Raw genomic sequence first — 53,999 nt, 5'->3', positions numbered from 1 at the left:
ACGGGCAGACGGCCCGTGTGCTTGATGTCCGGCAGTCCCGCTGCGCGCGCGGCGTCGACAGCGTCGAAGCCGGTGCGGGCGAGGAGGCCGGTGATGTCCGACTGCGTTCTCATCGCGTCGAGGTCGCCGCCAGTACCGTCGCCCGAGCTGTACTCGCGGGCCGTGTCGGCGTCAGCCGGCGGCAGGGAGTACATGGTGCGGAGGTGCTGCTCGAGCTGGTCGTCGGCGGTGAGCGCCTTGCACTCGATCAGTGCGCGGATGCCCTCCGCTGTCGCCGGATGCCGCGACCCGATCTCGTCGAAGACGATCTTCGGGGCGGGCTCGTGCTCGCCCCAGTTCAGATCCACGAGATCCTCGACGATGTGCTGTGTGGCCGTGGACGCGATGTCCTGAGCGACGGTCTGCAGCGACAGGGTGAAGAAGTCCGCGAAGGTCTCGCCGAGCGCGTAGGAGCCCGTCGAGTTGTCGCCTCCGAGGTTCAAGAAGTTCGCGAGTACTGCGCGGGCGATCTGCTCGTCGTAGTACCGGATCGGCTTGTCCGCGTCGGGCAGCGAGCCGGTAACGCCGGACAGCGTGAGCTTGGAGCCGTGGGGGATGGACGCGCCGGCGTTGTTGCCCGACCGGACGGCCTTCGCGATCGCGAGACCGGCCTGCACGTCCTTCTTCGCCCACTCCTCGCGCTCGGCGAGGGTGCCCATCATCGGAGGCTCGGCGCCCTCGTACACGGGGATCCCCATGCCGTTGCGGTCGACGGTCTGTGCCTGGACGCGGAGCAGCCGGTCCTTGAGCACCCAGAACTTGTAGGCCGGGCGCAGGAGCGAGCCGCCGAGCCAGTTGCCGCCCTCTCGGTCGTTGACGTAGACCACGAGGCGATCGACGTCCATGCGGGACCGAGAAGTGCTCGCGCCGCGAGCCTGCTGCTCGAGCGCGATCAGCCCACCGTCGGCCGCCACGTCCACCTTGGAGATCGTGCGGGGCGGGCGCCAGCCCAGCTTCCGCAGGCGCGCCTGGCCCTTCTCGTCGATCCGGTAGACCTGCTCGAACGGCGAGTGGCCGAACACGAGCATGAGCAGCGCGAGACGCAGATGGTCGGACCACGAGAAGCGGTCCCTGGTGCGCACCACGGCGCGCTCAGGCTGTCCCTGGACCTGCAGGCCGAGGTCGTCGGCAATGAGCTCCACGACCTCGGGGCGGGCGCCGTTGGGGTCGAGCCGCCAGCCAGTGCGACGGATCGGCAGGGTCACGGCGCGGAGCACCGAGATCACCTGGGCGTCCTGGCGTCGCATCCGGTCGTACACCTCGAGGTTGAGCGGCCAGATCAGCTCCGGCGTCTCCTCGAGGTCGTCGACTGCCGACCACCACGAGCCCGTCGCAGCCTGGTAGCCGTGCTCTGTCTGCGGTATCGCCACGCTCCACCTCCTTTCAGAACCCGATGGTGTTCAGGTCACTCGTCGTCCAGCTGTCGTGCATGTCGTCATTCGGGGCGTCTTCGAGGGCAGCCGGCGGCGGAGCCGCGGGCGTTTCCGCGACGCGCTTCTTCATCAGCCAGAGCGCGGCGAGCCATGCGATCAGCGATGCAACGTCCGACGGCGAGCGCTTGCGATCGATGACCCATCCGTCGCCGAGGTCCTTCCGAACGGCGGTCGCGGCCGCAGCGTCGAGCGGGGGCTGCTTGTTGTGGCGGACCTTGCCGTCGCGGATGTCCTCGAACGCTTGTCCGTGGGCGGCGATCAGGTCTCCACCCGACCAGGGCTCCACGGGGATCCCGAAGGTCGGGTCCTCGTCGAAGTCCTTCAGGAGGTCAGAGATCGGTGCGCCGCGGCCCTGTCCGGTGACCGCCTGGAATCGGTCGCGCCACTCGTGCTCGAGCAGCCATCCCTTCACCCAGTCGTCACCGTGGCGGACTGCCCGCACCTCGACCTGTGGGAGGCCGTCCTCGCGGTGCCCGGCGAACGTGATCCAGGTCTGCGAGCGGTCGGCCGACTTGTCGAGCCCGACCCAGATCGGGCCCACGATGCGGTCTGCCTCGGCGACCCTCTGGGTCCCGTCCGGCAGCGTCTCGGGGACGTTCGTGGTGTCCTCCCACGAACCCGGCGGGAAGATCCCGTCGATCGTGCCGTCGGGCCACTGGCACAGGACCTCCGTGCGGAACACCCACTCGGGATCGGTGCGGCAGTCGGACGCGAGCTTGCGCTCACGGATCCGGTAGCCGAGCAACGGGTTCGCCTGTGCCCAGCCCGACCGCTCGCGCCGGTCGATGCCGGGGGTCGCGGAGTACTCGGCGAGGAACAGCGTCTCCTCGTCCTGCTCCCAGTCCTCCGGGTCGTCGTCCTCGAACAGCTCGTCGTCCTCTTCGAGGGACGCTTCGATGTCGAGGATGGTCGGTCCCGAGGCGGGAGTGACCTTGTTCAGACCGTCGGGGTCTCCGACGGCCGCGTGGGCCATCTTCCGCAGGTAGGCCAGGACGACCGACAGGGCGTCTCCGGCGTTGGACAGTCCGAGAACGAGCGCGAAGTCCTGGGCCTGGGTCGTCTTCGTGATCGCACCCCAGGCGCCCCAGTTCTTCTGCTCGCGCAGCTCGTCGAGCATGATCAGGTTGCCGGAGAGGCCACGGCCGGCGGCCCGGTTCGCGGCCTTCACCTTGTACCGGGAGCCGTTGTTCAGGATCAGCGCCTTCTTGCCGTTGGTCTGGATGACCCGCTCGACGAAGTCGGACAGGTCGTCCTCGTCGTCGGTCTCCTCCAGGAGGAGGTTGACTGCGTCTTCCCAGATCTCCTCGGCAGTCTCGAGGTCCTGTGCAGTGCCCAGGACCAGCGGCCACTCCATCTCGAGCATGAACCACAGGGCGAGGACCTTCGAGATCGTCGACTTGCCGTTCTGCCTGCCAACCAGGAGCACTGCGGTCTGGAACCGCAGCGACCCGTCCTCGTTCCGCTCGAGCAGACGAATCACGAAGGACCGCTGCCAGGGGTACAGGTGGACGCGCAGCACGTCGGTCGCGAACTCGATCACGCGGAAGCCCCACGACGACTCCGGCGTCAGGAGCCGCCTCGGCGGTGTGACGACGCGGGGCTCGGTCGAGCCGTACCGCTTGCCGTCCGCCGGCGGACCGCCGACGGCAGCCCGATACTCGGCGCCCACGTTGACCTCGTGCAGTGGGAGATCGACCTCGGCGAGCGCCGGGGCGCTCACGCTGTGCCCTTTATGACCCGCATCGACGAGGCGCGGGAGCTCTTCTTGTTGGTCTTCGTCGGCTGCTCGACGCTCGGCGGGGTCGCGGGCGTGATCTGCAGTGCGGCGCAGCCCTTGAGGTAGCTCGGGATCGTGCCGTACGCCGCGGACTGCAGCGAGTGCAGGCCGGACCGCTGTGCCTCATCGATCAGCCATGCCAGCGTCTTCACGGCCTCGACAGCACCGGCGAACTCGTCGCGCCCCTCGAGGTGCTTCGCCGCCTTCACTGCCTTCGCGGTCGCGTCGTACATCGTGCCGCGGCGCCGCTTCGGCGCGCTGTTCGGCGGGGAGAACTCGGCGCCCCACACGTTCAGCTGCTTCGTCATGTCGCGCAGCGTGTCCACGGACGGGTTCCGGATCGTGCGGCCAGTCGCGTCCTCGATGCGGACCCCGTTCTCGCGGACGTCCTTCGCCGCGACACGGAATGCGCTCAGCTGCTCGCAGTACACCTCGAAGCGAGTCGCGTCGACCTTCCGTCCCGCAGGCATGCGATCCAGGACCTCGTCCCAGATCTCGCGCACATCGTCAGACAGGTGCTCGGGGGCCTCCATTCAGCACCTCCCGTCGAACGCTCCGAACTCTGGCGCTGAACGCCGACATCGGGCCGCGGTATCGGATTCGCCTCGCCACCCCAGTGGCGGGCATGTGCGGGTATAGGGTGAGGGCGTCCCGGATACCGCCCTCGAGCTCATCGAGGCTGTCCATCGACCCCCGCCGGTACTGCGCCGGCCGGGACAGATCCAGAGCACGACGAACAGTGTTCCGAGAGATCCCGAGATCACGCGCAATCGCGCGGATCCCTACACCGCCTGCATGAAGCGACCGAATCGGTTGGCGAGCATGCACGACGGTCTCCTTCTCGTGGGTCCATTTTGATGCAGATGTATGCCTGACCAGGCATACCCCCTCACCATGCCCCGGGGAGGGAGGGAGGTCGCGGCAGGCCCCCTCCCGGGGCGGGGGGCCCGGATTTTCGAGGCCCCCCGCTGCATACAGATGCAGGAAGTTTGCAAAAGCGAACAGGATCGGAAACGATCCTCAGCTCATCAGACCGAGATCGTCAGGCTCGTTCAGCAGCTCCCACGACGAGAACCGCGGAGCGTGATCGTCGTGATCGAATGCCGACCACCACCGCTTGATGCCTGCGAGGGTGCGGACCATGTCATCCCTGCCCCTGGCTCGAACCCGGGCCGCCGCGACTTCGGGAGGCTCGAGCACTAAAAACACGTGCGTCGCACGAACCAGATCAGCCCAGCGACGCCGAGCCGACGACGTCGCGCCCGCTCGGATCACCACCGCCTCGACGTGGTGCCGCTGCCCGAGCTCCTCGAGCGCAGCCTGGAACTGTGACTCCGTCGTCCACGCCGCGTCGTCCCGGTCGAACACCTCGAAGCCCGACGCCCTCGCCGCCGTCGTCTTCCCCGCACCAGGCGGACCGCAGAGCAGCACCACTCGACGCACGCGCCACCTCCGATCGATGGCCGGCCCGGCAGCGGTAGGGGCACCGCCAGGCCGACCATCACGGGGGAGCGCGACCCGGGCGCGGTCACAGCCGCAGCGGGCCGGGGCGCTCGACCCACCCCGGAGCGGTAGCAGTACCCCGGGGTGCTCATCACGACATGACGCCGAGATCGGTGGGGTCCCCTGCCCCCAACCGCGTGTTGCAGTCCAGGTGGGAGGGTGCCCAGTTCGATGGCTCCCACCGCAGGTGGGGGAAGTCCCTCTGCGACTTCACGTGCTGCAGCGAGCACGAGTAAGGGTCAGGCCACCGCAGCCGGTAGTTGATCGGCTGCCCGCAGATGCAGCACGGAAGACCCAGCGCCTCGCCCTTGCGTCGCACGAGCTCGGTCGCCTGAGTCGTCCGCCTGCCACTCCATGGAGGATTCAGTCGCCCATCAGTCACATCGCCGCCACCCCCTCGGTCGGGCTCGCAGTGCGAGAGCAGGTGCCGGCGGCTCGGGTCCGAGCGCGTGACCAGGTGGGATGTGAGGCTGGCCCGGCCGCCGGCAGGCATGCGAACGGCCCGCCGCAGATGTGCGAACGGGCCGTTGGGTGCAGTACTCCAAGATCAAGATCATCATGAGATAAGGGTGAGATAACGTCAAGCACCCTCAGCTCGGCGCGGCGTGTCGACCTGCTACCTACCCCGCCGGATCCACTCGGCAAGGCGGACCGGCGCCCAGAGACACCATCGCACCAGGTTCTCGATCCACATCCAGGAGGCGTCGAGTACCGGGACCCGGCCGCGCTCGGCACGCAGCCGGTCGAACCAGTCGAGCAGAAGCCACTGGACAACGGTCGCCACGACCCCGAACCACAGGAGGAACGTGATCCCCTGAATCCACATCACCGTCCACCACCCCGCCGACGCGGGGCAGTCGCGGCGAGGCGGCGGGTGACTTCCGGGGTCAGCAGATGCAGCGCCTTCCGGCCCGGCCCATAGCGGTGGACCGGCAGCTCCTTCCTGGCCCAGTGTGCCGACAGGCCGTACATCTTCGTGATCCATGCACGGTCGACGACCAGACCCTCAGGCGTTTGCTCGGCGTGCACGAGCCACCTCCCGCATCTCCTCGATCGACCCACCCGACGACGCGAGCTCGACGACGAGATCCCGCATGGCCTTCGGCGTCTGCCACAGACCCATCAGCCCGCGCACCTTCCGCCGCAGCTCGATCAACTCGGGCCACATGGCGTCGATGTACCAGGTCTGCTCGACCACCCATGACGACTGCTGCCGAAGCCACATCGCGATCGCCGAGGTGTTCCCACCCGTCGCGATCCAGGTCCCACCCGGAGTGCAGTGCCACGTCGATAACGCCACGTCGGGCGGCTGGACCCCACGCTTCTCCGCGATCTCCTCGCACCAGGTCACCAGCACACTATGGATCTCCCGCGCCAGGTCCAGACCAGAGACGTTCACCAGGACCGTCGAACCAGGACCAGATCCCGACGGTCCACCAGCAGCCTGGTTCTTCCACCGAGGAATCACCCGAGCTGCATCTTCAAGCTGATTCACCATCTGCACCATCTGATGCACCCGTGGATCATATGGAACCCTCATCGCTTACCCCTCCCTCTCCGACCACGCTTCTTCCGCTTCACACCGGGGGCCGCCTGACCGGCGGGCCCCCGGTCCTGCCCGTGCCGGCCCTGCCCTGCCCGGCCCGTCCCGTCCCTACCCGTCCCGGGATATCCAGATCCGTCAGTCTCAGCTTCCAGAAGCGATCTGCTTGGAGCATTACCCCAGGCTGTATTCGGTTTCTGGACGACCTGAGGTGCGACCTGGACTGGCATGAGGTCCGCGTCAGATGCATCCGAGGAGCGACCTGCGCGCTGGTCGCCGCTGGGATGCGGCGCCGCGTCTGCAGAGCTCTCGGAGGCACGCGCAGGTACCTCGTGCTGTCCCGTGGTCGCCGGGGTTGCTCCCCGCGCTGTCCCGGTGCGCTGTTCGCCGCTGGAGTGCGGCGCCGCGGTGTCTGGACGCGTCTGGGGAGCTGCAGGTCGCTGATCGTCGCCCTCAGGCGACGCCGCGGGCCCTGCACCCTCGGTGGCCTCGGCGCGCCCCTGTGCGGGGCTCGCGTCGGTTCGGGTCTGGGTGCCCGGCCGACGGTCCTTCGCGCCACGAGAGCGCTTCGGGATCGTCAGGCCGAGATCGGTGAAGATCGTCCCGTTCTCGGTGAACCACGCGATGGTGGACTTCGAGAAGTAGCGGGCGTTCTCATGCGGGGGCGGGAACAGGACGAAGCGCTTCGCGCGCTGCTCGCCGGCGTCCCTACGGCCGCCGTTGCACGACCGGCACGCCACAACGAGGTCGTGGATCGTCTCGGCCCGCTGCCCCGGCTTCAGGTGGTCGTAGGTTCCCCCACGCCCGCCCTTCTTGTCCGAGAAGTTGACGACCACGCCGCAGTACCTGCAGGCGTCGCCGTCGCGCACCCGCACTGGGATCGCCAGTGTCAGGTCCGAGACGTCAGCCTTGCGGGCGTTCTCCCAGTCGATCTCCTCACGGGTGCGGAGATGATGGAAGTCGCCGTCCGCGACCAGGCGGATCACGCGCCGGTCGTCCTCGACAGCCAGCGTCAAGAGCCCGGTCCGGGACGCCTGCGCTAACAGCAGCTCGTAGCGAGGGCTGAGCGCCATCGCCGTACCCATCGACACGCGATAGTCCGATCCCTGCTGGGCCGCCTGGATGAACAGGCGAGAGACGAAGCCATACACCTCGTTCACCGACCACGGCTCCGCATCCGGGAGCTCAGCGACGTCGAGCACGCGCTCGTCCATCGCGGCGGTGTCACCCGTCTTTAACCAGGCCACTGGCCCTCTCCTTCATCAGTCCGAACAACGACACTCGCCCGTGACGGGGTTGATCACCCGGTCGCATGATTGGCAGATCTCCTTCATCTCGCATCACCTCCTCTCCCTCGGTAGGTAGCCACCCGCGGGGTGCCGCCGGCGAGCGCCGGCGCCGTCGCGGGACGTGATGAGGAGCGGGGCGAGGCGGCAGAGCGCGACGCGCACCACGTTCCAGACGTCCTGTGCCCATCGCACGAATGCGTCCCGGAATTTGCGGAGCACGTCGAGGGCATCGACCGTGCGGGCGTAGTCGGCGCGCTGTTCGCGGCGGGCCTTGCGGATCGCGCGGCCGCGGTGCCGGCGGAGGGTCTGCTTCGTGGTCATTCGTGGCTCCAGTCGGTGATGTAGATGGTCTTCCGGCGGCCCGAGGCGCGGTGCTGGATGTGCTCGATCTCGACGTCGACGGGCACGAGAGCCGTCCAGCCGACCATGCCCGTGGCTGGGGCGGGGCTCATCCATGAGGGGCCTGAGCTGTCCGTGCGCTCCCAGCCGTCCTCGGCCTTGGTGGCGGCGTAGAAGTCGGCCACTCCGTCACCGATGTCCTCGGACAGCGTCGCCACGGTCCCGATGGGCAGTGCTTCGGCCTGCTCGGCGGACTCGATCAGGACCTCCTTGTAGAGCTTCATGTTTCCTCCCAGGGGGTGACGTAGCGGGTCATCGGAGCCCACACCTAAGGCAGGGCAGGCGAACGGGAACCATCTGCGGCACAGGTGGCGGCAAGTGAGTGATGTTGATCTGGCTCCTCGCCCGCTCCTCCTCGGCTTCGATGGGCACGAGAGCCGTCCAGCCGACCATGCCCGTGGCTGGGGCGGGGCTCATCCATGAGGGGCCTGAGCTGTCCGTGCGCTCCCAGCCGTCCTCGGCCTTGGTGGCGGCGTAGAAGTCGGCCACTCCGTCACCGATGTCCTCGGACAGCGTCGCCACGGTCCCGATGGGCAGTGCTTCGGCCTGCTCGGCGGACTCGATCAGGACGGGCTTGTAGAGCGTGGTCATCGCGGCTTCCTCCCGTCGTGGACGAGGGGCTGCCGGCGTTCGTCGTCAGCGGCGATGATCGCGAGGAGGTGCTGGATAGCTGGTGCGGCAAGCTCAGCGATCCGGATCCAGGCGGAGGCGAAGTCGTTGCGGTACGCGAGGACGTCCTGCTTCGTGTAGCCGCGGCGGCGGGCCTTGCGGATCATGCGACCGAGGCGGCGTCGTGGGGTGGTGGTCATCGGTCGGCCTTCCGTCCGTAGGTGCGCTTGTAGGCGTCGACGTCCTCGGGCGTGATCGGGCCGGAGATCTGCACGCGGACGCTGTCGTCGTCCTTCCGAGGGCCGACGTGGCCGCCCTCGGCGTACGGCACGGACTTCGCAGCCGCGCCCCCGGTGCCGGCCCCGGCGAGGAGGAGCACGAGGGCGGTGATGGCCCACTGCCACCAGGCGCCTGGCACCCACACAGCTGCGAGCACGGCGGCGCCGGAGGCGATGAGCAGGACGGTCGAGGCGGTCTTCACGGCTTCTCCTGAGGGTCGGTGTAGCGGGCGGTGAGGATCGTGGCTGCGGTGCGGGCTCCCGCGACGACGAGGGGTGTCGCGGCGCGGGCGATGGCGCTGGCGAGGGGCTCGGCGGTGCGGGCCACGGTGCGGGCCAGCGTGCGGAGGTCTCGGACCTTCATGCGGACGGTGTAGCGGGGGCGGACGGTCATCGAGATCTCCTCTTCGCCGGAGTGTTGTAGCAGCCGACGCAGTCCGGGTCGGAGTCGACGGCGGCCTGGTCATCCATGAGCACCGGCACGCCGCAGAGCGTCCAGCGGGCCGGATCGTCAGGCGAGGTGGACGCGACGATGTGCGCGACGCGGCCGCGGCGCAGCCGGACCCGGGCGCCGGGCACGTGCCGGGTCATCGGGTCACCTCGGCGGTGTAGCAGGTGTGCTCCACGGCCGTGACGGTGTACGTCGCGTCGTCGGCGTGGATCTCCTTGCCGAGCATCTCCGGGAGATCCGCGGTCGGGAGCATCGTCCAGCCGCCGTCGTGCGGGCCACCGTCGAAGTTGATCGTCACCTCGCCGCCCTCGACCGGGGCCGCGACAGGGCACTGGTGGATCACGTGGAGGAACCAGGCGGCGGACGCGATGACCGCCCACGTCGCGGCTTCCCAGTCCCCGCGGGTCGCGAGCACGACAGCCGCGGCGACCGCGAGCACGCCGGCAACGATCGGGAACCCACGCTCGAGCAGCAGCGCCTTCATCGGAGCTCACCGCCCTCGGCGAGCGCGGTCGCCGTGTCGCACGGCGCCGGGACGGGGTGGAGGCGGCCGCGGGTGCAGTGGCCGCAGTTCCCGTCGGCGTCGGGCTGGTGGAGCTCGTGGACGGCGTGGAGTCGGGCGCTGAGCCACTCGGCCTGTTCCCGCCAGGGCTCTGCCTCGGCCTGCCACTGGGCGGCGAGGGCGTCGCTGTTGGGGCGCTCGGCGTGGTCGAGTAAGGCGAGGAGCTCGCGGGCGGGGACGACGAGGTTGGAGCCGTACTTCGCGGCGTGCTCGGCGCGCTCGCGCAGGGTGGCGGTCATGACTGGGCTCCCGGTGCGAGGACGCCTTCCTCGGCGAGGCCGTTGGCGATGGTGCGCACGGTCTCGGGTGAGGTGATGTCAGAGCAGCCGCGGATCGCTCGATCGACGAGGGGGTCCAGCTTCTCGGCACCCGCGGGGCGGGTGGGGTCGATGGCGAGAGCGGCGGCGAGGCCGTGGCGGATGCGGCTGACGAGGAGGGCGGGGTGCTGTGCGACGTGCTTCCACTTCTCGCGGGAGCCGAGTGCTTCGAGCATGGGGAGCACCATGGCGTCGGGGACCTCGTCGGCGGTGAGGCTCGGGCGGGGCTGGGCGGCGCGGCGCAGCTCCGTCACCTCGCGCTCAGCCTTCGCCCACTGCCCGTCCACGCGATCGTGGTGCCGTTTCCACGTGTCCCTCTGCGCCTCGGCCTCGGCGGTGCGGCGGTCCGCCTCCTCCGCGTTGGCCTCCCACTCGTCCTTCTCCCGGACCCTGGCGCCGTACTGCTCGCGCAGATCCTCCAGCGCGGCCTCAGCCTGCTCGGCGCGTGCTGCGAGCCTGTTGACCATCTCCTCGCGAGCCCGCACGTTTTCCTCGGCCTGCACGGCGCGGTCCTGCTCAGCCTTCTCCCGGCGCAGCGCATCGTTGCAGTCTCCGCGGGCCTCGTCGCGCTGGGCAATGGCGACTTGGAAGTTGGCGAGCATCGTGCTCCTGAACGCGTCCTCCTGGCGTTCCTGCTGGATGGCTCGCCGCGCCGCCTCCTTCCACAGGGCCGCGAACCGTGCGGCCTCGTCCCGCTCCCGCTCGGCCGCGATCGCGCGGCCCATCGTCGTGTCCAGAGCCTCCGCGAGCTCGCCCCTCTCCTGCACGAGGGACCGTGCCCGTCCGGGAGAGACCACCTCGGCTTCGAAGGCGGCGGCGGTCACGCCACCGTCCGCGTCGCCATCGCCCATGGGCTCCTGGAACGCGTGGCGTACGGCGTCGGTGGGAACGGGCCCGACGGTGACTTCCTCGGCGCCCTTGGTGCAAGTGATCCAGGTGGCGTCGAGCCGCTGGCTGATGGTGAGTGCATCGCCGTCGATGTCGGTGAGCTCGATGGTCTTCATGGCTTCTCCTGGGTGGTGAGGGACTGATGGGTGAGGGTCACGACCGGTTGCTTGCCGGGTGCGGCGGTGACGTGCTGGGTGGGATCGCAGGGGCACGGGTTGGTCTGGCAGTGGTCTTCGGTCTCCGACTCGGGAACGCTGTGGTGGACGTGCATCACGCGGCCTCCCTCGCGGCGCGCATGGCCTTGCGCTGCTTGTCGCTGGTCCCGCCCCACACGCCGAGCTCGAAGTGCTCGACCGCATACGTGAGGCACTGTTGGAGCACCGGGCAGGACTGGCAGATCCGCTTCGCGGCCGCTGACGATCCACCCTTCTCCGGGAACCACAGCTCGGGATCGACCTGCGCGCACGCCGCGTCGGCCATCCACGGTTCAGGCTTGGGAAGGATCACGACCTCACCGCCCGCAGCTGACGGCCGATCCAGCCGGCCATCACCGGGTGCGCGACCTCGTGCTCGTAGGCCATGAGCTCGGCGTGCTTGCGGACCTCCGCGACCGGGCGGGTGGAGAACGCCTCGGCCTGCACGACGATGAACTGGCCGGCGCCGGTGCGGTCGAGCCGGAACTGCAGCTCGCTCGTGATGACGACGCCCTGCCGGTCCGCGATCGCGTAGACGTCCGGGCGCAGCGCCCGACGGATCCTCTGCGACGACATGCCCCCGTGGAACGGGAACGTCGCGACGAACGTGCCGATGACGCTCATGCCGCCACCTCGACTCGGACTTTGAGGTCAGCGACCGCGTGTCCGCGGCGCCGGGCGATGGACTGCGCGGAGTCCCAGGACGAGTACCCCGCCTGCCGTGCCGCGACGTCGAACCCGACGCCCGCACGGAGCAGCCACTCGAGCTCGTCGAGTCGCTCCCTGGCCGAGGCACGCTCGGCCAGGGCCTGGACAGGCCGGGCCGCCGGGTCATCGATCGCGTCCTCATCCCAGGACATCGGCACGGCCCAGCCGTTGGCCTTCGCGGTGCGGAGCGTGCGGGTGATCGCCGCGCGCTCATGCGCCGTGGCCGCCGGCGGCGCCGCGTTCCACAGCTCCTCGTACAGAGCGGTGATCGCCCGGACCATCCGGCCCGTCGCACCACCGGTCGTGAGGATGTGGTTCAGCGTGTTGTGCTCGACGCCCAGACGAGCCGCGAGCTGCCGCCGAGACCAGCCGCACGCCTGCAGAGCATGGATACGGCGGATCGCGCCGGTCGCGTCGACCACCACGCCCTCGGAGAGCACGGCGGGCGACGCCGTCACCGCGAGGATCCGGCGGGCGGTGTCCGGGGCGACGCGCTGCTGCGGCATCCCGTCCACCCGCTTCGGATCCCGACGCACGATCTTCAGCACCGTCGACGGGGCCAGGCCCGCGAGCGCAGCGACCCGGCGATAGCCGAGCCCCTCGGCCTGCATCGCCTTGATATGTGCCCGCACGGGGCCCGCGTCGATCCGGCGCGGAGCCGCACCGATATGGGCGTCCAGCCGGCGGCGGCGCTCCTCGGCCGTGCACGCATCCGTGCACGGCGCGCAGCGGCACCGGTCAAGCTTGTACGCCGTCGCCGTGCCATGGACGTGCTTCGCGTACTTGTGCTCGCACTCCCGCTTGATGCGGGGCGCGCGGACAGCGTTCGGCCCGGTCATGCGACCACGCCCTTGATCGCGTCCCACCAGTCGCGCGCCCACAGGGCGTCACCCATCGCGGTGTGCGCTACGGCGGCCGCCGGCCGGGGCACCCCGGCGAGCTCCGAGAGATCGTAGGAGCTGTGCTCGCGGAGGCTGATCGTCCCGAACGGGGACTCGGCCTCGCGGGCCTGCGCCCACGTCATCAGGTCGATGGGGTGGTGGTGCCACTCCGGGACGAACCCGTGGCGGGCCAGCATCGCGGCGAGGATCGGTGCGTCGTACGTGCCGACCGCCGAACCGACCAGTAACGGCCGCCCATGCTCAGCCGTCTCCCGCATCCGCCGGGCGATCCACAGGGCCGTGAGGCTCTCGGTCAGCCAGCGCGCTCGGCCATCCTGGACATGCCGCTCATCGAACCGGCCGAACTCCAGGGACTTCGGGTCCGCGTGAGTCGTGTCGACGTCGCTGATCATGATCGTCGTGCGCCGCTCGGCACCGCTGGGCCAGCGCTCAATCGTGGCGATCTCCCACGGCCGCGCCGTGAGCGTGTCCAGCGAGGTCGCCTCGATGTCGAGGAAGACCAGCTTCCGGTCGATCCTGAGCACTCAGATCACCCCCTCATCGATGGCCTCGCGCAGACGGCCCCGCCATGCACTCAGGGAGCGCGCATCGATCCACGGGGGTCGGTGCTCGTCGTCTTCGCGGTGCTCGGCCGACGCGCAGTAGGCCACGAAGTCGTCGTCCAGCGGGGCGAGCAGCATCCGGCCGTTCATCTGCATGTGCAGCTCGAGACCCAGCAGCGTCGCGGCGCGCGCGATTCGGCCAACCTGAGCAGGCGAGAACCAGATGCCCTCGGCCATGTTCAGCGGGGCGGCGGGATCCAGGCCGCGCTGCACCGTCTGGAACGTCTGGTGCACCAGATCGAGGGTCGACTTCTCGCCGCGCTCGAGCGACATCGGATCCTCCGCGACGTCTACCGTCAGCGACGACCCATCGATCAGGCCCGACACGTCCGTTATCGTCATCTGCCGATCGGAGACCTCGACCTGCAGGAGGTACTCCTGGGCGCTTACCTCCTTCGGCAGGGCCACCTTGAACACCGACATGATCGCCTTCACCTGAGCGTGAGGGATCGAGAACGCCCCGTACCCCTCAGCGTGCTCGGTCTGCACATGCCCGGCCGCCGCCGCGGCACCGTTCAGCGCCGCCATCGACAGGCCGTCATGCCGGGATAAGCACCGCACCGCCGCGTACGACGCGAAGTCCTTCGGCGAGGCCTGGAACAACGCGACTGCGCCGAGCATCCGGCAGAACTCCAGGCCGTAGACATGGAACTCGACACGATGGGGCTCAGAAGGCCAGCCCTTGGCCAACGACGACAGCTGGTCGGACGTCACGGTCACCGGCGGCTCGCCGCTGCCCGGCGTGGAGAACTCGATCGTGGTCATACCGCCTCACCACCCTCGGCGAGCGCAGCGCCGGCCTCGGTGTCGTCGGTCGCGTCGTGGGGGATACCGGTGGCGAGGAGGATGGCGCGCTGCTCGGGCTCGGTCCACTCGTAGCCGGTGTCCTCGAGGAGGTGGCGGAGCTTGGACTTCTCGCCCCAGTAGGAGGAGCCCTGGCGGCCCTCTGCCATGTAGCGGTGGTGTGCGGTGATCTCCCACCACTGGGCGTTGAGTAGGACGAGCGCGGCGAGCGGCCAGGAGGCCAGCTTGCGACGGACGCGGGACTTGCCCTCGACTCCGGTCAGCGCCTCGACGAAGGCGATCGCGTCGGGGGAGTCGCCGTACTCACGCCAGCACTGGCCGAGGAGCTGCTCGGTGGCCATCTCGATGGCAGTTGGCTCGGCATCCAGCTGGGAGAGGTGCTTGGCGAGGTGCTGCTCGCGGTGGATCTTCGCGGCCGCGAAGTCCTCCGCCGTGATCTCGTCCCACGGATCCAGCTCAGGCTCCGGCTCCTCTCTGTTCTCGGCGAGCGCGTCGCCGTGCTGGGTGGCGACCTGGTCGCAGCCGACGTCGATGGTGCCGGCGTCCCACCCGGTTTCGATGATCCGGGCGCTGTGGCCGGGGCAGGAGGCGTGCTCGGTGTAGACGAGGTCTTCCCATTCCTGGCCGGAGACCTCGGCGGCGGCCGCTTCGTCGAGCGCGCTGGTGGTCCATCCGGCCTCGGTGAGCAGCTCGGCCAGGGCGATGAAGTCGGCCTCTTCGTCGACGACGCGGAGTCCGAGCTTCTTCGCTTCCTTCTTGGCGTTGTCGACATGCTGGCGGGCCTCGCGGCGGGCTTTGGCGCGGGAGGTGTAGAAGTCGAAGTTGTAGGTGCCGGCGGCCTGCTCGAGCTCCTTCGCGGTGTCGGGGTCGTCGGCGTACTCGGCGATCACGAGGGCGTCGTCGACGGTGATCTGGCCGCGGTGGACCTTGTCGCCGGTCTGCTCGGCGAGCTTGCCGAGCTTGACCCGGTCGGCGACGCGCTTCTTTCCGAGGGCGGTCTGCTTCGCGACCTGCGCCTGGGTCATGCCGAGGTCGAGCATGTCCTGCACGAGGCGGGACTCCTCGACGGCGGTCAGCTGGTCGCGGTGGATGTTCTCCGTGGCCATGAACGCCAGCTGGTCGCGTGCGTCGGTGAGGTCGTCGCGGATCTGGACCGGCGCCTCGGTGAGCCCGGCCTGCAGCGCGGCGGAGAGGCGGCGGTGGCCTGCCAGGACCACGTGCCCGACGCCACTGGGATGCATTGCAGCGACGAGGGGGACCTCGATGCCGTGCTCCCGGATCGACTCGACCAGTTCCGCGACCGTGGCGGCGTCGATGCGGGGGTTCTTCTCGTGCGGGTGCAGCTGGTCCAGCTGCACCATCGTGATCTGCTCCATGACTCCCTGGCTTCCTATTCGTTCTCGTCGGCGTCGGCCTCCATGGCCCGCCGTCTGATCTGTGCGGAGATCTGGTCTCCGAGCTCGCGGAGCCGGTGGCCCAGCGCGAGTAACTCCCTGTCGTTGATCGCTGGGATCGCGGCCGCGACTTCGCGGACGAGCCCTGCGGTGACCTCATCGCGCCAGTGGCCGCACACCGTGTTGTGGTGCGTGCCCCGCCACGACTGGTCCATATCGCCCCGTGTCCCCGCGGCCCGGTACTTGCACAACAGGCCGCCGTGCTGGTCCCTCCACACCTCGTAGAGGCCGGGACCGCCCTCGAGGCGGTACCGCTCGGGCACCAGAGGGGTCCAGACCTTGCCCTGGAGACCCCACGCCCACCACACCTCCGCGCCACAGTCCTCACAGATCGGGGACGGGCGGCCAGGGCGGGCAGACACGGAACGACGACTCTTCATGGCCGGGCGCCCCCAGGGGTTCGGCGGCGTGCGGCGGCGGCGCGGGCCGACGGGCCCACGGTTGTGTCCCACAGCAGCCACATCAGGAACCCGGCACCGAGGACGATCACGACGGCGAGGGTCAGCTGGACGAGCAGCTGCGCGAGAAGCAGGACGATGCTCATGCGGCGCCCCCGCCCGGTCGGCCCTTGCCCGCGGGATGAACCTGGACGGCACGGTCGTGCTCGGCCTGGTGCTGCCGGCGAGCGCGGCGCGCGTCCTCGCGGTCGTGTCGGACATCGGCGTGGCCGCAGGAGCAGGCCACGACCCAGCGGAGGTCATCGGGCCGGAAGCCCATCTGCTCGATGGAGATCCGGTACCGGCCCCGGCGGGCGGGGAACGGGATCAGCGACGCGTTCACGCCGACCGCCTGCCCTCACGCATGAACGTCTCGAGGTCGTCGCGGTGGTACCGCACGCGCCCCGCGGGCTTCGAGTACGCCGGGCCCGTGCCGAGGTAGCGCATCTGCTTCAGCGCGTCGGCGGTGAAGCCCGTGTATTCGGCCGCGCCCACCGAGTCCATCCACGGCGTCGCGGGAGCCGAGGGCACCACGGCGAGTGCAGGTCGGGGCGTGCGGGCGTCCAGCCCGCCTTGAATCTGCTGCCTGATCGTCTTCGTGGTCATGACGGGTCCTTCCGGTGAGTGGGAGCGGTGAGGGCGAGCGAACGGACGACGTCGCGGAGGTGGCGGGGGCGCCCACGGCGGCGGGCCGGCGGGGTCGGGGCGGTCATGCTGCGACCCCAGGGAGAGCGAGCTGGCCTTCGCGGAACCGGCGGAAGAGCATGTCTAGGCCCTTCCCGGTGATGCGCACCTGGGGCGCGGACGACTGGCGGGTCTCGCCTGTCTCCTGGTCGGTGTAGACCCGGGCCTTCGTGACGAACAGTCCCTGCTCGAGGTGGCGCTGGTAGACGTGCGGGCGCTTCTTCGAATCGCGGAAGAGGTACCCCCACTCAACGAGCCGAGCGACGAGACGCTGCTGCCCGATCGTCACGACGCCCTGCTCGAAGAGGACCTTTGCGGCTTCTTCGTACGACCACGAGCCAGCGGATGACACGATGTGGTCCCAGGCGTCGGCCTTCGGCTGCTGCTCGGAGACGGTGGCCTCGAGAGCCTTGATCGTCCGGTTCGCCTCGAGCACGGCGCGGGCCATCAGCTCGGGCCCCGACATCTCCGGCGCCGAATGCTGCAGCTCCTGGGCCATCGCGTAGAACGCCTTCACGAGGGTCTTCTTGAATGCCTTCACGATCGGGCTGTTCCGCATGAACGTGAGGAGCAGCGTGGCCTGATGCTCGTTCAGCTGAGCAACCTCGCGGTGCTGGGTTCCACCTGCTGTGGGGAAGGGTCGCGTCTCAAACGCGACCCCGCCGAAGTCCTCGAAATCCGAGAGGTTGTCGCGGACGAGACCGAGCACATTCTTGTGCTGGACTCCGGTGTTCGCGGCGATGACTGTCGTCGCGACGACGAGCGCACCGTCCTCGGCGCGGTCGATGGGGATAAGCTGGTCCATGTAGATCGTTCCCTTCGGGGATCACGCGCCCCGCCCTTGCCGGCGGGGCGCTTCTGCGTTCAGACGGATGTAGGGACAGTGATCGCGTCGATCGGGACGCCGAGGCGCCGGGCGAGCGTGTGGGTCACGGAGGGTGACGGCTGCTTCCGGCCGGCCTCGATGTTCGAGAGGAAGCTGTGGCTGATCCCGGCAGCCCGAGCGAGATCGCCAGACTTGACGCCAGCCAGCTCCCGGATGGCACGGAGGGCTGCGGGATTCACGACGCGCTTGTACTGCGCCTCGGCGGGGGCCGCGGGAGCTTCAGAGACCGAGGCTCCCGCGGCGAGATCTCCCTCTACGCTGAGCGTGCTGGCCAGGCCCGGTTCAGCACTCTCACCAGTTGAAGGAGAAGTTTCATGCGCGACATCGACGCCATGTTGTACGTCGGGACGAACGAGACGTCCGCAGCATTCGGGCTGCTCCCGGAAACGCTCCGGTCGCTCGAGCAGGTCATCCCCGCGGTGCTGAAGGACGGCCTCTCGTTCCTGCTGTCCGTTCAGGACAGCGTGAACGGGACCATCACTGTCCTGATCGGACCGAGCACCCCACTGAAGTTCGTCTACATCGGCGAGAACATCCCGGACCAGGATCCTGATCGCGCGAAGCTGTTCCTCGACACGATCAAGAAGTTCGGGCGACTGGACCTCGGGATTCCCACCGAGGACTGATTCGGGCTCCCGGGTCGGGTTCACGACCGCGACACCGCCGAGCTCCTCAAGGAGATCCGACCGCACGGTGCGGTGCGCGCTCATCGGGCCACTTCCGTCCCGGTGAGCGCGGGAGCTTCCTCGCGGTGTGCGATGTCGAGGTCGCAGAGGAGGTCGTAGACGTTGTCCTCGTATCCGGGGGAGGCGACGCCGAACTCGCGGGCGAGGGTCTCCTTCACTCGCTGCACGGCGAGGAGGTCGCGGGTGACGTGCTCGATGGTGCGGATCTCTGCCTGCTCGTCGGTCTGGAAGCAGCCGCAGTAGATGCAGACGTTGTCCTTGTCGAGGTGGGGGAAGAGGTCGGCTTCGGTGGGGACGCGGTCGGTGTGGATCGGGGTGATGGTCATCGGGTGCTCCTCGGTGAGCTTGAGATCAGGCGGCTGCATTGGACTGCATGCCGGTGTGGCATGCAGTACTGGATTTTTCGGGCGCGAAAACGAGAGATAGCGGCAAGCCCATCGCCTCGCAGATCAGCTCTGCGGTTCGCGGGTTGTTCACGCCTTTCGTTCGGCCGTTCATCAAGTTGTCGATCGTGCCCGGGGCGCACTCTGCGTACTTGGCGAGACGGCGGTTACTCCAGCCGCGGTACTCCATCTGCTCCGCGAGCGCGGCCGGCGCGATGAGAAGCATGCGGTTCGGCAAGCTTCCCCACCTCCTGCGGTTGGTCCTGTGGTACTTGCGATGCGTCATCTTGACTCCTCTTAGGCACTTCTGTCAAACACTGGATGCCAGTATGTAATCAGACGTTAGGCAGTCTGGCAAGTCCTACGTGACGCCCATCGTGTGTGGCTACGGCATTGGGCGGCTATTCTCTGGGGCAGTAGTTAGGCGGTATCCCCACCGGCGCGCCCCCGGATCCGCTAGGCGGACGCCGGAATGTGCCACTGGACGAACCCGTGCCCCGCGACTGAAGGTGTGTCCCGTGAACGTTGAGAACCCGAAGCTGCAGGCGCTCGTCGCCGATCGGAAGGGCGATCGGTCCTACGAGCAGCTCGCTGCGCTCAGCGGAGGCCGGCTGTCGCGAGCACGTATCCAGCAGATTGCGACTCGTGACATGAAGGCCTTCCCGGATGCAGCGACTCTCGCGGGGCTTGCCCAGGCTCTCGACGTTCCAGTCCAAGAAGTTGTGCTCGCGAGTGCTCGATCCCTCGGCCTTGAGGTCAGGGGAGGGGCGTCTGGAGATGCGTTGCTGGTGCCTGGTGGCAGATTGCTGTCCACACCGGCGCAGGACGCCCTCCTCACCATGGCTCGCGAGCTCTCGAAGGCGGGAGCACGGGATGACCAGAGAGAAGCTGAAGTTGTGGCGGGTGATGCTCAGCCAGATGGGATTACGACAGCCGTGCCGGAGGCGCGACCTGAGAAAGAGCAGTACCCCTGGGAGAAGGCCGGCTTCGACCTCGCAGCCATGCACGGACCCAACCGCGGCAAGGACATGCGGCGCCGACAGGACGAGGAAGCAGAACGCCCCGACGCACCCGCACCTGACGACCCTGCCTAAGCCCGGCTGTCGGCCCCGCGCCATAACCTCCGGACATGATGGAACCGACGATCAAGGCCGCACCTCTGCCGGAGCACGTACTGGGCTACACCGACGGCGACACCATCTACCTCGACGACCAACTCCTCGACGTAGACCGCGAGATCGTCCTTCGCCACGAGCTCTCGCACTACTACCGGGGCCACGACGGACACTGCCTCACCGTCATCGAGCACGGCATCAATCGCGAACTCGCATGCGAGTTCATCAGACTCGACGATCTCGGCGAGGCAGCAGCCTGGTCTAACCACGTCCTCGTGATCGCGGACGAGCTCGACGTCATGCCGCTGATCCTCGAGCACCGCCTCCACACCCTCACGCCCAGCGAGCGCAGAGCGCTGGACGCACGCCTCGTAGACGCCCACTGGGCAGATTGATGTGGCGAGAGCCTAACCAACACCACCAGCCGCAGCTCCCTCTCGAACTCTGGGAGCCATCTCCGTCCCCCGTCTGGGCGGAAGTGATCGAGCTCGAAACCGAGGGAAACCAGGACACCGGGTACTGGGAAGCGTGAAGCGGGCGGCGAACGCGACACACCCCTGGTCACAGAACGATCACTCGACCGTCTGATGTCCGACACCGGCCATACGATCCGAGCATCACCCACTTCGTCTGATAGGACCCGTCATGAAGCGCACCTTCCGACTGCTCGCGGCACCTGCAGCAGCCATGCTCCTCCTCGCCAGCTGCGGCACCACCGACGAGCCCGCGCCCGCCGAGGACACCGTGGCCCAGGACGAAGCTCAGGCCGACGCTGAGCCCTCCGACGCCGGCGGGGAGGAGAAGTCGTCTGCCGAGATCCAGGCCGAGCACGCCGAAGAGAACCCCGACGGCTTGCCGATGGACGACGGTGGCGACGACACCGAAGGATCCGGAAACGTCGACTCCGTCGAGTTCGATGGCGTGACTCTCGACCTTGACGTCGATGCTCTAGCGAACGCCGAGGTCCCAACGAATGGTCGGTTCTATCTCGCGGGCGCGACCGGCGTGGTCGCGATCGCCGAGGTCGGCGCCGAGGGTCCCGAGGATCTCGAACGTCTCCGCCAGGGCACCGACTCCGATCCGGTCACGTACATCAAGGTCGATGTCGACAACCGCTCTGGCAGCGAGGAGATCGGGATGTATGAGTGGTCGATGTACGACGCCGCAGGCCAGGAGTACCCCTTCCAGTCCGCGCAAGCTGCGAAGGTCGAGTGGGGTGAGGCTATCGACGCGGACGACGACGGCATCGTAGACAGCGACGAGATGCAGGAAATGTACGACCTCTCGGGCGAGATCGATTACCCGAATGCAGCCCCGATGCAGCGAAATGTCCAGTGGCTCGTCGGGCCGGCGGATCTTCCTGACGAGGTCGTCGGGATGGCCGCGACTGCAGAGGGATTCGCAGACACCTTCGCTCCGTTCCCTGTGAAGTGACGAGGCGCTCCTGAACTCCTGTCCCCGACGGTCGTGCCCGGAGGCGGAAGAGCACCCAGCAGGGTCGGCACGAATGCGCTATCCCTTACCGCAGCCAGTCCAACGTCCGTGAGGAGCCGATCCGTGGCACGGTACAAGTACGAGGCGACGAAGCACCCGCAGATCAAGAAGTACGAGGACGCCACCGGGCGGACCCGGTACACCGTCCGGTACCGGAAGCCCGACGGACGCCAGACCGACAAGACCGGCTTCGGGACCCTGAAGTCGGCGCAGGACTGGCTCGCGAGCACCGACGTCTCGAAGAGCAGCGGCAAGTTCATCGCGGCGAGCGCCGGGCGCGTCACGGTGGGAGAGCTCGCGGGGCCGTGGCTCGCGCACAAGAAGGCGATCCGGAAGCGGTCGAGCTACGACGCGCTCGACGGTGCATGGCGGACCCACGTCGAGCCGCGGTGGGGGAGCGTGAGGATTGCGAACGTTCGCGTCACGGACGTGCGCGCTTGGATCGGGGAGCTCGCCGAGGGCCGGTCGGCGACGGTCGTGATTCGGTGCGCCGGCGTGCTCGGCGGGATGCTCGACGGTGCTGTCGATGACGGTCTCCTCGCGAAGAACCCGGCGCGCGGGCTCGAGCTGCCGAAGAAGGTGCGGAAGGCACGGCGCCGGTACCTCACCGCCGAGGAAGTCGAAGACGTCGCGAAGGCCGCCGCGCAGACCGCCCCGATGTACCGTCTCGTCGTGCTGCTGCTCGCCTACACCGGCCTGCGCTGGGGCGAGATGGCGGCGCTCACCACCATGAGCGTGAGCCCGCTGCGGAACCGCCTCGAGGTGTGGCAGTCCGTGACCGTCCGCGGGAGCGACTGGATCACCGGAACCACGAAGGGCGACGAGGCACGTAGCGTCCCTGTCCCGTCATCGCTCATGAAGGAGCTCGAGCAGCTCATGCTCAAGCGCAGCCCGGGCGAGCTGCTGTTCCCCGCGCCGCGTACCTCGAGCTACCTGCGCACCCCGAACAAGGCGAGCCTGAGCACGGCGGGGAAGAAGATCAAGCCGAAGTGGTGGGAGAAGGCGCTCGACGAGTGCGAGCTGCCGTACATGTCGCCGCACGACCTCCGGCACACTGCTGCGTCGCTCGCGATCAGCGCCGGCGCGAACGTGAAGGCCCTCCAGAGGATGCTCGGGCACGAGTCGGCATCGGTCACGCTCGACACCTACGCCGACCTGTTCGACGACGACCTCGACGCCGTGGGCGACGCCCTCGAGGAGTACCGGCGTACCCACAATTTACCCACACCATCCAGCGCCACGGGCTGATCTGGTGTGACCTCCGGTGACCTCTCCTGCAGGTCAGAACGCATCACCCCAGGTGGACAGACCACCGAGGCGGGTTCGATTCCCGCCGGCTCCACCGTTGCACTCACTGCACAAGGCCCCCTCGCCTGCGCTGATGCGTAGGCGAGGGGGCCTTTTGCGTGCCCGGGACCAGTGGGCTCCCCGGCCTGTCTGCCGGCCGGGAAGCCCGCGGGACGGTCAGGCGACGTCGTACGTCAGGCCGTGTCCGAGCTCGTAGCGGTTCCCGTCGACGTCCACGTAGACGTAGGGACGCCCGTCCATGTGCCGCTCCTTGGCATAGCCGGGCACATCATTGGGGGAGGAGCAGCGACCGTCCTCGTCGACCGCGATCGCCCCGGCATCGATCGGGAAGGTGATCGGGAGGCGTCCGCTGGGGGCGTAGCCGCCGAGCACCGCGTCGACCATCGTCGCGTAGTCGGACTCGAACCCGATGAGGAGGCCGTCGGCCAGCGGCTCGATCACGTCGAGCAGCCACGGGTACATGGCGTTCAGCCCGATGACCATCGTGTCGACGCTCTCACGGATCTGCTGCACCTTGGCGATGTCCACGTGCGAGTGGTCGTCGATCGCGAGATCGGCGATCCCCACGAACTCGAAGTACGCGCCCACGAAGGGCTTCATGAGCACGATCGCGACATCCGCGCGGCGGAAGTCCGTGGTGAACTCGACCTCGGGGTGCGCCTGCTCGAGACGGCTCCGCAGCGCGTCCAGCGCCTTGACCGTGATGCCCTGCTCCATGAGCTCGACGTAGACCGTCTTCCCGGCGAGGGAGTCGGGTCGCAGCGGCAGGACCGCATCATGATTCTTGGCGAGGACCACCGAACGGCGGTGCGCGTCCGCCGCCGCGGCGGTCGCCTCGGCGCTCGCGACCACGCGGTCCGCCTCCTCGGGGTCCACGTACGGGTTCTCGAACAGGCCGAGCGCGAAGAGCTCCTCGAGCAGCAGCTGTGCCGCCTCGTCGAGCCGCTGGGAGGTGAAGTGGCCGCTCACGAAGGCCTCCCGCACCGAGGCGATGTCATTGGTGTCGGCGAAGATGTCGGTGCCGGCCATGACGGCCCGGCCCACCCGCTGCGCCGTGGTGAGCTCCTCGACGCCCCAGGCCATCTTCGACAGCACCCCGGAATCGGAGTTGATGTAGCCGCGGTGGCCCATGGTGCGCAGCAGGTCGAGCACCTCGCGGTTGAAGGCGAAGCCGACCTGCTCGAACTCCGTGAGCCGTCCCTGCGGGGTCGAGGACTTCTCCTCCGAGGGGATCGCGTAGTACGGCATGATCGACGAGGTCCCGGCGTCGATCGCCGCCTGGAACGGGGGCAGGTGGTACTGCTCGAGAGACCCGGGCGTGGGGTAGATGTTCAGGCTGCCCTCGGCGTAATGGGGATCGGTGCCGTTCTCGCGGGCGCCTCCTCCGGGGAAGTGCTTCGTGGTCAGGGCCACGCCGTCGGCCGACGGACCCGCCTCGCCCTGGAAGCCGCGCACGATCGCCGACATCGCGGCGGCCACGAACTCCGGGTCCTCGCCGAAGGTCCCCTGGCCGCGGAACCACCGCGGATCGGTGAACACGTCGGCCATGTACATGTAGCCCTTGCGCAGGCCGGAGGCGACCCACTCGGCGCGCGAATGCTCGGCGAAGGACTCGATGAGCTCGATCGAACCGGTCGCCGCGAGACCGAGCGTGCCCGGCCACTGGGCGAACGGCTGGTCCTGCGGGGTGCCGCCCATCTTGAAGCCACCGGCCTCGTTCTTCGAGTTCGCGGCGACCACCACCGGGATGCCCCAGCGGGTCCCCTCGGCGACCTCGTTCATCGTGTTGATCCAGGTCGCGATCCGGGAGCCCGTGGGCTCCTCGCGCAGGATGAAATGCCGCATGTGCAGCGACTCGATCATCTGCGTGGTGCCCTCGAAGGGGATGCCTGCGCTGGTGTGCGGATCGAGCTTGATCGGCAGGTACTGCTCATCGAGCACTCCGTCGTGGCTGGTGAACTCCGGGTTGTGCTGGGAGATGCCCATCGGCCTGGAGCTGATGACCATCAGGCCGATCTTCTCCTCCGGCGACATCCTCGAGACGAGATCCGCGGCGCGCTCGGCAGGGCCCAGCCGCCAGTCCTCGAACGGGGTGAGCGCGCCGTCGCCGTCGAGGTCCCGGAAGCGCAGACCGTCGACCTCGATGATCTGCTTGACGCGGGTGGCGAGGGGGACCTGCTGTGCCATGGATGCTCCTGTCGGCGGGCGCGCACGGGCGGGCGTGCGGTGCACGTACGTGTGTACGGGCGTAAGTGGGTGAGTGGGTGAGTGGGTGAGTGGGTGAGTGGGTGAATGAGCGCGGGCGTGCGGGCGCGAGGGCGTGCGGGAGGGCGGTGACGGTGGCCGGGGGCTCGCGGCAGGAGGTGTGGGGCGTCCGACGGCCACCAGCGGGCAGGACCGCGCGGTGATCGAGGAGCCGCGCTCAGCCGGTGATGAGGGGCTCGAATCCCAGGGTGACCAGGTGCTGCCGGCTCATCGCGAGGGACTCGAAGATGTCTCGTCCGTAGGTCTGGTCCTGCTCGATGAGCAGGTAGCGGGCGCCGGAGGCGATGCCCTGGTCGATGACCCGCTTCCACTCCAGGGTGCCCTCGCCCACCTCGGCGAACTGCACGATCCCGCCGCCCCAGTACTCCCCGAAGGCCGAGCGGTCCCCTCCTGCGGCGGCATCGAGAACCTCCGCCGGGGGCATGACGATCCGGTAGTCCTTGAGATGCACGAGATCGAGGATCCCGTCGAACTCGGCGAGCGTGCGCTCGGGGTCCTTGCCGCCGCGCTGCACCCAGTGGCAGTCGATCTCGTACCGCAGGTTCGGGGCCTTCTCCCGCAGCTGGTCCAGCAGGGTGACCCCTCCGAGCTTCGCGAACTCGATGTGGTGGTTGTGGTAGCTCAGCTGCAGGCTGGCCTCCGCCATCCGGCGGGCATAGCCATCGGCCTCGAGAGCGAAGGCGTCGAACGCCTCCTGGGATGCCATCGCGCTCATCGGCATCATCCCGATGCGGATCAGATCGGTTCCCAGTCGTCGAGCATGCTCGACATGCAGATCGAAGTCCTTCTCGAGAGTGAGCTCCTCGCTGTCCGCGGGGGCCGAGGTCTTCGCGGAGATGGCGGCGTACTCGATGCCGAGATCCTGACGCGCGGTGACCATCCCGGCCACGTTCTCCTCGGTCATCGGGATCTGGGAGACCTCGACGACGTCGAATCCGGTGTCCTTGACCCGCTGGAGGACGGGGAGGATCCCCTCCTCCGCGACGTGCTCCTTGAGCATCATGAGCTGGATGCCGATCCGTGCCATGCGAACCTCCTGGGGTCGATCCGGGCTGCGTCGCCCGAGGAGCAGGATCGTCCTGCCCCGTCGCGTGCCCCTCACCGTATCCAGCGGTGAGGGAGTCCTTCGAGGTTTGCCGAAGGTTGCCTCTCGAGGACCGGCGTGCCGCTGAGGCTGCGGTGGCCTGCGGCGTGTGTCCTCGCCGGGCCTCGTACCCTGGGGCGATGTCCAGAACTGATGGAGCGGCCGACGCAGGAACGCCCGATACCGGAACGCCCGATACCGGAAAGCCCGATACTGGAGCGCCCGATACCGGAGCGCCAGACGGGCGAGAGTCCAACGCGGGGGAGATCGAGGCCGGAGCACAGCTCGATGCGGCGGTCGACGAGCGGAGGTCCTGGTCCCCGGAGCGGATGAAGGTCGCAGAGGTCGCTCCGGCGCCTCCTCCTGCCGACCTCCCCGTCGACATCACGCGGGTCCGACGGATCGCGGAGCGCTGGATCCCGGAATCAGGGATTCCCTGGGCACGATGCACCTGGACCGTCGGCACCCGGCCCCTCGGCGAGGGCTGGGACAACGTGCTGTGGCCGGTGGGCGAGCTGGACGGGCAGACGCTGGTGGCACGAGTGGCCCGGCGAGCCAGCGCACGGGCGCTGCTGTCACGGGAGCTGGTCGTGCTGCGCTTCCTCGCGACGCAGGGCGCCGAACTGACGATGCAGTTCCCGAGACCCCTCGCGACCGGCCCTGATGCCATGGTGATCCCATGGATCCAGGGGGTGACAGCTGCCGCAGCGGATGACGCAGGACGCGCCGCCGTCGCACGGGAGCTGGCGCGCATGCTCGGGCAGGTGCACTCTCTGCCGGCGCCGCCGATCGAACGCAATCCGGTGCGCGGCGTCCCCCTCGCCGCGCGGGCCGATGCCTTCGCCGCAGACCTCGGACGCGCGGACCTCGGCCCCGGGCAGCGTCGACGGGCCCTCGCCCAGTGGGAACAGGGGATCATGGCGCCGGTGTGGAGCCACGAGGACCGGCTGCTGCATGGCGACCCCCATCCGGGGAATGTGGTCGTGCCCGCCGGCCCAGGCCGTTCCGCCTTGATCGACTGGGGAGATGCCACGACCGGTGACCCCGCGAGCGACCTGGGGGCTCTGCTCCTGCATGACCCCTCGGCCGAGGTGCTCGGTGACTACCGGGCCGCGGCGAGCTGGCCGGGGATCGAGGACGACGGGGTATGGGACGCGCTGATACGGCGCGCAGGCGCCTGGGGGACCCGTATGGCGCTCTCCCTGCACGGGGCCTATGGGCCGGATCATCCGCTGGGCCGATCCGGGCGCCGACTGCTGGGCGAGCGCGCCGGCTGAGCTGATCGCCCGAGAGCGTTCCGCCGGTCCACGGTCAGGAGGCGGCGTCGAGGACAGTGCCGGCAATGTTCTCCTCGAGCGCGGCCGGGGCACTCGCCAGTCGTCGACGGGCGAGCTCCGGACCCCGGCAGATCCTCTCCCGGGACGCCGACAGATCGGCGAGGACCGTGGAGGGGTCGACCCCGAGGATCGCATCGGTCGACGGCACCTCGTCGACCCAGTACGCGTCCGCCATGCTCAACATCCGGTGAGCTGCCAGGTCGAAGCCGTGCAGGCCGTGCTCATGGGCGATCTGGGTGAGGAGGGCGATCGCCCGTCGGTGCGGGCCCCGCAGACGAGGCAGGAAGACCTCCGCCGTGGCGGTGCCGGCGACGTCGCCGGAGCCCCACGGGCACGCCTCCTCCTCCGCGGGCGCCTCTTTCCCCAGGTCTGCCGGATCGCGGACGCTCGCCAGCGACTCGCCGCTGCCGAGGTCCCCGGCCCCTGCCGGGTCCTCGGCGCTCTCCGGCAGCTCGGCCAGCACGGCGTCGACGAAGCGGCGCACCTCGGGCACCGGAGGCGGCTTGCACCCGGTGGCCTGCCTCCTGTGCTCCGCGGCATAGATCCGCGTGTGGAGGTCGGCGCAGGCCGATTCGTCGTCGGCCGGCACCGGCCCTGTCCAGAATCCGAGGCGATAGATCATGACCGGGATCCTCCGCCATCGCCCCTCGACGGGAGCCGGTGCATGCACATCGTGCAGGTCACGCGGGGACGTGACCGTTCCTCCCCAGTGCCGCAGAGCCCCAGTCACCAGGGGACCTGGTGACCCGCCGAGCCGACTGCCCGCCGACCCGTCGAGCTGTCGGGTCTCAGCCCTGAACAGCTGCGCGTGAGGCGATGAAGGCCTGGACCGCGGCCTCGACGTCTGCCTCCGTGTGGGCGGCGGAGAGCTGCACGCGGATGCGGGCCTTGCCCTGGGGGACCACGGGATAGGAGAAGGCGGTGACGAACACGCCGTGGTCGAGCATGGCGTCCGCGATGCGACCGGCGAGCGCGGCATCGCCGAACATCACGGGCACGATCGCGTGCTCGCCGTCCAGCAGATCGAAGCCCTCCTCGCTCATCCGGCGGCGGAACAGCTCCGCGTTGCGGAACAGGGTCGCGCGCAGCTCGGCGCTGCCGGCGACCAGGTCGAGCGCCGCCAGGGTGGCGGCGACGATCGAGGGGGCCAGGGAGTTGGAGAACAGGTAGGGGCGGCCCTTCTGGCGCAGCATCGCGACGATCTCGCGGCGCCCGGAGACGTACCCGCCGCTCGCCCCACCCAGCGCCTTGCCGAAGGTTCCGGTGTAGAGGTCCACGCGGTTCGAGACGCCGAAGTGCTCGGGGGTCCCGGCGCCGGTGGCGCCCATGAAGCCGACGGCGTGGGAGTCGTCCACCAGCACCAGGGCGCCGTATTCGTCGGCGAGATCGCAGATGCCGTCGAGGGGAGCGAGATAGCCGTCCATGGAGAACACGCCGTCGGTGACGATGATCGTGCGCCGGGCACCCGCCCCGTCGTTCTGGTCCCTGGTCGCGTCCAGCCGGGTGCGCAGGTCCTCGAGATCGGCATTGCGGTAGCGGTACCGGGCTGCCTTGGACAGGCGGATCCCGTCGATGAGCGAGGCATGGTTCAGTGCATCGGAGATGATCGCGTCCTGCGTGCCGAACAGCGGCTCGAACACCGCGCCGTTGGCGTCGAAGCAGGACGAGAACAGGATCGTCTCCTCGGTGCCGAGGAAGGTGGAGACGGCCCGCTCGAGCTCGAGGTGCAGATCCTGGGTGCCGCAGATGAACCGCACCGACGCCATGCCGAAGCCGCGCTCGTCCAGCGCCTTCTTCGCCGCGGCGAGCAGATCCGGATGATCGGCCAGCCCGAGATAGTTGTTGGCGCAGAAGTTCAGCACCTCCGCCCCGTCGCGGCCCAGCGGCCCGGTGGTGATGCGGTTGCTCTGCGGGGTCGAGATGACCCGTTCGTGCTTGAAGGTGCCGGCCTGCTCGATCTCGGCGAGCTCGGCGGTCAGCTGGTCCTTGAGGTCCGTGTACACGGTGGTCCTTCCATCGAAGTGCGAGGGATGAGGGGGTGGTGACGTAGGTATGTGCGCAGGTACGGGTGCAGGTGCAGGTGCAGGTGCGGGCAGAGCGGAGGACCGGCGTTCAGCCGATGGTCTCCCAGTCCAGCAGGACCTTGCCGCCACGGCCGGAGCGGGCGATCTCGTAGGCCGACTCCCATTGCGAGGCCGGGACGACGTCGGAGACGGTGGCGAGCACCCGTTCGCGCAGCAGCGGGCTGGTGGAGATCATGGCGCTCATCGCGTTCCAGGTCTCGTACATCTCCCGGCCGTAGATGCCCTGCAGGGTGAGCATGTGGGTGATGACGGTGGTCCAGTCCAGCTCGAAGTGGCGGGCCGGCAGGCCGAGCAGGGCGATCCTGCCGCCGTGGTTCATGTTCGAGATCATCTCCTGCAGGGCGCTGGCCTGGCCGGAGATCTCCAGTCCCACGTCGAAGCCCTCCTTCATGCCGAGCTCGCGCTGCGCCTGGGTCATCGTGGTGGTGGCGACGTTCAGGGCGAGATCCACACCGCCGGCTCGGGCCATCTCCAGGCGATGCTCGTGGACATCGGTGATCGCGACATAGCGCGCCCCGGCATGCCGCGCCACGGCGGCGGCCATCAGCCCGATCGGTCCGGCGCCGGTGATCAGCACGTCCTCCCCGACGAGGGGGAACTTCAGCGCCGTATGGACGGCGTTGCCGCAGGGGTCGAACAACGCGCCCAGCTCCGGGGTGATCACCTCGGTGCGGCTGTCGTGCTCGTGCACCCACACGTTCAGATGGGGGATCACGACGTATTCGGCGAAGGCCCCGTCGCGCTGCACGCCGACGCTGCGGGTGCGGATGCACATCTGCTTGCGGCCGGCACGGCAGTTGCGGCACACCCCGCACACGACATGCCCCTCGCCGGAGACCCGGTCGCCGATGCGAGCGTCGGGGACCTCGGAACCCGCCTCGACGACCTCGCCGTAGAACTCGTGGCCGGGGGTGAAGGGGACCGTGTCGCACATCGCCTCCGCGGAATCGTCCCAGCCCAGGATGTGCAGGTCGGTGCCGCAGATCCCGGCACGCAGGACCCGGATCTTCACGTCCCAGGGCCCGCAGGCCGGTTCGGGGACCTCGGTCAGGGTCAGCCCGGGACCGGGCTCGGTCTTGCGCAGTGCACGCATCATCGCGGCAGAACTCCTCGTCGGTCGTCGGGCCGCGGCGGCAGGCCCGCCCCCGATGGTAGACGGGTGGATGGCTCGGATCAGCCGATGCCGTGGGCTCGCCCTCGTGCTCGGTCCGTCCGTCTGCGAGCATGAACACGCCTCGTGACCGAGAGCACGGACGCCGGAGCCGCACAGCTCTCCGGCACGGCTCTCCGGCACAGCCCCTCGACACAGCCCCTCGACACAGCCCCTCGACACAGCCCCTCGACACAGCCCCTCGACACAGCCCCTCGACACAGCCCCTCGACACAGCCCCTCGACACAGCCCATCGACTCCCAGGAGCGGATATGGCAGCACTGGAGCTCGCCCATCCCGGTACCGGCCTCTGGAGCGTGCGCAACTCCCCGGCGGATCGGGTGCCCAGCCACGGCACCACGCTCTTCGCCACCGCGCAGGCGATCGATCTGGTCCCCGTGGGGCCAGACGGTCGCACGGCGCCGTTCGGCCTGCGGTCCCTGCTGCGCCCCGAGCCCGCCCACCGTTTCCCCGGCTTCGGCCGCACGGTGCTCGCGCCCGTCGCCGGGGTGGTCGTCGCAGCGCATGGCAGCTCGCCGGACCACCCGGCGCATCGCGGGCTGCCCTCTGTCGGCTATGCCCTCACGCAGCGACGGCGGGCGGCCGGAGGATGGGAGGCCCTGGCCGGGAACCACGTGATCCTCCGCACCACGGACGGGGAGTTCATCGCCCTGTGCCACCTGCGTCACGGCTCGCTCCGGGTGCGCAGCGGAGAGCAGGTGCGGGTCGGTCAGGAGCTCGGGGAGTGCGGGAACTCCGGTAACAGCATGGAGCCGCACCTGCACCTGCAGGCGATGACCAGTGCCGATGCGTCCTCGGCCGAGCCGGTCCCCGTCGTGCTGCCCTCCGGGCTGCCCCGCAACGGGTCCGTGATCGATGCGGGGTGAGGGCGCCACCTCGATCACGTCCTGGCCTCGCGACGTGCCCGCGGACGATATTGCGAGGCACGGCGCGGCGGGTGCCGCTTAGAGTGGTGCACCATGACTGATCGCCCCTCCGTTCCGGAGCAGACCGTGCCCTCCGGCCCGAGGATCTCCTATCCCGCCGAGCTGCCCGTCTCCGGGCGCCGCGAGGACATCATGGAGGCGATCCGCGAGAACCAGGTCGTGGTGATCGCCGGTGCCACCGGCTCGGGCAAGACCACCCAGATCCCCAAGATGCTGCTCGAGCTCGGGTACGGGCAGAAGAATCGGCTGATCGGCCACACCCAGCCCCGTCGGATCGCCGCCCGCTCGGTCGCCCAGCGCATCGCCGGCGAGCTCGGCGAGAAGCTGGGGGAGGGGACCGTCGGCTTCCAGGTGCGCTTCACCCGTGAGACCGGCCGCGGCACCCGGCTGAAGCTCATGACCGACGGGATCCTGCTCGCCGAGATCGGGCGCGACCGGCTGCTGAAGCGCTACGACGCGATCATCATCGACGAGGCCCACGAGCGGTCCCTGAACATCGACGTGATCCTCGGCTACCTCCGTCAGATCCTGCCGCAGCGACCGGACCTGAAGATCATCATCACCTCGGCGACCATCGATCCCGAGCGCTTCGCCGAGCATTTCGGCCGCACGCTGCCCTCCGGCGAGCGCGAGAGCGCCCCGATCATCGAGGTCTCCGGCCGCACCTATCCGGTCGAGATCCGCTACCGCCCGCTCGTGCTCGAGGCGGAGGTCGAGGAGGACGACGAGCTCGAGGACATCCACTCCGTCGAGCGCGATCTCACCCAGGCGATCACGGACGCGGTCGACGAGCTCGCCGCCGAGGGGCCCGGGGACATGCTCGTCTTCCTCCCCGGGGAGCGGGAGATCCGGGAGATCTCCGAGGCGCTCACCACCCACCTCGATCAGGGCAGGAAGGGCCGCACGGCGCTGCCGGTCGAGGTGCTGCCGCTGTTCGGTCGGCTCTCCGCCCAGGACCAGCAGAAGATCTTCTCCCCGTCGCCCTCGGGAACGTATCGCCGGATCATCCTGTCCACGAACGTCGCCGAGACCTCCCTGACCGTCCCCGGCATCGCCTATGTCATCGATGCCGGCCTCGCCCGCATCTCCCGCTACTCCCAGCGCACCAAGGTGCAGCGCCTGCCGATCGAACCGATCTCGCAGGCCAGCGCGAACCAGCGGTCCGGCCGCTCCGGGCGAACCTCCGCCGGCATCGCGATCCGGCTGTTCTCGGAGGAGGACTTCGAGGGCAGGCCCGAGTTCACCGAACCGGAGATCCTGCGCACCTCGCTCGCCTCGGTGGTGCTGCTGATGACCTCGCTGGGGCTGGGGGACGTGGAGTCCTTCCCCTTCGTGGAACCGCCCGCCTCGCGCGCCATCACCGACGGTGTGCGCCTGCTCGACGAGCTCGGCGCGATCGAGACCGCCCCGAGCGAGCCCGGCGGGCGACGCCTCACCCGCGTGGGCACCGCGCTGGCCCGGTTCCCGCTGGACCCGCGCATGGCGCGCATGCTCATCGAGGCCCATCGCCTCGGGGCGCTGCGCGAGGTGCTGATCATCGTCGCGGCGATGTCCATCCAGGACCCGCGCGAACGGCCGCTGGGCCAGGAGCAGCAGGCCAAGGAGAAGCACAAGCGCTTCGAGGACGAGACCAGCGACTTCCTCGCCTACCTCAACCTCTGGAACCACCTCCAGGGGCGCCGCAAGACGCTGTCGAACTCGGCGTTCCGCCGCGAGGTGCGCTCCGAGCACCTGCACTACCTGCGGATCCGGGAGTGGTGGGATCTGCATTCCCAGCTCAAGGACATGGCCAAGGACGCGGACCTCACCCGCAACGACAGCGATGCCACCCCGCAGGCGATCCACCAGGCGCTGCTGTCCGGCCTGCTCTCCCACGTCGGCCTGCAGGACGACCGCACCCGCGAGTACTCCGGAGCCCGCGGTGCCCGCTTCGCGCTGTGGCCCGGATCCGCGCTGGCCAAGAAGCGCCCCGACTATGTGATGGTCGCCGAGCTGGTGGAGACCTCCCGGCTCTGGGGCCGCACCGCCGCCCGCATCGACCCGGCCTGGGCGGAGGAGACCGGTGCGCACGTCGTCAAGCGCTCCCACTCCGCGCCCCACTGGTCCTCCAAGCAGTCCAGCGCCATGGCCCACGAGAAGGTCACCCTCTACGGGGTGCCGATCGTCGCGGACCGCGTGGTGGGCTACGGACGCATCGACCCCCCGGCCGCCCGCGAGATCTTCCTCCAGAAGGCGCTCATCGAGGGCGACTGGCGCACCCGCCACCATTTCTTCCGCGACAACCGCGCTCTGATTACCGAGCTCGAGGAGCTCGAGGCGAAGACCCGTCGCCGTGATCTGCTGATCTCCGACGAGCAGCTGTTCCGCTTCTACGACGAGCGGATCCCGGCCGCGGTCGTCTCCGGCACGCACTTCGACAGCTGGTGGAAGAAGCAGCGCCACGAGACGCCGGACCTGCTCACCCTCACCGAGAAGGATCTGCTGGCCGCCGACGAGGGAGTCGCCGAGGCGATCGAGGCGGACTTCCCCGACACCTGGGTGCAGGGCGACATCACGCTGCCGCTGAGCTACTCCTTCGGTGACGTGGGCGCGAAGGGCACCGACGGGGTCACCGCCACGATCCCGCTCGCCGTGCTGAACCGCCTGCAGGACCGCGGCTTCGACTGGCTGGTCCCCGGGCTGCGCGAGGAGCTGGTCACCGAGCTGATCCGCTCGCTGCCCAAGCCGATCCGTCGGCACCTGGTTCCTGCGCCGGACCGCGCGACGTCGGTCGCCGCGACGCTGCACGACGACGACCCCGATGCCGGTGAGGCCTTCCTCGAGGCGGTCGCCGACGAGCTCGTGGCGCTCCCCGGTGTCCCGGACGACCTGCAGCTCTACGGCGCCGAGTTCGAGATCTCGAAGCTTCCCGCCCACCTGCGCATGCATTTCCGGGTGGTCGACGACAAGGGGCGGGAGATCGGCTCCGGGGACGGCCTGGAGGCCCTCAAGGACCGCCTGAAGAAGCGGGTGGACGCCTCGGTCACCGCCCAGGCGGACGGTCTCGCGCGGAAGGACCTTCCTGGCTTCCCCGAGGACGGTGTGGCGATGCTCCACGAGTCCACGGTGGGTGGGCTGAAGGTGACCGGCTATCCCTCGCTGGTCGCGCGCCGAGGTGCGGACGGACGACTGGAGAGGGTGGATCTCGCCGTGCTCGCGACCGCCGACGAGCAGGCCCTCGCCCATCCGCAGGGCGTGATCGCCCTGCTCGACCGCGAGCTCGGCTCGGATCTCCCGGCCGTGCTCAATGCCCTGCCCAATCCCACCAAGCTCGCGGTCGCGGGATCGGACTACGGGTCCACGGCGGCCCTGCTCGCCGATGCCTCCCGGGCGGCGACCGTGCACCTGGCCGGCTCCGCCCAAGTGCGCACGAGAGCGGAGTACGACGCGCTCGCCGCGTCGGTGCGCGCACGCCACGACGAGGTCGCCGCGCAGGCGGTGAAGGATGCCGCCGCCGCGCTCGCGATCAACGCGAAGCTGGCCAAGGAGCTGGGCCGGGCGCCGTCGCTCGCCGTCCTGTCCCACCTCACGCAGATCAAGGAGCACGCCGCCTCCCTGCTCGGGAACGGCTTCATCTCCCGAACGGGCATCGACCACCTGCCTGACCTGCGACGGTACCTCGAGGCGGACGCAGTGCGGCTGGACAAGCTGCCCGAGAATCCCCGCCGCGACGAGCAGCTCGCCTGGCAGATCCGCGACCTCGAGCAACACTGGGCCACCGCGCGGGCGAAGCTGTCCGCGCGCCGCCGTGCCGAGCCGGCGGCGCGGGAGGTCGACTGGTTGATCGAGGAGTTCCGGGTCAGCCTGTTCGCACAGACCCTGGGGACGAAGCAGACGGTCTCCGACAAGCGCATCCGCAAGGCGATCGCCGACCTCGGCTGATCCCCGCAGGCAGTGCTGCGGTGTGCACTTCCGTGTTCGGCACCGTGTGCACGTCCGCCGGCGCTCCCGCTGTGCGCACTCGCTCGTGCGCCCTCGGCGAGCATCTCGATGCCACCACCGAGCGTGGTGCGCAGCACGCCCATGCTGTCCCCGCGGTCACAGTGCAGAACTTTTACCACTGATTTCGGGGCGGCCGATGCCGCGGAGCCGGAATCTCGGAGCATCGGCCTCTGCGCGCCGACGACCAGGAGCGACGCCGCCGACGCAGGGCCCGTGTGCAGGTCGAGTTCAGGTCAAGGCGATGAAAAGACCGGTGCCGATCTCGGCCCGCGCTCCGGACCTGGCCCTTCACGCGCCGAGATCACGTCGTTACGTTGGCACGGCCCGGAGCGAACCGGGCGGATCCCCCTGCTCCCGCACCGTATAAGGACCTCTGCTCCATGGCTGATTCCCTGACCGCCCCGCTCACCCGTCGCCGGCTCTTCCTCGCCGGCGCGCTCGGCCTCGCCGCGGCGACCTCGGTGGCGACGATCGCCCCCGCCAGCGCGGCCGAGGAGGAATGGACCGAGGAGTTCATGACCCGTCCGGAGACCCGCGAGGGCTTCGTGGTCGATGCCATGGACGACTGGCAGATCGAGAACACCCGCTTCATCATCGCCGTGTGCAAGGGCCACGGGCTCGGGGAGTCCGCCGCCGTGATCACCCTGATCACCGCGATCGTGGAGTCCTGGCTGTACAACTACGATCCGGCCGTGGACGCGGATTCGGGCGGCCTGTTCCAGCAGCGCCCCTCCATGGGCTGGGGGACCGCCGTCGAGGTGCGTCACAAGAAGAAGGCGATCGACGCCTTCCTCGGACTGTCCGAGCATTCGCAGAACGCGGGCCTCGCGCAGCTGGTGGCGGATCCCGAGTCCTGGGACCCCGGGGCTGCCGCACAGGCCGTGCAGGGCTCCGCCTTCCCGGACCGTTATGCCGAGCAGGTCGCCACCGCGCGGCTCCTCTGGCAGCGTCATGCCGCCGACGTGGACGCCTTCATCGGCTGAGCAGGCTCCTGACCGGACTGCTCCGTGACGGCGCGGCGCGGCCGGCCGCGGACGGCTGATCGCGCCTCGTCGCGCCGGTATCGCGGGTGGTGGGGCGAGGAATTCTGTCGATGTCCTGTGATGCTCGGAGCGGCGCGCCCCACAGACCGTGCGACGTCGTTACGCTGACTCCATGTCACCGTTGCCATCTGTGAGTTACTCCATCACGATCCGACTCGAGTTCGCGGCGCGATCCGCTGCGGTCAGCGACATCACCAGCAGGATCGAGAAACGCGGGGCCACGGTCACCGCTCTCGATGTCTCGGCCTCCGGGCCCGAGCGGATGCGCGCCGATATCACCGTCCTCACCGCGGGTCACGATCACGCCATCGAGGTCGTCGACGACCTCAAGGAGATCGAGGGGGTCGAGCTCGGGAAGGTCTCGGACCGCACCTTCCTCGCCCACCTGGGCGGCAAGCTCACCGTCGAGTCCAAGCTGCCGATCCGCCACCGCGACGATCTCTCGATGATCTACACCCCGGGCGTCGCCCGCGTGGTCAAGGCGATCGCCGAGAACCCCGAGGACGCCCGCCGCCTGACCATCAAGCGCAACACCGTCGCCGTGGTCTCGGACGGTTCCGCGATCCTGGGGCTGGGCGATCTCGGGCCGCTCGCCGCGATGCCGGTGATGGAGGGCAAGGCCGCCCTCTTCAAGCGCTTCGCCAACATCGACGCCTTCCCGATCTGCCTGGACGCCCATTCGGTCGACGACATCGTCTCCCACGTCAAGGCCATCGCCCCCGTGTTCGCCGGCATCAACCTCGAGGACATCTCCGCACCCCGCTGCTTCGAGATCGAGGACCGGCTGCGCGCCGAGCTGGATATCCCTGTCTTCCACGACGACCAGCACGGCACCGCGATCGTCGTCGTCGCCGCGCTGCGCAACGCCCTGCGTGTGGTGGAGAAGGACATCTCCACGGCGCGGATCGTGCTCTCCGGCGCCGGTGCGGCCGGCACGGCGATCCTGCGGCTGCTGCGCGCCGCCGGCGCCCGCGATGTCATCGTCACCGACATCGACGGGATCGTCCATGAGGGGCGAGAGCAGCTCGAGGGCCGCCTGCCCTGGATCGCCGAGGTCACCAACCCGCGCGAGCTGACCGGCACGCTGCACGATGCGGTGGCCGGGGCCGACGTGTTCATCGGGGTCAGCGCCGGGAACATCCTGACGGCCGAGGACGTCTCGACGATGGCCGAGCGGTCCATCGTGTTCGCGATGGCGAACCCGACGCCCGAGATCGACCCCGCCGACGCCGCCAGGTACGCGGAGGTGGTCGCCACCGGGCGCAGCGACTTCGCCAACCAGATCAACAACGTGCTGGCCTTCCCGGGCGTCTTCCGCGGTCTGCTCGACGCCCACGCGACCCGTGTGAGCGATCGGATGCTGCTGGCGGCGGCGAAGGCCCTGGCCGACGTCGTCTCCACCGAGGAGCTCAACCCCACCTACATCGTGCCCAGCGTCTTCCACGAGGGCGTGACGAAGGCGGTGGCCACCGCTGTCGAGCAGGTCGCGAGGGAGGATGCGGGCACGATCGACACGATCACCGGCGCGATGCCCGCGGTCTACGCGGACGAGATCACGCTGGAGCACTGAGCCTGCGGGGAACCTGCCCTCGGGATGCCTGATCCCGGGCGGCAGGTCGGCGTGGCGCGCACCGTGGGGTGGGCGCCACGCCTTTCGTGCGCCTGGGTCAGCCTGCCGCGACCCAGGGTGGCAGGCGCCGGCCGCACCGGGTGAGCGGTGCTTGGTACTCGATGCCTGGTGCTCAGGCGAAGGCGATGCGGGCCAGCTCCCGCCGGGACCGGTCGATCGTGAACCGCGTCCGACGCGGGTGGACCCGGTTGGTCAGCAGCACGGCGACCGTGCCGGTGCTCGGATCGGCGAGGACGGAGGTGCCGGTGAACCCGGGATGCCCGACGACGCGGGGCAGCACCTCACCCGGGGAGAGCTCCTGGCCCACCCGCAGCCCGAAGCCCTGCCGCCATGGGGCGTCGGTGCTCACCCCCGTCGGGAGCTGATCGCTGGTCAGCAGGGCACGCACCGGGCCTGAGAGCGTCGGCCCCGGTCCGCGACCGGCCAGCACCCGTCCGAGGGCGAGCGCGTCGTCGAGGGTCGCGAAGACCCCTGCATTGCCGGCACCGCCCAGGGACCACGCCGTCTCGTCATGGGTGGACCCTCGCACCAGCCCGCGCGGCGGGTCCTCCTGGTACTCCGTGGCGGCGGCGCGGGAGGTCTCCTCCACGGGCGGCGACCATCCCGCGCTCGTCGCCCCGGCGGGGTCGAGGACGCGTCTCCGGGCCAGCTCCGGCAACGGGGTATCCGTCAGCCCTTCGAGCAGGGTCCCCAGCAGGATGAAGCCGATGCAGGAGTAGGTGTGCGCGGTGCCGGGTGCGGTGGCGAGCTGCGCCCGGGCGATGGCGGCCAGGCGCTGCTCACGGCCACCGGGGACCTGCCACAGCGGCATGACCGGCGGCAGCCCGGCAGTATGCGTCAGCAGCTGCCGCACCGTGATCGACGGGTGCGGCGAGGGGAGGTACTCGGCGACCGGGGCCTCCGGGTCCAGCAGCCCGTCATCGATGAGGGTGGCTGCGGTGAGCGTCGTGACCACCTTGGTCACCGAGGCCATGTCGAACAGCGTGTCCGCCACCAGCGGGATCATCTCGGGGGAGCCTGCGGGCAGGCGGGTGCCATCGGGCTCGAAGAGCGCGGTCGAGCCTGCGAGCGCTCTGGCGACGGGGCGGCCCGGGCTGTCCACAGCGGCGGCCGCGGCGGCCGCGCCCTCGACCGGGGGACCGTCCGCGGGCGCGGTCGCCGCGTCCCGCGTCAGGGCGGTGACCAGCACCTCGAGCCGGTTCTGCGCGGTGCCGTCCGTCGTCGGGTCCGGTGCGTCGGTATCGTCCATGGACGTCATGCTCTCCTGTAGTTCTCGAGGGCGTCGTAGGTGGTGCGCAGGGCCACCTGCCCGCATCTCCTCAGCGCGGAGAACGCATCGAGGGCGGCAGCTGCTCCCGGACGGCCTGCAGGTGGGACTGGGTGCTCATGCGCCGATCGTCGGGGCGGTTCAGCGTGGGGGAACGGGGTTCTCGGGAACCTGGTCCCTCTGTGACCTGACAGGTTCCACCGGGTCGGCGGGCGCCGTCCCCTCATGCTCCAGCTCGTCACGCTCGGGGCGTGCTCCGGCGCGTTCGTGGCGCAGCCGCTCCCCGAGCCAGAGTCCCAGGCCCAGGGCGATGCCGATGACGTCGAAGAGCACATCGGTGGCTTCGGCGCCGCGCTCGGGGAGGAGCACCAGCTGGACCAGCTCGATGAGCAGGCCGTGGGCGAACGCGACGATCACGATCCAGCCCATGGGGAAGCGTCGGCGCGGCGCCAGCGCACGCCCCGCGGCCCAGACGGTCAGTGCGAACACCAGCAGGTGCACGAGCTTGTCGAGGCCGGGCATCCCCGTGCCGGGCGTGCCGGCCGGGATCGAGGGCAGGTAGAACCCGATGTTCAGGATCAGGGCCAGCAGGAGCAGGCCGAGGCGCCCGAGGAGGGACCCTCCCGCGCGACGGATCTCGTGGGGCAGGCGGCGGAGGAACTCGGCGACGACGTCCATACCCGGCATTATCCCAGCGTCGGCGGCTGTCTCCGGGGAGGCAGGGCCGCTAGGCTCACGGCAGCACGACATCGACCGAGGGAGTTGCCCATGTCCTCCACATCCGACCCGTCCCGGCTGGATCCGTACAGCGACGATCCCGGGGCCGCGCCGGGCAGCACTGCGGTGCTGGACCGTCAGCTCCAGGAGAAGGAGCAGACCACCGACGACGGTGACCACGACCGGTACGCGCACTATGTGCGCAAGGACAAGATCACGCAGGCCGCGCTCGGCGGCACGCCCGTGATCGCCTTGTGCGGCAAGGTGTGGGTGCCGGGTCGGGATCCCGAGAAATACCCGGTGTGCCCGGAGTGCAAGGAGATCTACGAGGGCTTCCGCGACCCGCAGGACGGCGGCGGCGACGGCAAGGGCGGCTCCGGCGGGAAGGGCGGCGGTTTCCGCGGCTTCTTCGGCGGCCGGCGCTGACCGCTCGCCGCTGCGGCCCGGGTGATCGCCCGGGCCGCGGCGCGCTCGCGGACTTCCTCACATCGCGCTGGTGCGCGGGTCGTCGTACCGCGGCGGTACGGTGGATCACGCCGTGAATACCACCCCTTCCTTGTTCTCCACGAGCGATCCCCGCCAGCCCTCCGAGGCGGCCGCGCGATCGCTTCCCGTCGCCTACCCGGAACGCGCCGCCTGGGGCACCGTCCCCAAGCTGCGTGCCTGGCAGTCCGAGGCTCTCGAGCTGTATCGCAGCCTCACCCCGAAGGACTTCCTGGCCGTCGCGACCCCCGGCGCCGGCAAGACCACCTTCGCCCTGCAGGTCGCCGCGGGGCTGCTTTCCGAGGGGACCGTCCGCCGCATCACGGTGGTCGCCCCGACCGAGCACCTGAAGACCCAGTGGGCCGACGCCGCCGCACGGGTGGGCATCTCGTTGGATCCGAACTTCTCCAACGCCCAGGGCGCCCATGGCTCCCACTATCAGGGCGTGGCGGTGACCTATGCCCAGGTGGGCATGCACCCTGCGCTGCACCGAGCGCGCACCGAGGCCGATCGCACGCTGGTGATCCTCGACGAGATCCACCACGCCGGCGACTCCCTCACCTGGGGTGACGGTGTGCGCGATGCGTTCGATCCGGCGGTGCGCCGCCTGTCCCTGACCGGAACCCCGTTCCGCTCCGACGCCTCGCAGATCCCCTTCGTGATCTACGAGGAGGACGGCGAGGGCTTCTCCCGCTCCAAGGCGGACTACGTCTACGGCTATGGCGAGGCGCTGCGCGACCATGTGGTGCGCCCCGTGCTGTTCATGACCTATTCGGGGCGCATGCACTGGCGCACCAAGACCGGTGATGAGGTCTCGGCGCAGCTCGGCGCGCTCGAGACCAAGGACATCACCCAGCAGGCCTGGCGCACCGCCCTGGATCCGAACGGCGAATGGATGCAGTCGGTGCTCTCGGCGGCGGACCGGCGACTGACCGAGGTGCGTCGCCACGTCCCGGACGCCGGCGGACTCGTGATCGCGACCGACCAGAAGGCGGCCCGCGCCTATGCCGGGACACTCCAGGACATCACCGGCCAGGCACCCACCGTCGTGCTCTCGGACGACGCCGGCGCCGGCAAGCGCATCGAGGACTTCTCCGCCTCCGAGGATCGCTGGATGGTCGCGGTGCGCATGGTGTCCGAGGGCGTCGACGTGCCGCGCCTCGCGGTCGGCGTCTACGCCACCTCGACCTCGACCCCCATGTTCTTCGCGCAGGCCGTCGGCCGCTTCGTGCGCTCGCGGACCCGCGGTGAGACCGCGAGCGTCTTCCTGCCCACGGTCCCCATCCTCATGGCCCATGCCGCGGAGCTGGAGGCCGAGCGTGACCATGTGCTGGACCTGCGCCCTGCGAGCGGCGACGAGGTCACCGGCCTGGACGAGAGCCTGATCGAGGAGGCGAACCGTCCCGAGGAGACCAGCGATCAGCTGGAGATGACCTTCGAGGCCCTCGAGTCCGAGGCCTCGTTCGACCGTGTGCTGTTCGACGGCGGCGAGTACGGAGCCGGCGGTCTGGCCGGCAGCGAGGACGAGCAGGAGTTCCTGGGGATTCCCGGCCTGCTCGACGCCGACCAGATGCGCACCGTGCTCCAGCAGCAGCAGGCCCAGCAGCAGGAGCGGCGCAAGCGCAACGGCTCCGCGGACCAGACCGTCACCCCCGGGGTGGTGGACCACCGGCAGCTGATGGAGCTGCGCAAGGAGCTCAGCACGCTGGTCTCGGCGTGGGCGAAGAAGTCCAGCATCCCGCACGGTTCGGTCCACAACACCCTGCGCAGCCGGTGCGGAGGGCCTGCGGTGGCCCAGGCCAGCGCGGAGCAGATCCAGGCGCGCATCGGCGTCGTGCGAGGCTGGTTCGTCGGCCGCCGCTGAGCTCATCCGGCGCGTGCGGTGACCTCATCCGGCCCGCCCGCTGAACTCACTCGGCCGCCGCTGACCCGTCCGTCGCGCGGCTGTCTCAGCTCAGCACGCGGGCGGCCTCGACGCCGTCGGTGACCGTGGGGATGGCGGGAGGGCCATCCGGGCCGTCGTCGGGGGACAGGCCCAGCTCTGCGACCGAGGCGGCATGCCGCGCCCGCGCCGCCTCGACCACAGCGGGTGCTCGCAGATCGTGCACCGGCTCGCCGCCGAGGATCATGGGCTTCTGCAGGGGCCGCAGCGAGGTGCGAGCCCACTCGGGGTTCGCCTCGCCGGACGTCAGCTCGGCGATCAGCTCCCGCTCGAACTCCGCGACCTCGGACTCGCCGGGGAGCACCAGCTCGGCGTGGGCGCGCTCGCCCACGATCATGCGGTAGGCGGCCTTGCCCGCACCGAGCGTGGCCTTGTCCTGGGACCGCTTGCCGACCGGGTGCATCGCGCCGTCGGCCCCCTCGCGCTCGACGAGCTTGTAGACGAAGCCGGGGGCGGGATGGCCCCCACCGGTGACCAGGCGGGTCCCGATGCCGTAGCCGTCCAGCGGTGCCTCGGTGAGCTCCTCGACGCGGTACTCGTCGAGGTCGCCGGTGGCGGTGATCCGCGTGTCCGTGGCGCCGAGGGAGTCGAGCAGGGCCCGCACCTCGTGGGCCTGCACGCCGAGGTCCCCGGAGTCCAGGCGCACCGCGCCGAGCTGGGGGCCGGCGATCTCGACCGCGGTGCGCACGGCGGCCTCGACGTCGTAGGTGTCCACCAGCACGGTGGTCCCCGCCCCCTGGGAGGCGATCTGGGCGCGGAAGGCCTCCTCCTCGGTGTCGAACAGCAGTGTGAACGCGTGGGCCGCGGTCCCGGCGACCGGGATCCGGTAGTGCGCTCCGGCGGCGAGGTTCGAGGTGGAGTGGAAGCCGACGATGTACGCGGCGCGGGCGGCGGCGATGGCGGCGTCCTCATGCACCCGGCGCCCGCCCATCTCGATGCACGGGCGGCCGCGGGCGGCGGTGATCATCCGCGACCCGGCCGAGGCGATGCCGCTGTCATGGTTGAGGATGGACAGCACGACGGTCTCGAGCATCACCGCATCCTCGAAGGTGCCCTCGATCCGCAGCACGGGCGAGTTCGGGAAGAACAGCTCACCCTCCTCGTATCCGTGCACGTCTCCCGCGAAGCGGTATGCCGCGAGATGCTCGAGGGTCTCCTCGTCGAGCACCCCGGCCCGGCGCAGGTAGCGCAGGTCGGCGTCGTCGAAGCGGAAGTCGGCGATGGCGTCGAGCACGCGGCCGGTGCCGGCGAGCACCCCGTAGCGCCGGCCCTCGGGGAGCGAACGGGTGAACACCTCGAAGACGCAGCGTCGCGATGCCGTGCCCGCCTCGCGGGCACCGTGCAGCATCGTCAGCTCGTAGAGGTCGGTGAGCAGGGCAGAAGTCACAGTGTCCACGGTAATGCGTGCCGGGCCGACCGAGTGACGGACGCGCCCCGTAGACTCGACCGGGCCGCTTGCCGAGGACCATGTCAGCTGTCATGGGACGGCGAGCGGCGGGATACAGGAGGAGCACGAATGCCGGTGGAGCTGCGGCGGGCCGACCCCGGGATGGGCTCGTTGACCGACCCTGCCGGTGCCGTGCAGGAGGACGTCGGGACCAGCGGCCCGTGGTGCACCGTGGTCTGGAACGACCCTGTGAACCTCATGAGCTACGTCGTCTTCGTCCTGCGTCGGCACTTCGGGTACTCGCGGCTGGTCGCCGAGCAGCTGATGATGCAGGTGCACGAGGAGGGCCGGGCGATCGTCTCGCGCGGCTCCCGGGAGCGCGTCGAGACCGACGTGCAGGCCATGCACTCCTTCGGCCTGCACGCGACCTTGGAGAGGGCGGGGGAGGACTGATGGCGCACGCATTCCGACGCCGCCCCGATGGCAGCCTCGCCTGCCGGCTCGACGGGGAGGAGAAGGCGATCATCGCGCAGGTCGCCCAGGAGACCGCGGATCTCATCCGGGCTGACCTGGGGATCGACGCCGATCCGGGTTTTCTGCAGCGCGCGGCGGAGAGCGACGATCCGCTGCGCCGCCTGGAGGCCGAGTTCGCCGGCCGCGATGCCCGGGAGCCCGCGGACTCCGCCGTGAAGCGGCTGTTCCCCGCAGCCTCCGAGGACCCGACGCTCGCCGGGGAGTTCCGGCGGCTGGGCCAGCAGGATCTCGCCGACGGGAAGCTCGCCGATCTCGCCCAGGTGATGGCGATCATCGACTCAGCAGGCCCGAGCCACAGCGAGATCGTGCTCGACGACGCCCAGGCGATCGCCCTCCTGCGCGCCCTGAACGACGTGCGCATCGTGCTCGCGGACCGTCTCGATCTGCAGCGCGACGGGGACTTCGACACCGTGCGGATGCTCCAGCAGATCGGGGAGCGGGTGGAGGAGGCCTCGGAGCCGGAGGGCGATCAGGTCGGGTCCGACATCGTGATCGCCGTGTACGAGCTGCTGTCCTGGCTCCAGGAGAGCCTGCTCCGTGCGCTGGACTGATGTCCGCGAACTGTGAAACAGCACCCAGTGAGGGGGCAGTCACTGCCCCGAACGGCAATCGACACTAGCCTTACCGGGATGAACAACGCGCCGATCGGGATCTTCGACTCCGGGGTGGGCGGGCTGACCGTGGCCCGAGCCATCCTCGACCAGCTGCCGCAGGAGGAGCTGGTCTACATCGGCGACACCGAGCACGGACCCTACGGGCCGCGATCGATCGCCGACGTGCGCTCCCTGACGCTCGACATCATGGACAACCTGGTCGACCACGGTGTGAAGATGCTCGTGATCGCCTGCAACACCGCCTCGGCCGCCGTGCTGCGCGACGCCCGTGAGCGCTATGACGTGCCCGTCGTCGAGGTCATCCAGCCGGCCGTGCGCCGTGCCGTCGCCGCGACCCGCAACCGCCGGGTGGGAGTGATCGCCACGGAGGGCACCGTCACCTCCCGCGCCTACGAGGATGCCTTCGCCGCGGCTCCCGATCTGCAGATTCTCACCCAGGCCTGCCCGCGCTTCGTCGAGTTCGTCGAGAACGGGGTGATCACCGGCGATGAGGTCATCGAGGTGGCCGAGGAGTATCTGGCGCCGGTGCAGGAGGCCGGGGTGGACACCCTGGTGCTCGGCTGCACCCACTACCCGATGCTCGCCGGTGCGATCAGCTATGTCATGGGTCCGGAGGTCACGCTGGTCTCCTCCGCCGAGGAGACCGCCCTGGACGTCTATCGCCAGCTGCGCGGCGGGTCCCTGCTGCGCGTCTCGGAACGGGGTCCGCACCACGTGTTCGCACAGACTGCGGAGGGCGAGGGCAGCGAGTCCTTCGTGCGCCTCTCGCGCCGGTTCCTCGGCCCGATGCTCGATGTGACCACGAGCCTGCCGGTGGTGACGGCATGAGGATCCACGTCATCGGCTGCAGCGGCAGCTTCGCCGGCCCGGACAGCGCCGCCTCCAGCTACCTCCTCGAGCACGAGGACGAGAACGGACGCACCTGGCGCGTGCTCATGGACCTCGGCTCCGGCGCTTTCGGACCGCTGCAGTCCGTCATCGATCCTGCGGACCTCGACGCCGTGATCATCTCGCACCTGCACCCCGACCACTACCTCGACGTCACCGGGCTCGAGGTCTTCTGGGCGTACCACGAGCGCACCGACCTGCCCCAGCTGCCCCTGTACGCGCCGCGGCCGCTCCCGGACCGCATCGCCGCCGTGCTGGGCCGCGCCGGGAACATCCCGGACGGCGTGGACTGCGTCCCGTTCGAGAACCACGCGCTCGAGGACCACCAGCGGTTCACGATCGGGCCGTTCGACATCCAGGTGCGCGAGGTGCTGCACCCCGTGGAGGCCTACGGGTTCCGGATCACCGCAGGCGGCGACGTGCTCGCCTACTCCGGTGACACCGATGCCTGCGAGGCGCTCGACGAGCTGGCGGCCGGCGCGGACCTGTTCCTCTGTGAGGCCGGCTACATCGAGGGCCGCGACGACCGCTTCTCCGGCGTGCACCTGACGGGCCTGCGCGCCGGGCAGGCCGCGGTGACCGCGAACGCCGGGCGCGTGGTGCTCACCCACATCGCCGCGTGGACGGACCCCGCGGTGCCGCTCGCCGAGGCGCGCAGCGTCTACTCGGGCCCGCTCGAGCTCGCCGTGCCCCAGGCGGTCTACGACACCACCAGGACCGACGCCACCGCCTGAGTTCGGCGTTCCGGGTTCTGAGGGCCCGGTGCCCGGCGGCTATCCTCGATCAGTACGCCTGAGCGACACCGAGGAGAACCTGCTCCATGAGCACCCAGAACCCCACCCCGACCGGCGACCGCGTCGACGGTCGCACCCCTGACCAGCTGCGCGAGGTGCGCATCACCCGCGACTGGCTCGACCATGCCGAGGGCAGCGCCCTGATCGAATTCGGCCGCACCCGCGTGCTGTGCGCGGCCAGCTTCACCGAGGGCGTGCCGCGCTGGAAGAAGGGCTCCGGCTCCGGCTGGGTCACCGCCGAGTACGCGATGCTCCCGCGCGCCACCAACACCCGCGGCGCCCGCGAGAGCGTCAAGGGCAAGATCGGCGGCCGCACCCACGAGATCTCCCGCCTGATCGGTCGCTCCCTGCGCGCGGTCATCGACCTGGACGCCCTCGGCGAGAACACCATCCAGCTGGACTGCGACGTGCTGCAGGCCGACGGCGGCACCCGCACCGCCGCGATCACCGGCGCCTACGTGGCGCTGGCCGACGCGATCTCCTGGGGCAAGAAGCACACCGCCGTCCCTGCCGCCCGCGAGGTGCTCGCCGACTCCGTCAGCGCGATCAGCGTGGGCATCGTCGAGGGCCGCCCGCTGCTGGACCTCGAGTATCGCGAGGACGTGAACGCCGAGACCGACATGAACGTGGTCGTGACCGGTTCGGGCTCCTTCGTCGAGGTGCAGGGCACCGCGGAGGGCGCACCCTTCGACCGCACCGAGCTCGGCGCCCTGCTGGACCTCGCCACCGGCGGCTGCGAGCAGCTCGCCGCGATCCAGCGCGACGTCCTCGCCCAGCAGCGATGAGCGCAGCAGCGTCGAACCCTGCTGCGATGCACGAGGGGACCACGAGCGTCTCGGCGGGGGCCCGGATCATCCTGGCCTCCCACAACCTCAAGAAGCTCCACGAGCTCCAGCGCATCATGACCGCCGCCGTGCCGGGGCTCGCGGCGGAATCGATCGTCTCCTCGGCGGGCATCGAGCTGCCCGACGTGGTCGAGGACGCGGTCACCTTCGAGGGCAACGCCCTGCTGAAGGCCCACTCAGCGGCCGCGGCGACCGGGCTGCTCGCCGTCGCCGACGACTCCGGTCTCGCGGTCGACGTCCTCGGCGGCTCGCCGGGCATCTTCTCGGCGCGCTGGAGCGGAGCTCACGGGGACGACGAGGCGAACAACGACCTGCTGCTCGCCCAGCTCTCCGATGTGCCCGATGCGCACCGCGCCGCGCGCTTCGTGTGTGCGGCGGCGCTGGTGGCCCCGGACGGCACCGAGGTGGTCGAGCGCGGCGAGATGACGGGGCACCTGCTGCGGGAGCGGCACGGCGAGGGCGGCTTCGGCTACGACCCGCTGTTCCGGCCCGACGGCCAGGCGCGGACCGCCGCGGAGCTCAGCCCCGAGGAGAAGGACGCCATCTCCCACCGCGGAACCGCGTTCCGTGCGATCGCGAAGCACGTGGCTCCGCTGCTCGACTGATCCGGGCCCCGCTGCTCCGAGATGCGTCGAGCTGAACCCTGGCCGGTACACGCGGCGCCCCTGATCCGAGCGGATCAGGGGCGCCGCGTCGTGGTGGTGTCGGGCGTCGGGTGCGGAACGTCGGGCGTCCCGTGCCCGTCGGCGAATCTGTCAGGCGGCGCCGACGTGGGCGAGTGCCCGGCGCACGATGAGGTCGTGACCGCCGCTCATCTCGTCCAGCGGGGAGGACTCCGCGAGCAGCTCGTCGATCCCGAACCAGGTCAGCTCCAGGGCGTCCTCCTGCGGGGCGGTCTCACCGTCGATCGGCACCACATAGGCCATCGAGATCGCATGCTGGCGGGCGTCGTGGAAGGGCGAGATCCCCGGGGTCGGGAAGTACTCGGCGACGGTGAAGGGCACGGGGGAGACCGGGATGCGGGGCATCGCCATCGGTCCCAGATCCTTGTCGATGTGGCGGGAGATCGCTTCGCGGATCGTCTCGTGGATCATGATCCGGCCGGAGACGATTGCCCGCACGATCTGGCCGCTGCCGGAGGCGCGCAGCAGCAGGCCCACCTCGACCACGGAGCCGTCCACGTCGGTGCGCACGGGCACGAGGTCCAGGTAGGAGATGGGCAGATGGCGGCGGAGCTGCGCGATGTGCTCGGGCTCGAACCAGGCGCCCTCGGTGTCCACAGCCGTGCGGGGGCTCATCGGGTCGCCTCCGCGGAGTGGTCGTCCCTGTCGGCGGCGGCCGCCGCGGCCAGCGCGGGGGCGAGCTGGCCCTTCTCGACGTGGAAGCGCGGGTTCTGTTCGCGACTGGCGACCTTCACGGCGTGGTCGACCTCCTCGCCGGCGATCATCCGCACCCGCCAGGTCGTGCCCTCGAGCTCCACGAGCGACAGGGTGGCGTTCGGGATCGAGGGCAGGGGCTGCTCGATGATCCCCGACAGGATGAAGCGGATCAGGGTGCCATGAGCGACGACCAGGACCTTCTTGCCCGGGTAGCGCTCCTCGAGCGCCTCGAGTCCGTCATAGCCGCGGTCGGCGACGGCCTGGTGGTCCTCCCGTCCCGGGAAGGAGCGATCCGGGTAGGCCTCCTGCATCTCGTCGACCGGCTTGCCCTCGGCGAAGCCCCAGTCGATCTCCACGAACCGCGGATCGGTGCCGCCGAAGGGGATGCCGTGGTCCTCGCCGATGATCCGGCCCGTCTGCTCGGCACGCTGCAGGGGTGAGGTGACGATCACGTCCCAGTCCACGGGCGGGAGCTGGTCGAAGGCGGCGTGCGCCTGGGCGATCCCGGTGTCGTTCAGCGGGATGTCCGAGGACCCCTGGAAGCGGTTCTGCAGGTTGTAGTCCGTCTGCCCATGGCGGACGAGTCCGAACAGCGTCATGAAGCGTCTCCTCGATACGGGGATGGTGCGTGCCCCAACCGGGAGAAAACTGTATCCTCGTTCGTCATCTTGAAATCGTTGATTTCACGCGGATCTTCTGACGGTCAGGGCGTGTCGGTTTCCAGTCTAGCTGCGCCTCGAAGTGATGTTCGTGGGCCGGTGGTGACGCCGATTGAGACGGCTGGAACCCCGGTCGCTCCTGAGGTGCTGCAGGAGATGATCGCCTCCTACGAAGCCGGGGAGTCCCTCATCTCGATCGCTACCGCACGCCGGTTGGGCAAGCAGACCGTGAGTCGTCTGTTCTCCGAGGCAGGTGTGCGGATCCGACGACAGGGCTTGGACGAGGAGCAGGTTTCGCAGGCCGTCGGGGCGTACCTGTCTGGGAAGACGATACGTGAGGTCGCTGCCGAGCTGGGGGTGGGTCATTCGATGGTGTGGCGGGCGCTGAAAGGAGCCGGGGTGGAGCTTCGGCCGAACGTTCGGCGGGGAGGGCGACCAGCGAAATGAGAACCGACAGAAGGGGTAAGGAGACGACGATGTCAGATCTAGCGCAGAGGGCCACTCTCAGCGATAGGGCCGGATCGATGTATGGCTATGCCCGCACTAACCGGCCGGATGTCGACGTGGAGCCACAGCATCGCGCCCTGCGTGAGGCGGGCGTGCGGGAGGAAGCGATCTTTACGGATCTCGTCGTGAGCGGCCTGAACATGGACGGGCAGACGCAACTCGAAACGCTACTGGGTGTGGTTCGTGCGGGTGACACGATCGTCGTCGATCACCTGTACCGGCTGGGCCGTGACGCTTGTCGCATGGGTGCGCTGCTCGCCGAACTGAAGCACCGCGATGTCATGGTTTCTGCGACCGACCATGTCTCCAGTTCCGTCTTTGCCCGAGCAGGCTGCGCTGTCGGCATGTGCGAGGCCACCGGCGGGCCCGTCCCGAGGGCGAGGTAGCGTGAGTCGGCTGCCGGACAACGCGGGATGCGATAGGGGTTGTTCGTTGAACGCACAGAGTTCGGCCCCTCTGAGCGAGCGCTGATCGAGAACCACGTCGGTCAGTTCCTTGGAGGAGGCGGGCTGTTACGGGCTGTGCGAACGTCACTGCTACAGCGCTGCGCGCGCTGAGGGCATTCGGTTTCGTCTGCGGATGCGTGCCTCTTGCGTCCGCACACGGATCAGCAGGATGAGGCTCCACGGGCCGAAGAGGAGGAACTTCAGGCCGTTCCACAGTGCCCAGATGAAGGCCAGGTAGAGCCATTCGCTCCAGCCCTGGTCGATGAGTCCGGTGCAGGTGGCGGCGATGAGGAGGTAGACGACGCCGAGGAGCATCGCTGGCACGCCCCATTTGAGGCCACGCCGGGTGCGGAGTCGGTCGAGGAGGATGTTGGTGGGCATCCATCGGCGCAGGAAGATGCGGGTGTGGATGCTGGCGTTCCAGAGCCGGTTCAGGAGCATGGTGTGGGCCTCACTTTCGCACGCAGGACTATCGCGGTGTGGCTGGTCCTGAGTGGTTGAGTGCCCGAGACGCTGCTCGAACGGTCTGCGTCACCCCTGAACGATGTCCCGGGGCTCGGCGTGTGGTTGCTCCTGCCACCATCAGAATACCGGCGCCCCTGTGACATAGGAAGAGCAATCCTTCCCCGGACGGTCCGTGGCGCTCACAGGGTGCGGCCGGTGCGCCGCTCCTGAGCCTCGGGTGCCGTGTCCTGCGGGGCTGGCTGGTGGCTCATGAGGAGCCCGCGGGCGCGTTCGTAGTCGACACGCTGCGCGTCATCGTCGGGGACGGGTCCGAGGGGGCTGGTGGAGGTGATGCCCCACCGGTCCCGATACGCAACCACCACCCGCACCGCCGCCAATCTCGCTTCGGGGTCGATACCGTCGAGGGCTCTCATCCACGGCTCAAGTCGTTCAACGGCCGTGGTGGTGAGGGTGTCGAGGCGTTGCTGCATCAGCTGCTCCCGCTCCTGGAGCGCGTGCCGCATGACAGGGTCGGTGATGCCCGCCGCACGCGGGACGAGGCCAGCGATCAGCGACACCCGACGAGCCGAAGGCTGGTAGGTGGCCGCGACCTTCTGGACCCGGTAGCGCAGCAACGACCCGAGATCCTCCACCCCGTCCAGGCCTCCGGCGCGCGTGATGCGTGGGAGGAGGTCGTCGATGTTGTGGCCATCGGCTTCGAGGCGGCGGAGTTCGGTGGTGAGGATCCCGAACGACTCCGTCTCCACCAGCTCGTCGATCGCCTGTGGGGTGAGGTCGCCGTGTTCGAGGAGCGTGACCCACCGGTCCTGCTGCGCTTCTTGGGCGATGGTGTCGTACTCGGCCGCCAACTGGGCCAGCGACCCCCACACGTCTTGCTCCGCGGTGATGGTCTCGTGGGCGGACTGTTCGGCACCGACATGCTGGAGGATGCCGTAGAGGATGCTCCGGGCGGTCATCTGCAGGTCGTCCCGGTGCTGGTGCTCCTCAAGGTGGTGCTCGTCGGTCGCGATATAGGCCCGGTTGGACTCCCGTCCTCGGGTCATGGCGACATAGAGGGATTCCCGGGTCATTTCGGGTGAGTGGACGATCGCGTGCGCGGTATCGACGGTGGCTCCCTGGGCCCGGTGAGCGGTGATCGCGTACCCAAGTTCGACGTGCTCGGTGACGTACGCGGCGGGAAGGGTGATTGTGGTGCGCCACCTCGAGTGGGCTCGGCGGACGGTGAGGGATCCGTCATCGTTCGCTTGGGTGACGGTCCACCGGTCGCCGTTCTTCACCCACCCCCGCCCAAGTGCGAGTCGCCGGTCGTTCTGCCTTGTGATGATCAGGTCGCCGCGGGATGCCTCGTTCCCGTCATTGAGCCGCACGCCGTCGAGGGCGACATCGCCTGCGAGGATCCGGTCGGTGCGGGCGCGGGTGTTGAGCTCGGAGACGGCGTCGAGGGTCTCCGCGATCAACACCGACTCTTTCCCCGCAGCCAGGTCAGCACGCCACGCCTGGTACGCCTGTTCGAGGATGTCCTCGTAGCCGCCTGGGGTGACGCGGTCGTGGTCGAGGTAGGTGTCGATGACGTCGGTATCGCCGATGCGCAGGCCGAGGGAGGCGTGTTTCTCCCACTCGTTACGGAACCGCCTCACGTCGGTGAGCTCAGGGGCATCGTCCCGGTCGCGGACGAGCATCCCGAACGCCCCACCCGCATCCACCGCGGCGAGCTGCGCCCAGTCACCCACGAGGAGCACCTTCGCACCGGCCTGGGCAGCGTGGGTGGTGATGGTGTCGAGTGCGAGAGTCCCGGCGAGAGAGGCTTCGTCAATGATGACGAGCTGGCCGGGTGTGAGGTTCCAGTTGCCGTTGCGGTGTTCGTGGAGCCACTTCGCCGTGTTCTCCGTCGAGATCCCCAAATCCCCGGCGAGAACATCCGCTGCCGCCGCGGATGGCGCGAGGCCGATCACGGAACCGGTGCCGTGGCGTTTCTCCCATGACCGCCGCAACGCCGACATCGTCGTCGTCTTCCCCGTCCCCGCAGGACCGACAAGAACGTCGAGGGTGCGGGCGGAGACGCCGATCTTCGCGATCGCCCGCTCCTGATCCGGTGACAACACATGCCCGTCTCGGTTCCTCGTCCGTGCCGCCTGCTCGACCCACGCGAGCGGCACGGTCGGTGCGCTCCTGTCGTTCGACGCGGCCAGGAGACGATCCTCTGCCGCGAGCACCAGTTCAGACGAGAACACCGTTGCGGCCTTCGGGCGGAACACGCTCGCCCCAGCCGGGCGGCGGAACGTCGGCGGGCTCGACGCGAGCTCCGGCGGAGTCAACTGCAGCGAGACGCGTTCTGCAGTGTCGACGATCTGTTCGGTGATGTGGTCGCGGTCAGTCGCGGACGCGAACCGGAGCCCCATCGTCTGCCGGACAGCCTCCGCATGAAGATTCCATCGCTTCCACGTCGCCCGCCGGTCACCCACCCGCGCCACCACAACCTCAGCAACCTGATCAAGATCGCCGAGGGGGATGTCGTCCGCGCGCAGCAATGGCTCCCCAGCACTCCCGGCCAGGAGCGTTGTGGCCCACGTCGGAGCGTCCTCCCCGAGAACCTCGGTGGCGCGTTCCCGCCACGCGGTGGTGAGGTCGCTGAGGGAGTGGTGCTGCTTCGGAGGCCGCGTCTCCAACGTGGCCTGCTGCCGGAACTGCCACAACAACTTCGGCGACGGCTGCCGCCCATGCTTGGCCACGTACTCGTTGACGAGGCGGTCTGAGGTGCCGCGTGGTTTTCGGACAGTGGGCCCTCTTACGATGAGGGTGCTACTG

63 protein-coding genes and 1 pseudogene (1 of these 64 running past the window's edge) are annotated in these 53,999 nt (G+C 69.5%); 20 read left to right on the top strand and 44 right to left on the bottom strand.

The genetic code is table 11. The features are described from left to right. From INT49_RS21580 to INT49_RS21205, 30 genes and pseudogenes are all read right to left on the bottom strand, one after another. Positions 1–1,409: the 5' portion of a phage portal protein family protein gene (locus INT49_RS21580; RefSeq protein WP_193118346.1), read on the bottom strand. Its footprint begins 31 nt before the window's first position; 1,409 of the gene's 1,440 nt are visible here — the first part of the coding sequence; its start codon is at positions 1,407–1,409; its stop codon lies beyond the left edge, outside the window. Positions 1,410–1,422: 13 nt separating this feature from the next. After that, on the bottom strand, positions 1,423–3,192 hold the full coding sequence (locus INT49_RS13905; RefSeq protein ID WP_193118345.1) for a hypothetical protein: 1,770 nt from the start codon (positions 3,190–3,192) through the stop codon (positions 1,423–1,425). Next, the gene (locus INT49_RS13900; protein ID WP_193118344.1) at positions 3,189–3,782 is read right to left on the bottom strand and encodes a P27 family phage terminase small subunit; all 594 of its coding nucleotides are present in this window, start codon (positions 3,780–3,782) and stop codon (positions 3,189–3,191) included. The genes INT49_RS13905 and INT49_RS13900 overlap by 4 nt, the downstream gene beginning before the upstream one ends. A 190-nt stretch (positions 3,783–3,972) precedes the next feature. After that, positions 3,973–4,059, bottom strand: a pseudogene (locus tag INT49_RS21700) (helix-turn-helix domain-containing protein); the annotation flags it as partial. Between the two features lie 210 nt (positions 4,060–4,269). Then, entirely contained in the window at positions 4,270–4,617 is a 348-nt protein-coding gene (locus INT49_RS13895) for a hypothetical protein (RefSeq protein WP_193118343.1), read from the bottom strand. 1,141 nt (positions 4,618–5,758) lie between these two features. Further along, positions 5,759–6,151, bottom strand: coding sequence for a hypothetical protein (locus tag INT49_RS13890; RefSeq protein ID WP_193118342.1), 393 nt, complete (start codon positions 6,149–6,151; stop codon positions 5,759–5,761). Positions 6,152–6,288: 137 nt separating this feature from the next. Further along, positions 6,289–7,542 (bottom strand): hypothetical protein, encoded by a 1,254-nt coding sequence (locus INT49_RS13885; RefSeq protein WP_193118341.1) that lies wholly within the window; start codon positions 7,540–7,542, stop codon positions 6,289–6,291. A gap of 93 nt (positions 7,543–7,635) precedes the next feature. Beyond that, positions 7,636–7,905 carry a hypothetical protein gene (locus INT49_RS13880; RefSeq protein WP_193118340.1) on the bottom strand — a complete coding sequence of 90 codons (270 nt, stop codon included), beginning with the start codon at positions 7,903–7,905 and terminating at the stop codon, positions 7,636–7,638. Then, positions 7,902–8,207 carry a hypothetical protein gene (locus tag INT49_RS13875; RefSeq protein WP_193118339.1) on the bottom strand — a complete coding sequence of 102 codons (306 nt, stop codon included), beginning with the start codon at positions 8,205–8,207 and terminating at the stop codon, positions 7,902–7,904. The genes INT49_RS13880 and INT49_RS13875 overlap by 4 nt, the downstream gene beginning before the upstream one ends. A 28-nt stretch (positions 8,208–8,235) precedes the next feature. Beyond that, positions 8,236–8,574: a hypothetical protein gene (locus tag INT49_RS13870; protein ID WP_193118338.1), complete on the bottom strand. Its 339-nt coding sequence runs from the start codon at positions 8,572–8,574 to the stop codon at positions 8,236–8,238. Further along, positions 8,571–8,792 carry a hypothetical protein gene (locus INT49_RS13865; RefSeq protein WP_193118337.1) on the bottom strand — a complete coding sequence of 74 codons (222 nt, stop codon included), beginning with the start codon at positions 8,790–8,792 and terminating at the stop codon, positions 8,571–8,573. Before INT49_RS13865 ends, INT49_RS13870 begins: the two co-directional genes overlap by 4 nt. Then, complete coding sequence (locus INT49_RS13860) at positions 8,789–9,073, bottom strand: hypothetical protein (RefSeq protein ID WP_193118336.1); 285 nt, start codon at positions 9,071–9,073, stop codon at positions 8,789–8,791. Before INT49_RS13860 ends, INT49_RS13865 begins: the two co-directional genes overlap by 4 nt. Next, positions 9,070–9,264 carry a hypothetical protein gene (locus tag INT49_RS13855; RefSeq protein ID WP_193118335.1) on the bottom strand — a complete coding sequence of 65 codons (195 nt, stop codon included), beginning with the start codon at positions 9,262–9,264 and terminating at the stop codon, positions 9,070–9,072. The genes INT49_RS13860 and INT49_RS13855 overlap by 4 nt, the downstream gene beginning before the upstream one ends. After that, positions 9,261–9,461, bottom strand: a complete 201-nt coding sequence (locus tag INT49_RS13850) for a hypothetical protein (protein WP_193118334.1) — start codon at positions 9,459–9,461, stop codon at positions 9,261–9,263. The genes INT49_RS13855 and INT49_RS13850 overlap by 4 nt, the downstream gene beginning before the upstream one ends. Continuing rightward, on the bottom strand, positions 9,458–9,805 hold the full coding sequence (locus INT49_RS13845) for a hypothetical protein (RefSeq protein WP_193118333.1): 348 nt from the start codon (positions 9,803–9,805) through the stop codon (positions 9,458–9,460). Before INT49_RS13845 ends, INT49_RS13850 begins: the two co-directional genes overlap by 4 nt. Further along, positions 9,802–10,122, bottom strand: coding sequence for a hypothetical protein (locus tag INT49_RS13840; protein ID WP_193118332.1), 321 nt, complete (start codon positions 10,120–10,122; stop codon positions 9,802–9,804). The genes INT49_RS13845 and INT49_RS13840 overlap by 4 nt, the downstream gene beginning before the upstream one ends. Beyond that, complete coding sequence (locus tag INT49_RS13835; protein ID WP_193118331.1) at positions 10,119–11,204, bottom strand: coiled-coil domain-containing protein; 1,086 nt, start codon at positions 11,202–11,204, stop codon at positions 10,119–10,121. The genes INT49_RS13840 and INT49_RS13835 overlap by 4 nt, the downstream gene beginning before the upstream one ends. Next, complete coding sequence (locus INT49_RS13830; protein WP_193118330.1) at positions 11,201–11,362, bottom strand: hypothetical protein; 162 nt, start codon at positions 11,360–11,362, stop codon at positions 11,201–11,203. The genes INT49_RS13835 and INT49_RS13830 overlap by 4 nt, the downstream gene beginning before the upstream one ends. Beyond that, complete coding sequence (locus tag INT49_RS13825; RefSeq protein WP_319021625.1) at positions 11,359–11,595, bottom strand: WhiB family transcriptional regulator; 237 nt, start codon at positions 11,593–11,595, stop codon at positions 11,359–11,361. Before INT49_RS13825 ends, INT49_RS13830 begins: the two co-directional genes overlap by 4 nt. Continuing rightward, positions 11,592–11,906, bottom strand: a complete 315-nt coding sequence (locus INT49_RS13820) for a hypothetical protein (protein WP_193118329.1) — start codon at positions 11,904–11,906, stop codon at positions 11,592–11,594. The genes INT49_RS13825 and INT49_RS13820 overlap by 4 nt, the downstream gene beginning before the upstream one ends. Next, positions 11,903–12,829: a helix-turn-helix domain-containing protein gene (locus INT49_RS13815; protein WP_193118328.1), complete on the bottom strand. Its 927-nt coding sequence runs from the start codon at positions 12,827–12,829 to the stop codon at positions 11,903–11,905. Before INT49_RS13815 ends, INT49_RS13820 begins: the two co-directional genes overlap by 4 nt. Then, positions 12,826–13,416, bottom strand: a complete 591-nt coding sequence (locus INT49_RS13810) for a 3'-5' exonuclease family protein (protein ID WP_193118327.1) — start codon at positions 13,414–13,416, stop codon at positions 12,826–12,828. Before INT49_RS13810 ends, INT49_RS13815 begins: the two co-directional genes overlap by 4 nt. Further along, a complete protein-coding gene (locus INT49_RS13805; RefSeq protein WP_193118326.1) occupies positions 13,417–14,259 on the bottom strand; it encodes a hypothetical protein in 843 nt (280 codons plus the stop codon). It abuts the gene before it with no gap. Continuing rightward, on the bottom strand, positions 14,256–15,674 hold the full coding sequence (locus INT49_RS13800) for a ParB/RepB/Spo0J family partition protein (RefSeq protein ID WP_193118325.1): 1,419 nt from the start codon (positions 15,672–15,674) through the stop codon (positions 14,256–14,258). Before INT49_RS13800 ends, INT49_RS13805 begins: the two co-directional genes overlap by 4 nt. Before the next feature lie 14 nt (positions 15,675–15,688). Continuing rightward, on the bottom strand, positions 15,689–16,114 hold the full coding sequence (locus INT49_RS13795) for a hypothetical protein (RefSeq protein WP_193118324.1): 426 nt from the start codon (positions 16,112–16,114) through the stop codon (positions 15,689–15,691). Between the two features lie 14 nt (positions 16,115–16,128). Then, positions 16,129–16,296 (bottom strand): hypothetical protein, encoded by a 168-nt coding sequence (locus tag INT49_RS13790; RefSeq protein WP_193118323.1) that lies wholly within the window; start codon positions 16,294–16,296, stop codon positions 16,129–16,131. After that, positions 16,293–16,532 (bottom strand): hypothetical protein, encoded by a 240-nt coding sequence (locus INT49_RS13785; protein ID WP_193118322.1) that lies wholly within the window; start codon positions 16,530–16,532, stop codon positions 16,293–16,295. Before INT49_RS13785 ends, INT49_RS13790 begins: the two co-directional genes overlap by 4 nt. Next, entirely contained in the window at positions 16,529–16,795 is a 267-nt protein-coding gene (locus INT49_RS13780; protein ID WP_193118321.1) for a MerR family transcriptional regulator, read from the bottom strand. Before INT49_RS13780 ends, INT49_RS13785 begins: the two co-directional genes overlap by 4 nt. A 103-nt stretch (positions 16,796–16,898) precedes the next feature. Next, a complete protein-coding gene (locus INT49_RS13775; protein ID WP_193118320.1) occupies positions 16,899–17,678 on the bottom strand; it encodes a phage antirepressor KilAC domain-containing protein in 780 nt (259 codons plus the stop codon). A 59-nt stretch (positions 17,679–17,737) separates the two neighbouring features. Continuing rightward, on the bottom strand, positions 17,738–17,938 hold the full coding sequence (locus INT49_RS21205; RefSeq protein WP_319021624.1) for a helix-turn-helix domain-containing protein: 201 nt from the start codon (positions 17,936–17,938) through the stop codon (positions 17,738–17,740). A 135-nt stretch (positions 17,939–18,073) separates the two neighbouring features. Between INT49_RS21205 and INT49_RS21200 the strand changes: the two genes are divergently transcribed. Continuing rightward, on the top strand, positions 18,074–18,385 hold the full coding sequence (locus tag INT49_RS21200) for a hypothetical protein (protein WP_226850587.1): 312 nt from the start codon (positions 18,074–18,076) through the stop codon (positions 18,383–18,385). Positions 18,386–18,465: 80 nt separating this feature from the next. Here the strand turns inward: INT49_RS21200 and INT49_RS13765 are convergent, their stop codons facing one another. Beyond that, positions 18,466–18,771 carry a hypothetical protein gene (locus INT49_RS13765; protein WP_193118318.1) on the bottom strand — a complete coding sequence of 102 codons (306 nt, stop codon included), beginning with the start codon at positions 18,769–18,771 and terminating at the stop codon, positions 18,466–18,468. A gap of 25 nt (positions 18,772–18,796) precedes the next feature. Next, entirely contained in the window at positions 18,797–19,114 is a 318-nt protein-coding gene (locus INT49_RS13760) for a helix-turn-helix domain-containing protein (protein WP_193118317.1), read from the bottom strand. A gap of 232 nt (positions 19,115–19,346) precedes the next feature. Between INT49_RS13760 and INT49_RS13755 the strand changes: the two genes are divergently transcribed. The 4 genes from INT49_RS13755 to INT49_RS21575 all read left to right on the top strand — a co-directional run bounded on the left by INT49_RS13755 (position 19,347) and on the right by INT49_RS21575 (position 22,685). After that, positions 19,347–19,922, top strand: coding sequence for a hypothetical protein (locus tag INT49_RS13755; RefSeq protein ID WP_193118316.1), 576 nt, complete (start codon positions 19,347–19,349; stop codon positions 19,920–19,922). A 35-nt stretch (positions 19,923–19,957) separates the two neighbouring features. Next, positions 19,958–20,338: a hypothetical protein gene (locus INT49_RS13750; RefSeq protein ID WP_193118315.1), complete on the top strand. Its 381-nt coding sequence runs from the start codon at positions 19,958–19,960 to the stop codon at positions 20,336–20,338. 250 nt (positions 20,339–20,588) lie between these two features. Further along, entirely contained in the window at positions 20,589–21,377 is a 789-nt protein-coding gene (locus INT49_RS13745; RefSeq protein WP_193118314.1) for a hypothetical protein, read from the top strand. Positions 21,378–21,500: 123 nt separating this feature from the next. Next, a complete protein-coding gene (locus tag INT49_RS21575) occupies positions 21,501–22,685 on the top strand; it encodes a tyrosine-type recombinase/integrase (protein ID WP_319021623.1) in 1,185 nt (394 codons plus the stop codon). Between the two features lie 216 nt (positions 22,686–22,901). Here the strand turns inward: INT49_RS21575 and INT49_RS13735 are convergent, their stop codons facing one another. Then, the gene (locus INT49_RS13735) at positions 22,902–24,932 is read right to left on the bottom strand and encodes a glycoside hydrolase family 3 protein (protein WP_193118313.1); all 2,031 of its coding nucleotides are present in this window, start codon (positions 24,930–24,932) and stop codon (positions 22,902–22,904) included. 235 nt (positions 24,933–25,167) lie between these two features. Then, positions 25,168–26,037 carry a sugar phosphate isomerase/epimerase family protein gene (locus INT49_RS13730; RefSeq protein WP_193118312.1) on the bottom strand — a complete coding sequence of 290 codons (870 nt, stop codon included), beginning with the start codon at positions 26,035–26,037 and terminating at the stop codon, positions 25,168–25,170. 197 nt (positions 26,038–26,234) lie between these two features. Here INT49_RS13730 and INT49_RS13725 point away from each other — a divergent pair, with 197 nt between their 5' ends. Then, entirely contained in the window at positions 26,235–27,371 is a 1,137-nt protein-coding gene (locus INT49_RS13725; protein ID WP_226850560.1) for a phosphotransferase, read from the top strand. A gap of 34 nt (positions 27,372–27,405) precedes the next feature. Here the strand turns inward: INT49_RS13725 and INT49_RS13720 are convergent, their stop codons facing one another. From INT49_RS13720 to tdh, 3 genes are all read right to left on the bottom strand, one after another. After that, on the bottom strand, positions 27,406–28,053 hold the full coding sequence (locus INT49_RS13720) for a hypothetical protein (protein ID WP_193118311.1): 648 nt from the start codon (positions 28,051–28,053) through the stop codon (positions 27,406–27,408). A 166-nt stretch (positions 28,054–28,219) separates the two neighbouring features. Then, positions 28,220–29,434, bottom strand: a complete 1,215-nt coding sequence (locus INT49_RS13715) for a glycine C-acetyltransferase (protein ID WP_193118310.1) — start codon at positions 29,432–29,434, stop codon at positions 28,220–28,222. A gap of 109 nt (positions 29,435–29,543) precedes the next feature. Next, a complete protein-coding gene (tdh, locus tag INT49_RS13710; protein WP_193118397.1) occupies positions 29,544–30,608 on the bottom strand; it encodes an L-threonine 3-dehydrogenase in 1,065 nt (354 codons plus the stop codon). Between the two features lie 330 nt (positions 30,609–30,938). Here tdh and INT49_RS13705 point away from each other — a divergent pair, with 330 nt between their 5' ends. The 4 genes from INT49_RS13705 (at position 30,939) to INT49_RS13690 (ending at position 38,207) form a co-directional block, all read left to right on the top strand. After that, positions 30,939–31,553, top strand: coding sequence for a M23 family metallopeptidase (locus tag INT49_RS13705; RefSeq protein ID WP_193118309.1), 615 nt, complete (start codon positions 30,939–30,941; stop codon positions 31,551–31,553). A gap of 93 nt (positions 31,554–31,646) precedes the next feature. Continuing rightward, positions 31,647–35,534: an ATP-dependent RNA helicase HrpA gene (gene hrpA, locus INT49_RS13700; RefSeq protein WP_193118308.1), complete on the top strand. Its 3,888-nt coding sequence runs from the start codon at positions 31,647–31,649 to the stop codon at positions 35,532–35,534. A gap of 440 nt (positions 35,535–35,974) precedes the next feature. Continuing rightward, positions 35,975–36,577 (top strand): hypothetical protein, encoded by a 603-nt coding sequence (locus INT49_RS13695; protein ID WP_193118307.1) that lies wholly within the window; start codon positions 35,975–35,977, stop codon positions 36,575–36,577. Between the two features lie 172 nt (positions 36,578–36,749). Further along, positions 36,750–38,207 carry an NAD-dependent malic enzyme gene (locus INT49_RS13690; RefSeq protein ID WP_193118306.1) on the top strand — a complete coding sequence of 486 codons (1,458 nt, stop codon included), beginning with the start codon at positions 36,750–36,752 and terminating at the stop codon, positions 38,205–38,207. Between the two features lie 172 nt (positions 38,208–38,379). Here the strand turns inward: INT49_RS13690 and INT49_RS13685 are convergent, their stop codons facing one another. Both INT49_RS13685 and INT49_RS13680 read right to left on the bottom strand, forming a co-directional pair. Continuing rightward, entirely contained in the window at positions 38,380–39,516 is a 1,137-nt protein-coding gene (locus INT49_RS13685) for a serine hydrolase domain-containing protein (RefSeq protein ID WP_193118305.1), read from the bottom strand. 159 nt (positions 39,517–39,675) lie between these two features. Continuing rightward, complete coding sequence (locus INT49_RS13680) at positions 39,676–40,212, bottom strand: VanZ family protein (protein WP_193118304.1); 537 nt, start codon at positions 40,210–40,212, stop codon at positions 39,676–39,678. A gap of 90 nt (positions 40,213–40,302) precedes the next feature. Here INT49_RS13680 and INT49_RS13675 point away from each other — a divergent pair, with 90 nt between their 5' ends. Next, entirely contained in the window at positions 40,303–40,677 is a 375-nt protein-coding gene (locus tag INT49_RS13675) for a DUF3039 domain-containing protein (RefSeq protein ID WP_193118303.1), read from the top strand. Between the two features lie 130 nt (positions 40,678–40,807). Beyond that, a complete protein-coding gene (locus INT49_RS13670) occupies positions 40,808–42,598 on the top strand; it encodes a DEAD/DEAH box helicase (protein WP_226850570.1) in 1,791 nt (596 codons plus the stop codon). A gap of 85 nt (positions 42,599–42,683) precedes the next feature. Here the strand turns inward: INT49_RS13670 and INT49_RS13665 are convergent, their stop codons facing one another. After that, on the bottom strand, positions 42,684–44,063 hold the full coding sequence (locus INT49_RS13665; protein ID WP_193118301.1) for a nicotinate phosphoribosyltransferase: 1,380 nt from the start codon (positions 44,061–44,063) through the stop codon (positions 42,684–42,686). A gap of 129 nt (positions 44,064–44,192) precedes the next feature. On the opposite strand from INT49_RS13665, the gene clpS reads away from it, so the two are divergent. The 6 genes from clpS (at position 44,193) to rdgB (ending at position 48,343) form a co-directional block, all read left to right on the top strand. Beyond that, entirely contained in the window at positions 44,193–44,516 is a 324-nt protein-coding gene (gene clpS / locus INT49_RS13660) for an ATP-dependent Clp protease adapter ClpS (RefSeq protein ID WP_193118300.1), read from the top strand. After that, the gene (locus INT49_RS13655) at positions 44,516–45,148 is read left to right on the top strand and encodes a DUF2017 family protein (protein ID WP_193118299.1); all 633 of its coding nucleotides are present in this window, start codon (positions 44,516–44,518) and stop codon (positions 45,146–45,148) included. The genes clpS and INT49_RS13655 overlap by 1 nt, the downstream gene beginning before the upstream one ends. 78 nt (positions 45,149–45,226) lie before the next feature. Further along, on the top strand, positions 45,227–46,039 hold the full coding sequence (gene murI, locus INT49_RS13650; RefSeq protein WP_193118298.1) for a glutamate racemase: 813 nt from the start codon (positions 45,227–45,229) through the stop codon (positions 46,037–46,039). Further along, complete coding sequence (locus INT49_RS13645; RefSeq protein WP_193118297.1) at positions 46,036–46,833, top strand: MBL fold metallo-hydrolase; 798 nt, start codon at positions 46,036–46,038, stop codon at positions 46,831–46,833. The genes murI and INT49_RS13645 overlap by 4 nt, the downstream gene beginning before the upstream one ends. A gap of 86 nt (positions 46,834–46,919) precedes the next feature. Beyond that, complete coding sequence (gene rph, locus INT49_RS13640) at positions 46,920–47,678, top strand: ribonuclease PH (protein ID WP_193118296.1); 759 nt, start codon at positions 46,920–46,922, stop codon at positions 47,676–47,678. Continuing rightward, on the top strand, positions 47,675–48,343 hold the full coding sequence (rdgB, locus tag INT49_RS13635; RefSeq protein ID WP_193118295.1) for an RdgB/HAM1 family non-canonical purine NTP pyrophosphatase: 669 nt from the start codon (positions 47,675–47,677) through the stop codon (positions 48,341–48,343). The genes rph and rdgB overlap by 4 nt, the downstream gene beginning before the upstream one ends. Before the next feature lie 150 nt (positions 48,344–48,493). Here rdgB and INT49_RS13630 read toward each other — a convergent pair whose 3' ends face one another. Continuing rightward, complete coding sequence (locus INT49_RS13630; protein WP_193118294.1) at positions 48,494–49,036, bottom strand: DUF4916 domain-containing protein; 543 nt, start codon at positions 49,034–49,036, stop codon at positions 48,494–48,496. Continuing rightward, the gene (locus tag INT49_RS13625; RefSeq protein WP_193118293.1) at positions 49,033–49,716 is read right to left on the bottom strand and encodes a histidine phosphatase family protein; all 684 of its coding nucleotides are present in this window, start codon (positions 49,714–49,716) and stop codon (positions 49,033–49,035) included. Before INT49_RS13625 ends, INT49_RS13630 begins: the two co-directional genes overlap by 4 nt. Positions 49,717–49,932: 216 nt before the next feature. On the opposite strand from INT49_RS13625, the gene INT49_RS13620 reads away from it, so the two are divergent. Next, positions 49,933–50,223: a helix-turn-helix domain-containing protein gene (locus tag INT49_RS13620; RefSeq protein WP_193118292.1), complete on the top strand. Its 291-nt coding sequence runs from the start codon at positions 49,933–49,935 to the stop codon at positions 50,221–50,223. Positions 50,224–50,252: 29 nt separating this feature from the next. Then, positions 50,253–50,669, top strand: a complete 417-nt coding sequence (locus tag INT49_RS13615) for a recombinase family protein (protein WP_193118291.1) — start codon at positions 50,253–50,255, stop codon at positions 50,667–50,669. A 150-nt stretch (positions 50,670–50,819) separates the two neighbouring features. Here INT49_RS13615 and INT49_RS13610 read toward each other — a convergent pair whose 3' ends face one another. Both INT49_RS13610 and INT49_RS13605 read right to left on the bottom strand, forming a co-directional pair. Beyond that, on the bottom strand, positions 50,820–51,170 hold the full coding sequence (locus INT49_RS13610) for a hypothetical protein (protein WP_193118290.1): 351 nt from the start codon (positions 51,168–51,170) through the stop codon (positions 50,820–50,822). 203 nt (positions 51,171–51,373) lie between these two features. Then, the coding region (locus INT49_RS13605; RefSeq protein WP_193118289.1) for an ATP-dependent DNA helicase at positions 51,374–53,999 on the bottom strand (2,626 nt) is incomplete at its 5' end.

Source organism: Brachybacterium tyrofermentans (genome assembly GCF_014897585.1).
In the GTDB taxonomy this organism is placed as follows: Bacteria; Actinomycetota; Actinomycetes; order Actinomycetales; family Dermabacteraceae; genus Brachybacterium; species Brachybacterium tyrofermentans.
The sequence above is the reverse complement of the archived record's forward strand: the minus strand, read 5'-3'. Positions and strand labels throughout refer to the sequence as shown.

Excerpts from the sequence above, each read along its gene's own strand:
- INT49_RS13900 (WP_193118344.1), bottom strand. The coding sequence starts at position 3,782 with ATGGAGGCCCCCGAGCACCTGTCTGACGATGTGCGCGAGATCTGGGAC.
- INT49_RS13880 (WP_193118340.1), bottom strand. The coding sequence starts at position 7,905 with ATGACCACGAAGCAGACCCTCCGCCGGCACCGCGGCCGCGCGATCCGC.
- INT49_RS13875 (WP_193118339.1), bottom strand. The coding sequence starts at position 8,207 with ATGAAGCTCTACAAGGAGGTCCTGATCGAGTCCGCCGAGCAGGCCGAA.
- INT49_RS13870 (WP_193118338.1), bottom strand. The coding sequence starts at position 8,574 with ATGACCACGCTCTACAAGCCCGTCCTGATCGAGTCCGCCGAGCAGGCC.
- INT49_RS13865 (WP_193118337.1), bottom strand. The coding sequence starts at position 8,792 with ATGACCACCACCCCACGACGCCGCCTCGGTCGCATGATCCGCAAGGCC.
- INT49_RS13855 (WP_193118335.1), bottom strand. The coding sequence starts at position 9,264 with ATGACCGTCCGCCCCCGCTACACCGTCCGCATGAAGGTCCGAGACCTC.
- INT49_RS13850 (WP_193118334.1), bottom strand. The coding sequence starts at position 9,461 with ATGACCCGGCACGTGCCCGGCGCCCGGGTCCGGCTGCGCCGCGGCCGC.
- INT49_RS13845 (WP_193118333.1), bottom strand. The coding sequence starts at position 9,805 with ATGAAGGCGCTGCTGCTCGAGCGTGGGTTCCCGATCGTTGCCGGCGTG.
- INT49_RS13840 (WP_193118332.1), bottom strand. The coding sequence starts at position 10,122 with ATGACCGCCACCCTGCGCGAGCGCGCCGAGCACGCCGCGAAGTACGGC.
- INT49_RS13835 (WP_193118331.1), bottom strand. The coding sequence starts at position 11,204 with ATGAAGACCATCGAGCTCACCGACATCGACGGCGATGCACTCACCATC.
- INT49_RS13820 (WP_193118329.1), bottom strand. The coding sequence starts at position 11,906 with ATGAGCGTCATCGGCACGTTCGTCGCGACGTTCCCGTTCCACGGGGGC.
- INT49_RS13815 (WP_193118328.1), bottom strand. The coding sequence starts at position 12,829 with ATGACCGGGCCGAACGCTGTCCGCGCGCCCCGCATCAAGCGGGAGTGC.
- INT49_RS13805 (WP_193118326.1), bottom strand. The coding sequence starts at position 14,259 with ATGACCACGATCGAGTTCTCCACGCCGGGCAGCGGCGAGCCGCCGGTG.
- INT49_RS13800 (WP_193118325.1), bottom strand. The coding sequence starts at position 15,674 with ATGGAGCAGATCACGATGGTGCAGCTGGACCAGCTGCACCCGCACGAG.
- INT49_RS13790 (WP_193118323.1), bottom strand. The coding sequence starts at position 16,296 with ATGAGCATCGTCCTGCTTCTCGCGCAGCTGCTCGTCCAGCTGACCCTC.
- INT49_RS13780 (WP_193118321.1), bottom strand. The coding sequence starts at position 16,795 with ATGACCACGAAGACGATCAGGCAGCAGATTCAAGGCGGGCTGGACGCC.
- INT49_RS13775 (WP_193118320.1), bottom strand. The coding sequence starts at position 17,678 with ATGGACCAGCTTATCCCCATCGACCGCGCCGAGGACGGTGCGCTCGTC.
- INT49_RS21200 (WP_226850587.1), top strand. The coding sequence starts at position 18,074 with ATGCGCGACATCGACGCCATGTTGTACGTCGGGACGAACGAGACGTCC.
- INT49_RS13765 (WP_193118318.1), bottom strand. The coding sequence starts at position 18,771 with ATGACCATCACCCCGATCCACACCGACCGCGTCCCCACCGAAGCCGAC.
- INT49_RS13760 (WP_193118317.1), bottom strand. The coding sequence starts at position 19,114 with ATGACGCATCGCAAGTACCACAGGACCAACCGCAGGAGGTGGGGAAGC.
- INT49_RS13750 (WP_193118315.1), top strand. The coding sequence starts at position 19,958 with ATGATGGAACCGACGATCAAGGCCGCACCTCTGCCGGAGCACGTACTG.
- INT49_RS13745 (WP_193118314.1), top strand. The coding sequence starts at position 20,589 with ATGAAGCGCACCTTCCGACTGCTCGCGGCACCTGCAGCAGCCATGCTC.
- INT49_RS13735 (WP_193118313.1), bottom strand. The coding sequence starts at position 24,932 with ATGGCACAGCAGGTCCCCCTCGCCACCCGCGTCAAGCAGATCATCGAG.
- INT49_RS13730 (WP_193118312.1), bottom strand. The coding sequence starts at position 26,037 with ATGGCACGGATCGGCATCCAGCTCATGATGCTCAAGGAGCACGTCGCG.
- INT49_RS13725 (WP_226850560.1), top strand. The coding sequence starts at position 26,235 with ATGTCCAGAACTGATGGAGCGGCCGACGCAGGAACGCCCGATACCGGA.
- INT49_RS13720 (WP_193118311.1), bottom strand. The coding sequence starts at position 28,053 with ATGATCTATCGCCTCGGATTCTGGACAGGGCCGGTGCCGGCCGACGAC.
- tdh (WP_193118397.1), bottom strand. The coding sequence starts at position 30,608 with ATGCGTGCACTGCGCAAGACCGAGCCCGGTCCCGGGCTGACCCTGACC.
- INT49_RS13705 (WP_193118309.1), top strand. The coding sequence starts at position 30,939 with ATGGCAGCACTGGAGCTCGCCCATCCCGGTACCGGCCTCTGGAGCGTG.
- hrpA (WP_193118308.1), top strand. The coding sequence starts at position 31,647 with ATGACTGATCGCCCCTCCGTTCCGGAGCAGACCGTGCCCTCCGGCCCG.
- INT49_RS13695 (WP_193118307.1), top strand. The coding sequence starts at position 35,975 with ATGGCTGATTCCCTGACCGCCCCGCTCACCCGTCGCCGGCTCTTCCTC.
- INT49_RS13690 (WP_193118306.1), top strand. The coding sequence starts at position 36,750 with ATGTCACCGTTGCCATCTGTGAGTTACTCCATCACGATCCGACTCGAG.
- INT49_RS13685 (WP_193118305.1), bottom strand. The coding sequence starts at position 39,516 with ATGGACGATACCGACGCACCGGACCCGACGACGGACGGCACCGCGCAG.
- INT49_RS13680 (WP_193118304.1), bottom strand. The coding sequence starts at position 40,212 with ATGGACGTCGTCGCCGAGTTCCTCCGCCGCCTGCCCCACGAGATCCGT.
- INT49_RS13675 (WP_193118303.1), top strand. The coding sequence starts at position 40,303 with ATGTCCTCCACATCCGACCCGTCCCGGCTGGATCCGTACAGCGACGAT.
- clpS (WP_193118300.1), top strand. The coding sequence starts at position 44,193 with ATGCCGGTGGAGCTGCGGCGGGCCGACCCCGGGATGGGCTCGTTGACC.
- INT49_RS13655 (WP_193118299.1), top strand. The coding sequence starts at position 44,516 with ATGGCGCACGCATTCCGACGCCGCCCCGATGGCAGCCTCGCCTGCCGG.
- murI (WP_193118298.1), top strand. The coding sequence starts at position 45,227 with ATGAACAACGCGCCGATCGGGATCTTCGACTCCGGGGTGGGCGGGCTG.
- INT49_RS13645 (WP_193118297.1), top strand. The coding sequence starts at position 46,036 with ATGAGGATCCACGTCATCGGCTGCAGCGGCAGCTTCGCCGGCCCGGAC.
- rph (WP_193118296.1), top strand. The coding sequence starts at position 46,920 with ATGAGCACCCAGAACCCCACCCCGACCGGCGACCGCGTCGACGGTCGC.
- rdgB (WP_193118295.1), top strand. The coding sequence starts at position 47,675 with ATGAGCGCAGCAGCGTCGAACCCTGCTGCGATGCACGAGGGGACCACG.
- INT49_RS13630 (WP_193118294.1), bottom strand. The coding sequence starts at position 49,036 with ATGAGCCCCCGCACGGCTGTGGACACCGAGGGCGCCTGGTTCGAGCCC.
- INT49_RS13625 (WP_193118293.1), bottom strand. The coding sequence starts at position 49,716 with ATGACGCTGTTCGGACTCGTCCGCCATGGGCAGACGGACTACAACCTG.
- INT49_RS13620 (WP_193118292.1), top strand. The coding sequence starts at position 49,933 with ATGATCGCCTCCTACGAAGCCGGGGAGTCCCTCATCTCGATCGCTACC.
- INT49_RS13615 (WP_193118291.1), top strand. The coding sequence starts at position 50,253 with ATGTCAGATCTAGCGCAGAGGGCCACTCTCAGCGATAGGGCCGGATCG.
- INT49_RS13610 (WP_193118290.1), bottom strand. The coding sequence starts at position 51,170 with ATGCTCCTGAACCGGCTCTGGAACGCCAGCATCCACACCCGCATCTTC.